The organism is Aquabacterium sp. (genome assembly GCF_049274795.1).
In the GTDB taxonomy this organism is placed as follows: Bacteria; Pseudomonadota; Gammaproteobacteria; order Burkholderiales; family Burkholderiaceae_C; genus Aquabacterium.
The window spans coordinates 1-45,218 of sequence record NZ_JBASTH010000065.1 but is presented as its reverse complement, the minus strand read 5'-3'; the positions used below and the strand labels follow the sequence as shown (position 1 = coordinate 45,218).

At 65.4% G+C, this 45,218-nt stretch carries 47 protein-coding genes and 1 pseudogene; 25 read left to right on the top strand and 23 right to left on the bottom strand.

From position 1 onward, the window contains the following. A pseudogene (locus WAQ08_RS09700) lies at window positions 1-287 on the top strand (hypothetical protein); the annotation flags it as partial. A gap of 119 nt (window positions 288-406) precedes the next feature. Here WAQ08_RS09700 and WAQ08_RS09695 read toward each other — a convergent pair. From WAQ08_RS09695 to WAQ08_RS09685, 3 genes are read right to left on the bottom strand one after another with little or no spacing between them, the layout of a single operon-like run. Continuing rightward, window positions 407-1,348 (bottom strand): phosphatidate cytidylyltransferase, encoded by a 942-nt coding sequence (locus tag WAQ08_RS09695; protein WP_422191352.1) that lies wholly within the window; start codon window positions 1,346-1,348, stop codon window positions 407-409. A gap of 30 nt (window positions 1,349-1,378) precedes the next feature. Next, entirely contained in the window at window positions 1,379-2,038 is a 660-nt protein-coding gene (locus WAQ08_RS09690) for a lysophospholipid acyltransferase family protein (protein WP_422191350.1), read from the bottom strand. After that, entirely contained in the window at window positions 2,035-2,577 is a 543-nt protein-coding gene (locus WAQ08_RS09685) for a CDP-alcohol phosphatidyltransferase family protein (protein WP_422191348.1), read from the bottom strand. The genes WAQ08_RS09690 and WAQ08_RS09685 overlap by 4 nt, the downstream gene beginning before the upstream one ends. Here WAQ08_RS09685 and WAQ08_RS09680 point away from each other — a divergent pair. From WAQ08_RS09680 to WAQ08_RS09670, 3 genes are read left to right on the top strand one after another with little or no spacing between them, the layout of a single operon-like run. After that, on the top strand, window positions 2,576-2,875 hold the full coding sequence (locus WAQ08_RS09680; protein WP_422191346.1) for a hypothetical protein: 300 nt from the start codon (window positions 2,576-2,578) through the stop codon (window positions 2,873-2,875). The genes WAQ08_RS09685 and WAQ08_RS09680 overlap by 2 nt on opposite strands. 51 nt (window positions 2,876-2,926) lie before the next feature. Further along, window positions 2,927-4,138: a Fic family protein gene (locus WAQ08_RS09675; protein ID WP_422191344.1), complete on the top strand. Its 1,212-nt coding sequence runs from the start codon at window positions 2,927-2,929 to the stop codon at window positions 4,136-4,138. Window positions 4,139-4,152: 14 nt separating this feature from the next. Further along, window positions 4,153-5,334, top strand: a complete 1,182-nt coding sequence (locus tag WAQ08_RS09670; protein ID WP_422191342.1) for an aminotransferase class I/II-fold pyridoxal phosphate-dependent enzyme — start codon at window positions 4,153-4,155, stop codon at window positions 5,332-5,334. A gap of 15 nt (window positions 5,335-5,349) precedes the next feature. Here WAQ08_RS09670 and WAQ08_RS09665 read toward each other — a convergent pair whose 3' ends face one another. Then, window positions 5,350-5,682, bottom strand: a complete 333-nt coding sequence (locus tag WAQ08_RS09665; RefSeq protein WP_422191340.1) for a type II toxin-antitoxin system RelE/ParE family toxin — start codon at window positions 5,680-5,682, stop codon at window positions 5,350-5,352. Continuing rightward, window positions 5,679-5,930 carry a type II toxin-antitoxin system ParD family antitoxin gene (locus WAQ08_RS09660; RefSeq protein WP_422191338.1) on the bottom strand — a complete coding sequence of 84 codons (252 nt, stop codon included), beginning with the start codon at window positions 5,928-5,930 and terminating at the stop codon, window positions 5,679-5,681. Before WAQ08_RS09660 ends, WAQ08_RS09665 begins: the two co-directional genes overlap by 4 nt. 63 nt (window positions 5,931-5,993) lie before the next feature. Here WAQ08_RS09660 and WAQ08_RS09655 point away from each other — a divergent pair, with 63 nt between their 5' ends. Beyond that, window positions 5,994-7,400 carry a TAXI family TRAP transporter solute-binding subunit gene (locus tag WAQ08_RS09655; protein WP_422191336.1) on the top strand — a complete coding sequence of 469 codons (1,407 nt, stop codon included), beginning with the start codon at window positions 5,994-5,996 and terminating at the stop codon, window positions 7,398-7,400. Window position 7,401: 1 nt separating this feature from the next. Here the strand turns inward: WAQ08_RS09655 and WAQ08_RS09650 are convergent, their stop codons facing one another. From WAQ08_RS09650 to dnaA, 5 genes are all read right to left on the bottom strand, one after another. Further along, window positions 7,402-7,818, bottom strand: a complete 417-nt coding sequence (locus WAQ08_RS09650) for a type II toxin-antitoxin system VapC family toxin (RefSeq protein WP_422191334.1) — start codon at window positions 7,816-7,818, stop codon at window positions 7,402-7,404. A 17-nt stretch (window positions 7,819-7,835) separates the two neighbouring features. Next, window positions 7,836-8,096 (bottom strand): type II toxin-antitoxin system Phd/YefM family antitoxin, encoded by a 261-nt coding sequence (locus WAQ08_RS09645; protein WP_422191332.1) that lies wholly within the window; start codon window positions 8,094-8,096, stop codon window positions 7,836-7,838. Between the two features lie 55 nt (window positions 8,097-8,151). Beyond that, window positions 8,152-10,680 (bottom strand): DNA topoisomerase (ATP-hydrolyzing) subunit B, encoded by a 2,529-nt coding sequence (gene gyrB / locus WAQ08_RS09640; protein ID WP_422191330.1) that lies wholly within the window; start codon window positions 10,678-10,680, stop codon window positions 8,152-8,154. A 102-nt stretch (window positions 10,681-10,782) separates the two neighbouring features. Next, a complete protein-coding gene (gene dnaN / locus WAQ08_RS09635) occupies window positions 10,783-11,910 on the bottom strand; it encodes a DNA polymerase III subunit beta (RefSeq protein ID WP_422191328.1) in 1,128 nt (375 codons plus the stop codon). Between the two features lie 258 nt (window positions 11,911-12,168). Continuing rightward, window positions 12,169-13,758 (bottom strand): chromosomal replication initiator protein DnaA, encoded by a 1,590-nt coding sequence (gene dnaA / locus WAQ08_RS09630; protein WP_422191326.1) that lies wholly within the window; start codon window positions 13,756-13,758, stop codon window positions 12,169-12,171. 398 nt (window positions 13,759-14,156) lie between these two features. Here dnaA and rpmH point away from each other — a divergent pair, with 398 nt between their 5' ends. The 4 genes from rpmH to yidC all read left to right on the top strand — a co-directional run bounded on the left by rpmH (window position 14,157) and on the right by yidC (window position 17,040). Continuing rightward, window positions 14,157-14,291, top strand: coding sequence for a 50S ribosomal protein L34 (gene rpmH / locus WAQ08_RS09625; protein ID WP_109038111.1), 135 nt, complete (start codon window positions 14,157-14,159; stop codon window positions 14,289-14,291). A 171-nt stretch (window positions 14,292-14,462) separates the two neighbouring features. After that, window positions 14,463-15,005, top strand: coding sequence for a ribonuclease P protein component (locus WAQ08_RS09620; RefSeq protein WP_422191324.1), 543 nt, complete (start codon window positions 14,463-14,465; stop codon window positions 15,003-15,005). Window positions 15,006-15,052: 47 nt separating this feature from the next. Then, complete coding sequence (gene yidD, locus WAQ08_RS09615) at window positions 15,053-15,331, top strand: membrane protein insertion efficiency factor YidD (protein ID WP_422191357.1); 279 nt, start codon at window positions 15,053-15,055, stop codon at window positions 15,329-15,331. Further along, window positions 15,328-17,040 (top strand): membrane protein insertase YidC, encoded by a 1,713-nt coding sequence (gene yidC, locus WAQ08_RS09610; protein WP_422191322.1) that lies wholly within the window; start codon window positions 15,328-15,330, stop codon window positions 17,038-17,040. Before yidD ends, yidC begins: the two co-directional genes overlap by 4 nt. A 123-nt stretch (window positions 17,041-17,163) precedes the next feature. Here the strand turns inward: yidC and WAQ08_RS09605 are convergent, their stop codons facing one another. Further along, a complete protein-coding gene (locus WAQ08_RS09605; protein ID WP_422191320.1) occupies window positions 17,164-17,832 on the bottom strand; it encodes a PEP-CTERM sorting domain-containing protein in 669 nt (222 codons plus the stop codon). Window positions 17,833-18,068: 236 nt separating this feature from the next. Here WAQ08_RS09605 and WAQ08_RS09600 point away from each other — a divergent pair, with 236 nt between their 5' ends. Further along, window positions 18,069-19,046 carry a sterol desaturase family protein gene (locus tag WAQ08_RS09600; protein WP_422191318.1) on the top strand — a complete coding sequence of 326 codons (978 nt, stop codon included), beginning with the start codon at window positions 18,069-18,071 and terminating at the stop codon, window positions 19,044-19,046. Between the two features lie 146 nt (window positions 19,047-19,192). Further along, entirely contained in the window at window positions 19,193-20,644 is a 1,452-nt protein-coding gene (gene mnmE, locus WAQ08_RS09595; RefSeq protein WP_422191316.1) for a tRNA uridine-5-carboxymethylaminomethyl(34) synthesis GTPase MnmE, read from the top strand. 22 nt (window positions 20,645-20,666) lie between these two features. Here mnmE and WAQ08_RS09590 read toward each other — a convergent pair whose 3' ends face one another. Next, window positions 20,667-21,377, bottom strand: a complete 711-nt coding sequence (locus tag WAQ08_RS09590; RefSeq protein ID WP_422191314.1) for a hypothetical protein — start codon at window positions 21,375-21,377, stop codon at window positions 20,667-20,669. A 119-nt stretch (window positions 21,378-21,496) separates the two neighbouring features. On the opposite strand from WAQ08_RS09590, the gene WAQ08_RS09585 reads away from it, so the two are divergent. From WAQ08_RS09585 to WAQ08_RS09570, 4 genes are all read left to right on the top strand, one after another. Then, entirely contained in the window at window positions 21,497-22,261 is a 765-nt protein-coding gene (locus WAQ08_RS09585; protein WP_422191312.1) for an MFS transporter, read from the top strand. 87 nt (window positions 22,262-22,348) lie between these two features. Then, entirely contained in the window at window positions 22,349-23,029 is a 681-nt protein-coding gene (locus tag WAQ08_RS09580) for a CsgG/HfaB family protein (protein ID WP_422191310.1), read from the top strand. Window positions 23,030-23,101: 72 nt separating this feature from the next. After that, the gene (locus WAQ08_RS09575) at window positions 23,102-23,467 is read left to right on the top strand and encodes a DUF4810 domain-containing protein (RefSeq protein ID WP_422191356.1); all 366 of its coding nucleotides are present in this window, start codon (window positions 23,102-23,104) and stop codon (window positions 23,465-23,467) included. An 11-nt stretch (window positions 23,468-23,478) separates the two neighbouring features. Continuing rightward, window positions 23,479-24,153 (top strand): DUF799 domain-containing protein, encoded by a 675-nt coding sequence (locus tag WAQ08_RS09570; protein ID WP_422191308.1) that lies wholly within the window; start codon window positions 23,479-23,481, stop codon window positions 24,151-24,153. Between the two features lie 15 nt (window positions 24,154-24,168). On the opposite strand, the gene WAQ08_RS09565 is transcribed toward WAQ08_RS09570, so the two are convergent. Further along, window positions 24,169-26,883, bottom strand: coding sequence for an ATP-binding protein (locus tag WAQ08_RS09565; protein WP_422191306.1), 2,715 nt, complete (start codon window positions 26,881-26,883; stop codon window positions 24,169-24,171). A gap of 204 nt (window positions 26,884-27,087) precedes the next feature. On the opposite strand from WAQ08_RS09565, the gene WAQ08_RS09560 reads away from it, so the two are divergent. Beyond that, window positions 27,088-28,467, top strand: a complete 1,380-nt coding sequence (locus tag WAQ08_RS09560; protein WP_422191304.1) for a glycerate kinase type-2 family protein — start codon at window positions 27,088-27,090, stop codon at window positions 28,465-28,467. On the opposite strand, the gene WAQ08_RS09555 is transcribed toward WAQ08_RS09560, so the two are convergent. The 7 genes from WAQ08_RS09555 to WAQ08_RS09525 form a co-directional block, all read right to left on the bottom strand. Beyond that, window positions 28,436-28,915 (bottom strand): bacteriohemerythrin, encoded by a 480-nt coding sequence (locus WAQ08_RS09555; protein WP_422191302.1) that lies wholly within the window; start codon window positions 28,913-28,915, stop codon window positions 28,436-28,438. The genes WAQ08_RS09560 and WAQ08_RS09555 overlap by 32 nt on opposite strands. A gap of 8 nt (window positions 28,916-28,923) precedes the next feature. Then, complete coding sequence (locus WAQ08_RS09550; RefSeq protein ID WP_422191300.1) at window positions 28,924-29,934, bottom strand: AraC family transcriptional regulator; 1,011 nt, start codon at window positions 29,932-29,934, stop codon at window positions 28,924-28,926. A gap of 127 nt (window positions 29,935-30,061) precedes the next feature. Beyond that, the gene (locus tag WAQ08_RS09545) at window positions 30,062-30,871 is read right to left on the bottom strand and encodes an SDR family oxidoreductase (protein WP_422191298.1); all 810 of its coding nucleotides are present in this window, start codon (window positions 30,869-30,871) and stop codon (window positions 30,062-30,064) included. After that, window positions 30,868-31,461 (bottom strand): cysteine hydrolase family protein, encoded by a 594-nt coding sequence (locus WAQ08_RS09540; protein ID WP_422191296.1) that lies wholly within the window; start codon window positions 31,459-31,461, stop codon window positions 30,868-30,870. The genes WAQ08_RS09545 and WAQ08_RS09540 overlap by 4 nt, the downstream gene beginning before the upstream one ends. Next, window positions 31,461-31,997, bottom strand: a complete 537-nt coding sequence (locus WAQ08_RS09535; protein WP_422191294.1) for an aromatic-ring-hydroxylating dioxygenase subunit beta — start codon at window positions 31,995-31,997, stop codon at window positions 31,461-31,463. Before WAQ08_RS09535 ends, WAQ08_RS09540 begins: the two co-directional genes overlap by 1 nt. Continuing rightward, on the bottom strand, window positions 31,984-33,336 hold the full coding sequence (locus tag WAQ08_RS09530; RefSeq protein ID WP_422191292.1) for an aromatic ring-hydroxylating dioxygenase subunit alpha: 1,353 nt from the start codon (window positions 33,334-33,336) through the stop codon (window positions 31,984-31,986). The genes WAQ08_RS09535 and WAQ08_RS09530 overlap by 14 nt, the downstream gene beginning before the upstream one ends. 31 nt (window positions 33,337-33,367) lie before the next feature. Further along, window positions 33,368-34,327 (bottom strand): PDR/VanB family oxidoreductase, encoded by a 960-nt coding sequence (locus WAQ08_RS09525; protein WP_422191290.1) that lies wholly within the window; start codon window positions 34,325-34,327, stop codon window positions 33,368-33,370. A 450-nt stretch (window positions 34,328-34,777) separates the two neighbouring features. On the opposite strand from WAQ08_RS09525, the gene WAQ08_RS09520 reads away from it, so the two are divergent. Then, complete coding sequence (locus WAQ08_RS09520; RefSeq protein WP_422191288.1) at window positions 34,778-36,085, top strand: MFS transporter; 1,308 nt, start codon at window positions 34,778-34,780, stop codon at window positions 36,083-36,085. Between the two features lie 81 nt (window positions 36,086-36,166). Then, complete coding sequence (locus tag WAQ08_RS09515; RefSeq protein WP_422191286.1) at window positions 36,167-37,225, top strand: porin; 1,059 nt, start codon at window positions 36,167-36,169, stop codon at window positions 37,223-37,225. Window positions 37,226-37,407: 182 nt separating this feature from the next. Here the strand turns inward: WAQ08_RS09515 and WAQ08_RS09510 are convergent, their stop codons facing one another. Continuing rightward, window positions 37,408-38,736, bottom strand: a complete 1,329-nt coding sequence (locus WAQ08_RS09510) for a M16 family metallopeptidase (protein ID WP_422191284.1) — start codon at window positions 38,734-38,736, stop codon at window positions 37,408-37,410. A gap of 104 nt (window positions 38,737-38,840) precedes the next feature. Continuing rightward, window positions 38,841-40,904: an elongation factor G gene (fusA, locus tag WAQ08_RS09505; RefSeq protein WP_422191282.1), complete on the bottom strand. Its 2,064-nt coding sequence runs from the start codon at window positions 40,902-40,904 to the stop codon at window positions 38,841-38,843. Between the two features lie 616 nt (window positions 40,905-41,520). On the opposite strand from fusA, the gene WAQ08_RS09500 reads away from it, so the two are divergent. The 7 genes from WAQ08_RS09500 (at window position 41,521) to WAQ08_RS09470 (ending at window position 44,962) form a co-directional block, all read left to right on the top strand. Next, a complete protein-coding gene (locus WAQ08_RS09500) occupies window positions 41,521-41,772 on the top strand; it encodes a DUF1289 domain-containing protein (RefSeq protein ID WP_422191280.1) in 252 nt (83 codons plus the stop codon). Window positions 41,773-41,872: 100 nt separating this feature from the next. Beyond that, window positions 41,873-42,961, top strand: a complete 1,089-nt coding sequence (locus WAQ08_RS09495; protein WP_422191278.1) for a ProQ/FINO family protein — start codon at window positions 41,873-41,875, stop codon at window positions 42,959-42,961. Window positions 42,962-43,095: 134 nt separating this feature from the next. Further along, the gene (locus WAQ08_RS09490; RefSeq protein WP_422191276.1) at window positions 43,096-43,362 is read left to right on the top strand and encodes a hypothetical protein; all 267 of its coding nucleotides are present in this window, start codon (window positions 43,096-43,098) and stop codon (window positions 43,360-43,362) included. Next, window positions 43,335-43,496, top strand: coding sequence for a hypothetical protein (locus WAQ08_RS09485; RefSeq protein ID WP_422191274.1), 162 nt, complete (start codon window positions 43,335-43,337; stop codon window positions 43,494-43,496). Before WAQ08_RS09490 ends, WAQ08_RS09485 begins: the two co-directional genes overlap by 28 nt. Further along, window positions 43,481-43,609 (top strand): hypothetical protein, encoded by a 129-nt coding sequence (locus WAQ08_RS09480; RefSeq protein ID WP_422191272.1) that lies wholly within the window; start codon window positions 43,481-43,483, stop codon window positions 43,607-43,609. The genes WAQ08_RS09485 and WAQ08_RS09480 overlap by 16 nt, the downstream gene beginning before the upstream one ends. A gap of 87 nt (window positions 43,610-43,696) precedes the next feature. Beyond that, complete coding sequence (locus WAQ08_RS09475) at window positions 43,697-43,963, top strand: hypothetical protein (RefSeq protein ID WP_422191271.1); 267 nt, start codon at window positions 43,697-43,699, stop codon at window positions 43,961-43,963. Window positions 43,964-44,068: 105 nt separating this feature from the next. Further along, window positions 44,069-44,962 (top strand): alpha/beta hydrolase, encoded by an 894-nt coding sequence (locus WAQ08_RS09470; RefSeq protein ID WP_422191269.1) that lies wholly within the window; start codon window positions 44,069-44,071, stop codon window positions 44,960-44,962. Window positions 44,963-45,042: 80 nt separating this feature from the next. Here WAQ08_RS09470 and WAQ08_RS09465 read toward each other — a convergent pair. After that, window positions 45,043-45,218: FlhC family transcriptional regulator (locus WAQ08_RS09465; protein ID WP_422191354.1), on the bottom strand; the 176-nt coding region annotated here is incomplete at its 5' end.

The window sequence follows — 45,218 nt, the reverse complement described above, 5'->3', positions numbered from 1 at the left end:
GATGGCTCAAACGACGCCAGGCGGTGGAGCCGGCCATCGGGCACCTCAAGCACGACAACGCCATGGACCGGTGCTGGCTGCAAGGGGCAACCGGCGACGCGCTGCACGCGGTGCTGTGCGCGGCGGGCTACAACATCCGCTGGCTGCTGCGGGCCATCGTGCGTTTGGGGCTCAAAGGCCTTCTTGCGCCCCTGCTCGCGCTGCTGTGCATGCTCGGTGCAGCGTTCGCAACGGCCGCGGCGGCGGGGAAAACCGGGGGCAGATCGCCAACCCTGGCTCTTCGGTGAATTTTGCAGGGCCGACTATATATGGTGAACGAGCAAAGGTTGTGGTCGTTCAAGACAGTTCGTCCAATGCTCATTTCTTGCTGGTCGGCCGCCGACTGGACTAGAGCACATCCACAGCTTCACGGCACAAACCAATACCGCACCAAGTGAAAGAAGATCGGTGCTGAAAACGCCACCGAATCCAGCCGATCCAGCACACCTCCATGGCCCGGAATGCTGCTGCCCCAATCCTTGGCCCCCAGGGATCGCTTCACGGCAGACAGCACCAGCCCACCGAAGAACCCCGCCACCACAATCGCCAGCGACAGCAGGAAAGCCTGCACCGCGGTGAACGGTGTGAACGAGTGCAGCAGCGCGCCGACCAGGCTGGCTGACAAGCCACCACCCACCAGGCCTTCCACCGTCTTGTTCGGGCTAAGGATAGGTGCTACCTTCCGCCGCCCCATCAGCTTGCCGAACACGTACTGCATCACATCCGACAGCTGAACCACCAGCAGGAAGAACAGCAGCATGGCGGCCTGCATGCCCTGGTGATCGGGGATCTCCAGGAACAGCAGCGCGGGCGCATGGCTGATGCCGTAGACGCACACCATCACCGCCCACTGGATCTTGGCGTTTCGCTCCAGAAAGTGCTGAGTGTCTTGCGCGAAGGTGGACATGGCCGCCATGGCGAAGAACCCATAGACAGGAATCAGGATGGAGAACAGGCCGTACCACCCGATCGCCACCAGCGCATACTGAAACGGCACAGCCACGAAGAAGGCGGCGAACAGCACAACGCGATCCCCCTGCCGCGTGGGCGTGAGGGAAATGAACTCCCTCAAGGTCAGGAACGAAAGCACCCCGAACATCACGATGGTGACTTCCTTGCCCAAGGCCAGCACAGGCAGGGCTAGGCCGACCAACACCCACCAGGCATTGATGCGCTCATGCAGGTTCACCATCGTGGGTGTGCTGCCCACGCGCAGGCCAATGAGGCGGCTGATCAAGGTGGCCACAGTTAGAAAACTGACGATGCCCACCGCCAGTGTCGAGAACGGAGAAAGATCAAGAGCTTGCATGCGAACAAGGCCGTGTGCCGGCCATCTGGTTCAATGGATGGATTGAGATGGCGCAGCAGCAGCGACATGCGACGCCGCAAGCCGGCAGACCGAGGCATGCGCGCGTTGCAGGAAGGCTTCCTTGTGCTCATCGTCTACTCGATCGAGCACAGGGCCGAAGTGAACCTTGTTGATCAAGGGCACGGGCAGCAGCGTGCCCTTGGGCAGGATGCGGTGCAGGTTCTCAAGGTAGACGGGCGTGAGGCGCACATCCGGGAAGGCCTGCGCCAAGCGATGCAGGCCGCTCTTGAATGGCCCGGGGAGATCCACAGGGCTGCGCGTGCCCTCCGGGAAGAAGATGAGCGACCAGCCTTGCGCCAAAGCCTCGTGCACCGGTGCCAAGGGGTCCTGCCCTTCCTGCCGCACCCGATCGATGAAGACGACATTGAGCACGTGTTCAGCCACCCACTGGCGCGGCCGCGTGGCGCACCAGTAGTCACGCGCAGCCACGGGCCTGACCCTCAGGCGTGCACGCAGCGACAGCGCGCTCAACAACGTGAGGGTGTCAAGGTGGCTGGAGTGGTTGGCGAAGAACAAGCGCTGCGTCTGGCCAGCAGGGCGTTCACCGTTCGGGTAGGCACCGACAAGCACGCGCACGATGCCGCAAACCACTTCGCGCAGAACGATGAGGTGCCTTGGGCGGCGAATCATGATTGCGCCCCTTGTGCATCGAAGTGTCGGACGATGGTGCGCGTACGCGTTGCGCACGTGATGGCAGACCCCACCACAATCACCGCCAACGCCCCCTGCAGAACAACCGCGTACCAGCCTGGCTGCCACACAGCAGCCGCCTGCGCACCGATCAAGGCCACCGTGGCAAGCGCCATGCGATGCTGCTTGGCCATCGGCCCCTGGAAACTCTGCGGCTGGCCCAGGGCCCCGCCAAACACGCGCACGTAGGCTGTCAAGGCCGCCGTGAGCGCAGCGGCCCAACCCAGCCAATCAGCCCCGGCGGCATAACCCATGCTGACCAGGATGATGGTGTCTGCCAGCCGATCAGGAAACTCGTTGTACAGGGCACCGATCGGTGAGCCCTTGCCACCCTCGACAGCAACCAGGCCGTCAAGCACATTGGCCAGCAAACGCAGCTGAATGCCAAGCACTGCCAGGCTCACGCCCAGCCATCCACTGCTCAGAAGCAGACCGATGGGAACCAGCAGGCTGGCGACGACACTGAAGGCCGACACCATGTTGGGCGTGACGCGGGTGTTACAGAGAAGCCGCGCAGCGCTTCGAATCAAGCCATTGCCACGGCTGGATACAGGTCTTCTATCAGGCATGTCTGCTGGCCCCCTTTTGCGTTTTGTGATGGATCACCCTTCTTTCAAGGCCGAGGGGCTTTACGGGCAAGTATCGTGGACTCAGGCATTCAATAAAGCACCCTTGTTGGGGATATCCAATGATTTTCGATGGCGCCGTTGCGTCATCGGCACCAAGATCGGCAATAAAAGCCCACCAATTTTCAATGAAACATTTATAACTCATTGAATGTAAACATGTTTATACTAATACCGATCTTGGTTATGAGATCGGCAAATCATGTCCGAGCTGCCGCGAACTATCGACGTCTACGACCAGCCTCATCAGTTCGAACCACTGCTGCCCACCCGACAGTTGGACGAGCTGGGGCGCAGTGCGCGCCCGGTGATCGAAGCAGCCCATCGCCTACAGGCGGCTGCGCATCCGTCCACGCTGCAGGAACTGCGCGCCCTGGTGCGCGCCATGAACTCCTACTACTCAAACCGCATCGAAGGGCAAAGCACCCACCCCGTGCACATCGCCCGCGCTTTGCGGGCCGATTTTTCTGATCAGCCCGACATCGCCAGACGCCAACGCTTGGCCCTGGCCCATATCCAGGCAGAAGAGGCGCTGGAAACGTTGATCACCAGCGAGCCTCAGGCCTTGCACAGCCAGAGCCTGATCCTGGCGCACCAGACGCTGTATGAGCGACTGTCTGTCGAAGACCGACGCACGGATGAAGGCATGGCCGTCGTACCAGGCCAATTGCGCGCCCAAGACGTGATGGTGCATCGCCATCAGCCCCCTACCGCAGCCTCACTGCCGCGCTTCCTGGCCCGCGCCGATGCCTGCTACAGCAAACCCTGGGGGCTCGACCAGTTGCTGGTGGTGGCCGCCTGCTCGCATCACCGCCTGGCATGGATTCACCCCTTTCTTGATGGCAACGGCCGCGCCTGCCGTCTGTACACCCATGCCGTACTGCGCAGCCTTACGGGCGGGCTCTGGTCGGTCAACCGGGGCTTTGCGCGCCAGCGTGACGACTACTACCGCCACCTTTCCGAGGCCGACATGGCCCGCCAGGGTGATCTGGATGGCAGGGGCAACCTGAGTGAACGCATGCTGCTGGCTTGGTGTGGCTTCTTCATCGACATTTGCCGCGACCAGGTCGAGTTCATGACACGCATGCTCAACCCCGATGCGCTGAAGGATCACCTTGCTGCCTTGATCACCATCCGCTCACACCAGCGCGGCACCCCAGACTACCGGCCTGAAGCCATTCAGCCTCTGCAGCATGTGATCGCGCTCGGCCCTGTGACACGCGGTGAGTTCCTGCAGATGACAGGCCTGGCCGAGCGCACAGGCCGAAAGCTGCTGTCGCAGTTGCTGGCTGATGGCCTGCTGCAAAGTGACACGCCCAAAGGCCCGGTGAGGATCGGCTTTCCGCTGGACACCCTGGGGGTGCTGTTCCCGAATCTCTATGCGGAGGCTGCCAGCGCCCCCGTGAACTACTGAAACTGCTGCTCCGTATGAAGTTCTCCCAACGCGCCCAAGCCATCACCCCCTTCCTGGCCATGGAGTTCGGCAAGCACGCTGCCGCACTCGAAGCCGCCGGCCACCGCGTGATCCGCCTGAACCTGGGTGAGCCCGATTTCGGCGCCCCGCCCGCCGTGCGTGCCGAGCTGCAGCGCATCATGGCCGCCAACACGCCCCTGCCCTACACCGGCGCCCTGGGCCTGCCCGCGCTGCGAGAGGCCATCGCCGGCTTCTACCAGCGCGCGCATGGCGTGGCCATCAGCCCCGAGCGCGTGGTGGTCACAGCCGGCGCCTCGGCCGCGCTGCTGCTGCTCACCGCCGCGCTGGTGGACCCCGGTGACGAGGTGCTGGTGGGCGATCCCTCCTACCCCTGCAACCGGCAGTTCCTCAGCGGCTTCGGCGCGGATGTGCGCCTGGTGCCCACCGATGCCGGCGCGCGCTTCCAGCTCGATATGGCCGCTGTGCATCGCCACTGGAGCCCCCGCACGCGCGGCCTGATGATCGCCACGCCATCGAACCCCACGGGCACCTCGATGCCGCCCGCCGAGCTGGTCGCCATCTGCGACTGGGCCGAGGCGCACCAGGCCTGGCGCATCGTCGACGAGATCTACCTGAACCTGAGCGATGCAGATGCCGCCTCAGGCCAGGCCGCGCAGACCGTGTTGGCCAGTGACCCCGGCGCCTGCGTGATCAACAGCTTCTCCAAGTACTTCGGGATGACCGGCTGGCGCCTGGGCTGGGCCGTGGTGCCCGATGCCATGGTGCCGGTGATGGAGCGGCTGGCGCAGAACTACTACATCTGCGCGCCCACCCCGGCGCAGATGGCCGCGCTGGCCTGCTTCACGCCCGAATCCATCGCCGAATGCGAAGCACGGCGGCACGAGCTGGCCGAGCGGCGCGCGCTGGTGCTGAACGGGCTGGAAGCCATGGGCCTACCGGTACCGGTGCGACCGGATGGGGCCTTCTACGTCTACATCGACGTGAGCAACACGGGGATGGATGCGATGCGGTTCTGCCAGCGGGCACTGGATGAAGCGCATGTGGCGTTGACGCCGGGGCATGACTTTGGTGTGAGCGATGCTGGGCGGTATGTGCGCTTGTCCTATGCTGCCTCCAAGGAGGATCTGCAGGAGGGCATCGCGCAGCTCAAGAGATTCATAGACCAGCAGAAATAAGCTACAGACGCAGGTTCATGCCCCGCTGTCCGGCACCTGCAACCAAGCTGGAATATCTCGCTGGCTGTGCAGCACCCGCCAGACATCGATGTAATCCTGGCGCTCGACGTAAAACAGCAGGTACGGATAGCGGCTCAAAGGCCAGGTTCGCAACTCCGGCAATCCCAGTTCATGCTGATAACGTGGCGAACCTGTAGCCGGATGCCGCCCGATGTGGATATAGGCCTGCTCCAGGGCATCGATGAACCCAAGTGCCACCTGATCCGCAGACTGATTCAGGTAATAGGCTACCGCCTCGTCCACATCCTGGTGCGCCTGTTCACGCGGGATGACCTGTTTGGCTTTCACGCCTTGCTGCGGGGCTTGCCACCGCGGCGAACGCGATCACGCAAACCATCGAAGTAGTTTGCATCAGCCACAGGGCCTGGCGCAGAAGATGCACCGGCCAACAGCACGTTACGCAATTGCTGCCTGTCCTGGTCCTTGCGGATCAGCTCACGCACATACTCACTGCTTGTGCCGTACCCACGCTCGCTGACCTGCTCGTCCACAAAGGATTTCAGACTGTCCGGCAAGGAAATGTTCATCGTGCCCATGTGGACAGATTACGAGGTTTGGCAAAATTTGGCAAGATTGGGGCCGCAACCTTCGCATCCGCCATGACAAGACAAATTCGAGAAGCACTGCTCCTGGCCCTCCTGTCCATCCGCGACATGCTCGCCTCGGTCGGCCCCGTGCTGCTGTTGGCCCTGGGCCTGCTGGCAGCGGCCTACTGGTGGCTGGATCCGCAACCCCCGCGCACCGTCACGCTGGCCACCGGCCCGGCGGGCAGCGCCTACGCCGATTTCGGCCAGCGCTACGCCCAGGCCCTGGCGCGTGACGGCATCCGCGTGCAACTGCTCACCACCGATGGCCCGGCAGCCAACCTGCAGGCCCTGCGTGATGGCAAGGCCAACGTGGCCTTCGTGCGCGGCGGCAGCGCCGACATGAGCGACGATGCAGAGCACGGCGTGATGTCCCTGGGCGCGCTTTTCTATGAGCCGCTGTGGCTGTTCTACCGGCCTGCCGCGCTGGTCAGCAACAACACCAAGGGCAACACCACGCAGAAGCCCGCCACACCAGCAGACACCCGCCTGACCTCCCTGACCCAGTTGCGCGGCCTGCGCGTCAACCTGGACCAGCCCGGCAGCGGCGTGCCTGATCTGATGAGCCGCCTGCTGGAGGCCAACGGCATGATGTCCAACGAGGTCATCGTGAGCAGCATGGCCCCGCAAGCCGCCGCGCAGGCCTTGCAGGACGGCCAACTCGACGCCCTGGTGCTGATCACCGCGCCCGAATCGCCCGTGGTGCAAAGCCTGCTGCAACAGCCCGGCATCGCGCTGGCCGAGCTGCCTCAGGCCGATGCCTTGGCCCGGCGCTTTCCCTTCCTGCAGACGGTGACGCTGCCACGTGGCATGGTGCACCTGGCCCGTGATCTGCCGCCTGACGACATCCACCTGCTGGCCGCCACCACCGCCCTGCTCACGCACGAGGACACCCACCCCGCCCTGCGCCAGCTGTTCGCGCAGGCGGCCCAGCAGATCCACGGTGGATCGGGCTGGTTCAACGGCGCGCGGGATTTTCCGAACACGCGCACCAGCGAGCTGCCCGTGAGCCCCGAGGGCGACCGCGCCATCAACGGCACGCCGCCCTTCTACCAACGCTACCTGCCCTTCTGGGCCAGCAACCTGCTGGAACGCATGTGGCTGGTCATCGGCGGCCTGATCGTGCTGCTGCTGCCGCTGTCACGCGTGGTGCCGCCGCTGTACACCTACCGCGTGCGCCAGCGCGTGTTCCGCTGGTATGCGCGGCTGCGCGAGGTAGAGGCGCGCATGGAAGAAGGCGATGCCGATGCGACCGAACTGCTCAATGAACTCGACGAGCTGGACCGCGTGGCGAGCCAGATCACCGTGCCGCTGGCGCATGCGGAGGAGGTGTATGCGTTGCGGAGCAATATTGAGAAGACACGGAGGAGGTTGTTGGGGCGAAGTGATGCTTCTACGCTGACACGGCCCACCCTTCTCTGAATCATTCCCAGGGATTCAGCACCGCAAGCTCAATCCCTTTGAAATCAGCCACATTGCGCGTCACCAGCGTAAACCCATGCACCAGCGCCGTGGCCCCGATCAGCATGTCTCTCTCGGCCCCTGGATCTGGCACATGCAATCGTGCACAACGCAAGGCCACCGTCGTGTCCACCGGCAAGATGCGGTCAGTGAACGATGGCAGCACGTGGCCACTCATCCAAGACCGCAACTGCGCGCCTTGAACTGCATCCTTGCGTTCGATCAGCAGGATGCCCAGCTCAATCTCCAGCACGGTGATGGCCGACAGGTAGAGCGATGCAGGCGCCACACTGCGCGCCCATTCGATCACCTTCAGCGATGCCTTGCCCGACTTGGCCTTGCGCAGTTCGGAGACGACATTGGTATCCAGCAGGTACATGTCAGGCGCCGTTCACGTCAACTCAGACCGGCTGGCTTGGCGAGTGGGCCTTGAAGCTTGGGCACCTCGAACGCGATGTCGCCGCCCTCAGGCATGGCCAACATGTCCACGATGTCGGCCCCCTGTTGAGCAGCTAGTTGCTGGTACTGCTCGATGGTCAGCAACACGTGGGCCGGCCGACCACGATCCGTGATGAACACAGGGCCATGTTGCGCGGCCTTCTTGGCCTTGCTGGCATCCTGATTGAACTCGCGGCTTGAAAGAGTGGTGATGGTCACGGCCTACATCCCTTCAAAAGAGATGTAGGTACGTTATTACATTGCTACCAGAGCGTCAAGCGTCGATGTTCGTCGCCCGCAGCGCGTTGGTCTCGATGAAATCCCGACGAGGCTCCACCTCATCGCCCATCAACATCGTGAACACCCGATCCGCCTCGATCGCATCCTCGATCTGCACCTTCAACAGCCGGCGCACTTCAGGATCCATCGTGGTCTCCCACAGCTGCTCGGGGTTCATCTCGCCCAGCCCCTTGTAGCGCTGGCGGCCCACGGCGCCATCGGCCTGCTGCAACAGCCAGGCCATCGCGGCGCGGAAATCGCTCACCTTGATTTCCTTGGCCTTCTCGCCCTCGCCGCGGCGCACCACGGCGTCCGGCCCCAGCAAGCCCTTGAAGGTGATGCCCGCGCGGCTCAGCGCCTCGTAGTCGGCGCCATGCACGAAGTCGGCATTGATGATGCTGTACTTGGTGTTGCCGTGGAAGATGCGGCTGATGCGCAGGATGTGCTTGTCGGTGCGGGTGTCGAACTCGGCCGTCACCTCGGCGGTCTTAAGCGCGGCCTTCAGCGCCACGGCGCTGGCCTCGGCGGCTTCCAGGGTGTCCAGGTTCAGCGTCAGGCCGTTGGCAATCGCGCGCAGGGCCTCGATGTCCATCCAGTTGCCCAGGCGCTCCACCACGGCGTTGGCCGTCACGTAGGCGTTGGCCAGGTCCACCAAGGCATCGCCGGCAATCGCGGGCTTGCCTTCGCCTGAGCCTTCGGGCTCCACCACGGCGCCTTCCAGGGCCACCTTCATCAGATAGTCGTCCAGCGCGCGGGCGTCCTTCAGGTACTGCTCGTGCTTGCCCAGCTTCACCTTGTACAGCGGCGGCTGCGCGATGTAGATGTGGCCGCGTTCCACCAGCTCCGGCATCTGCCGGAAGAAGAAGGTCAGCAGCAGGGTGCGGATGTGGGCGCCGTCCACGTCAGCATCGGTCATGATGATGATGCGGTGGTAGCGCAGCTTGTCGGGGTTGAAGTCATCACCCCCCGCGCCGCGGCCGATGCCGGTGCCCAGTGCCGTGATCAGCGTGAGGATTTCATTGCTGGTCAGCAGCTTCTCGTAGCGGGCCTTCTCCACGTTCAGGATCTTGCCGCGCAGGGGCAGGATCGCCTGGAACTTGCGGTCGCGGCCCTGCTTGGCGGAGCCACCGGCGGAGTCACCCTCCACGATGTAGATTTCGCAGAGCGACGGGTCCTTCTCCTGGCAATCGGCCAGCTTGCCGGGCAGGCCCAGGCCGTCGAGCACGCCCTTGCGGCGCGTCATTTCTCTAGCCTTGCGGGCGGCTTCGCGGGCGCGGGCGGCCTCCACGATCTTGCCGCAGATGATCTTGGCGTCGATCGGGTTCTCAAGCAGCCAGTCGGTCAGCAGGCGGCTGACGATGTCTTCCACCGGCGCGCGCACTTCGCTGGACACCAGCTTGTCCTTGGTCTGACTGCTGAACTTGGGCTCGGGCACCTTCACGGACACCACGCAGGCCAGGCCTTCGCGCATGTCGTCACCGGCCACTTCGACCTTGGCCTTCTTGGCCAGCTCGTTGTCTTCGATGTACTTGTTGATCACGCGGGTCATGGCCGCGCGCAGGCCGGTCAGGTGGGTGCCACCATCCCGCTGGGGGATGTTGTTGGTGAAGCACAGCACCGACTCGTTGTAGCTCTCGTTCCACTGCATGGCCACCTCGACGCCGACGTTGGTGCCGTGGTCCGAGGTCTTGTCGCCTTGCGCGTGGAAGATGTTGGGGTTCAGGGTCGTCTTGCCCTTGTTGATGAACTCGACGAAGCCCTTCACGCCGCCGGCATAGGCGAAGTTGTCTTCCTTGTTGTTGCGCTCGTCGACCAGGCGGATCTTCACGCCGTTGTTCAGGAAGCTCAGCTCGCGCAGGCGCTTGCTCAGGATCTCGTAGTGGAAGTCGATGTTGGTGAAGATCTCTTCATCGGGCAGGAAGTGCACCTCGGTGCCGCGCTTGTCGGTGTCACCGGTGATGCGCATCGGGCTGATCTCGAAGCCGTCACGCTGCTCCAGCAGGCGATCCTGCGGCACGCCCTTGCGGAACTCGATGAAGTGCACCTTGCCTTCGCGGCGCACCGTCAGGCGCAGCCACTTGCTCAGTGCGTTCACGCAGGACACGCCCACGCCGTGCAGGCCGCCAGACACCTTGTAGCTGTTCTGGTTGAACTTGCCGCCGGCGTGCAGCTCGGTCAGGGCGATCTCGGCAGCCGAGCGCTTGGGCTCGTGCTTGTCGTCCATCTTCACGCCGGTGGGGATGCCCCGCCCGTTGTCCGTGACGCTGATGGAGTTGTCGGTGTGGATGGTGACGACGATGTCGTCGCAATGACCGGCCAGGGCTTCGTCGATGGAGTTGTCGACCACCTCGAAGACCAGGTGGTGCAGGCCGGTGCCGTCGGACGTGTCGCCGATGTACATGCCGGGGCGCTTGCGCACGGCCTCCAGGCCTTCCAGGATCTGGATGCTGCCTTCGCCGTAGCCCGTGTCGGGTACGGGGGGCTGCTGATCGGGGTTCTGGTCGTTCGCTGGGGTGTCGCTCATGTCGGGCCCGGAAAAGAAAGAGCCCCGAAGACGGTCTTCAGGGCTCTGACATTTTAGCCGTTTTAGAGGCTTTTCCCTCGGGTGAGGCCCCGAGGCCACGCGTTAGATGCGCATCGGCATCACCACGTACTTGAACCCTTCGAATTCCGGATTGGTGATCAGCGCCGAGCTGTTGGCGTCGTGCAGGGACACGGTGACCATGTCCTGGCTCATGTTGGCCAGCACGTCCATTAGGTAGCCCACGTTGAAGCCGATCTCGAAGCTGTCGCCGCCGTAGTCGATCTCGAGCTCTTCCTTGGCCTCTTCCTGCTCGGCGTTGCTCGAGGCAATGCCCAGAACGCCCGGTGCGAAGTTCATGCGCACGCCCTTGAACTTTTCGGACGTGAGAATGGCCGCACGCTGCAGGCTGGCCAGCAGGGTGGCACGGCCCAGGGTGATGTGGTTCTTGTGGTTCTTGGGGATGACGCGGTTGTAGTCGGGGAACTTGCCCTCGACCAGCTTGGTGACGAACTCCAGGCCACCGAAGGCGAACTTGGCCTGGTTGCCGGCAAAGCGCATCTCGATCTGGGCTTCTTCTCCCTCAGCGGCCTTGCCGTCGTCCTTGAGCAGGCGCTGCAACTCCAGCACCGTCTTGCGGGGCAGGATCACCTCCTGCTTGGGCATGTCAACGTCCAGGTTGGCCTGGGCCAGGGCCAGGCGGTGGCCGTCGGTGGCCACCAGGGTCAGGCTCTTGCCTTCGGCCACGAACAGGATGCCGTTGAGGTAGTAGCGGATGTCGTGCACGGCCATGGCGAAGTGCACCTGGCTGATCAGCAGCTTGAGCATCTTCTGCGGGATGCTGAAGGCCGGTCCGAAATCCACAGCTTCTTGCACCAGGGGGAAGTCTTCAGCCGGAAGGGTCTGCAGCGTGAACTTGCTCTTGCCAGCCTGCAGGGTCAGCTTGGTCTGGTTGGCCGTGAGAGACACGGTCTGGTCGCTGGGCAGGCTCTTGAGGACGTCACCCAGCTTCTTGGCGCCCACGGTGATGGCGTAGTCGCCCTCATCACCGCCGAGATCGGCGTTGGTGCGGATCTGGATCTCCAGATCGCTGGTCACCAGCTCGATCTGGGGGCCTTTCTTGCGGATCAGCACGTTCGCCAGGATAGGCAGGGTATGGCGACGTTCGACGATGCCGCTGACCGATTGCAGGGCCGAGAGAACTTTTTCTTGGGCTGCTTTCAACACAATCATTTCAGTCTTTCAAATTGGTCGTCGTAGTAGAAGGCCGCATGTTTCTGTGCACAACCGTATTTTGTCCTGATCCATCAAGGGTTTAGCGTCGGGACAAGCCTGTGGGCCACACAGGCCGCAGTTTTGGGGACAACAGACAACAACTTCGGGAAATAACGGCGGCCTGTGGACAAGCACCACCTTGTCCTTTTTTTATCCACAACCTTGTTGGCTTGACATCCTCGCAGAAAACGAGGTGGTCACGATGTCAGCCCCCGGTCAGCCTTTGAGTGTCTGCTCCAGCACGTGCAGTTGCTGGTTCAGCTCCGTGTCCTTGGCGCGTTCGCCGGCGATCTTGCGCACGGCGTGCAGCACGGTGGTGTGGTCGCGGCCGCCGAACAGCTCGCCTATCTCGGGCAGGCTCTTCTGGGTCAGCTCCTTGGCCAAGTACATGGCGATCTGGCGTGGGCGGGCGATGCTGGCCGGACGCTTCTTGCTGTACATGTCGGCCACCTTGATCTTGTAGAAGTCGGCCACCGTCTTCTGGATGTTCTCGACGCTGATCTGGCGGTTCTGGATGGACAGCAGGTCCTTCAAGGCCTCGCGGGCCAGCGCGATGGTGATTTCCTTGTGGCTGAACTTGGCGAAGGCCAGCACCTTGCGCAGGGCACCTTCGAGCTCGCGCACGTTGGCGCGCACGTTCTTGGCCACGAAGAAAGCGACGTCCTCGGGCATGGCGATGCCCTCCTGGTCAGCCTTCTTGATCAGGATGGCGACGCGCATTTCCAGCTCAGGCGGCTCGATGGCCACCGTCAGGCCCGCATCGAAGCGGGAGGTCAGGCGCTCATCGATGTTGGCCAGGCCCTTGGGGTAGGTGTCGCTGGTCATGATGATGTGCGCCTTCTTGGCCAGCAGGGCCTCGAACGCGTTGAAGAACTCTTCCTGGGTTCGGTCTTTCCCTGCGAAGAACTGCACGTCGTCGATCAGCAGCAGATCCAGGCTGTGGTACTTCGCTTTCAGTTCATCAAACGTCTTGCGCTGGTAGTTCTTGACCACGTCGGAGATGAACTGCTCGGCGTGCAGGTACAGGATGCGCGCATCGGGCTTGTCGGCCAGCAGGGCGTTGCCCACGGCGTTCATCAGGTGGGTCTTGCCCAGGCCCACGCCGCCGTAGATGAACAGCGGGTTGTACATGTGGCCGGGGGCGCCGGCCACGTGCAGGGCGGCCGTGCGGGCCATCTGGTTGGCACGGCCGGGCACCAGGTTGTCGAAGGTCAGGCCCGGGTTCAGGCCCATCACCTGCGGGTGGCCGCCACGGCGCTGGCCGGTGTACAGGCCGACCACGTTGTGGTGGTCGCTGTTCGGATCAGCCAGCACCACGGTGTGGGGGCCGGCGCTGGGCGGCAGCGGGTTGACGGGCGGCTGGCCGTATTGGCCGTACTGGGCGCTTTGAGCCAGGCCGCGTGCGGCCAGTGCGTTCGGGGGCAGGGCTGTGCCCAGGCTGCCCGTCTGCGCATTGGGCGGCATCAGGGTGGCGCCAGCAGGGCGGGCCATCGTGGCGCGAGGCGCCATGCTGATGTCCAGGCGGATGGCGCCATCGACCACCTCGGCCAGGATGCCCTCCAGGCGGGCGCTGTACTGCGTGCGGATCCAGTCGAGGATGAAACGGTTGGGCACCCGCACGTTGAGCACGGTGGTGTCGCCATCACGCTGCAGTTCGGCCGGCGGCAGCGGGCGGATCCAGGTGTTGTACTGTTGTTCGGGGAGTTCGGCGCGCAGTTTCTCGCAGCACTGTGCCCAGACAGCGTCCGGGTTGTGGGTGGGTGCCAGGCTGGCACTGGGGTTGACGCTGGAATCGGCGGCGCTCATGGTTGTGGACAAGTCCTTCCTCGGGCCGCTGATTCTAAGCCCGCGGGCCGCAGTTTCCGACAGGTTATCCACAGACTTTGACCTTGCGCTCTATGACGAAAACCCATTGACGGCATCAACGGACTCTGTTGTAATCGCGGGTTCGACCCCTTGTGGTTGGGCACAGCCTTGTCTTTTTGCATAATTGACAGAAAAGCGTGCCCCGCCCTGATGGGTTGCACATGGCTTTCGGCAATCGATTCGCAAGCTGTCAACAAACCCGGTCTCGCATGACGCCTTCGGTGCATGAAAGCCCGGAACATGAAAAACCCCTTCGTGGTCCGTTCGACGAACCGCCCGTGGCTTGCAGCCACACCGGGCGGCCTTGATCGGACGGCCGGGGGCCTGAAGGATTCATCATGAAGCGTACTTACCAACCGTCCAAGACCCGCCGCGCCCGCACCCACGGCTTCCTGGTCCGTATGAAGACCAAGGGTGGCCGCAAGGTCATCAACGCCCGCCGCGCCAAGGGCCGCAAGCGTCTGGCTGTCTGATCGTCGCCCGACGATGAGATGAGGCCGACGGGCCGCTCCCACGCCTTGTTCGTGGGCGGCAGGCATGCCGGCCTCGCCTCGACAGGCTGCATGGCGGTGCCCGGACACACTCCGGGTCGGCTCACGCAGCCTGAACTTTTTGGTTGGCCCCAAAACACCCGCAGCAGCGCCGTGACCAGCTCCTGGCTCAGCCCCCTGGCTTTGCGGCCCCGCCTGCGCGCGGCCGATTTCCAGCAGGCCCTGGGCACGAAGCCCGTGGCGCGCAGTGCGCATTTCACCGTGCATTTCGCCCTGCCTTCGCTGGCTCGGCGGGCTCCCCGATCCGTGGGGGAGGCCTTGCATGAACCTGACTTGTCAACAGGCACCGCCCTTGAGGTGATCGAGCCTGTGGATGAAGTGCGCACTCACCACCGTGTCTGGCGGCTCGGGCTGGTCCTGCCCAAGCGCATGGCGAAGCGGTCGGTCACCCGCTCGCTGATTAAGCAACAGGCGCGCCAGCTGTGGCGCGAGCATGCCGCTGCCCTGGAGCAGGCCGGCTGGTTGTGTGCCGAACGCCCGGTGGGCGACTGGGTGCTGCGCCTGAAAGCGCCCTGGCCGGTCAAGGATTTTCCCAGCGCGGCTTCCGAGCCGCTCAAGCAGGCTGTTCGCGCTGAACTGCAGGCCATGCTGCGCCACTGCGTGCAGATCGGCTTCAAGCCAGGGGGCCAGCGATGAACCGTTTCTGGACGCCGCTGGTGATGGCATTGGGCTACCTGTCCCGCCTGGTCAACGCCTTGTTGATGGGGCTGGTGCGCGGTTACCGCTTCTTTTTGAGCCCCTGGCTGGGCTCGGCCTGCCGCTTCACGCCCACCTGTTCAGCTTATGCACTCGAATCCTTGCAAAAGCATGGCCCGGCAGCGGGCACTTATCTGAGCGCGCGGCGTCTATTGCGCTGCCACCCGGGTTGCCCGGGCGGCCATGACCCGGTGCCTGATCGGGCGCCGCGTCTGTTTTCTTTCCTGTCTTCCACTTCTTCTTCGTCTGAAGCACCCCGCCCATGAATGATATGCGTCGGACCATTCTGTGGTCAGTGTTTGCGTTCTCGCTGCTGATGCTGTGGGACGGCTGGCTGCGCCACACCGGCCAGCCTTCCATGTTCGCCCCCGCACCGGCTGCTTCTGCCGCATCGGCACCTTCCGGCTCGGCCCAGGCTTCCGGTGCAACGGATGCCAGCTCGGTGCCGCCGCCTTCGGCCACCGGTGCCAATGCTGCCGTGCCCGTGGCGGCTGCAGCTTCGGGGGCCGCGGTGCCAGGCGCTGCGCCGACCGTGCCGAGCCAGCAACTGGTGCTGACCACCGACGTGCTGCGCGCCACGGTGGACACGCAGGGTGGCAACCTGGTCAAGGTCGAGCTGCTCAAGTACACCGACCAGGATCACCCTGAAAAGCACGTGCTGGTGCTGGATCCGGCCCACTCCTACTCCGCCCAGTCGGGCCTGGTGGATGCGGCCGGTACGGACCTGCCCAACCACACCTCGGCCATGGCCCCGGTCACGGCCGAGCGCACGCTGGCCGACGGCCAGGATGCTTTGGTGCTCAAGCTTGAATCGGCGCCCGTCAACGGCGTCAAGCGCGTGCTGACCTACACCTTCCCGCGTGCCGGCTATGCCGTCGGCGTGAAGCAAGAGGTGGTCAACACCTCGGGCATCACGGTGCGCCCGCAGGTCTATGTGCAGCTGGTGCGTGATGGCGTGGTGCCGGCCTCGTCGGGCTTCTTCGGCGCGCCCACTTCGTACGTGGGCCCGGCCTTCTACACGGCCAACTCCAAGTTCAAGAAGGTGGAGTTCAAGCACATCGACGACAACAGCACCGGGTTCGACAAGACGGCCAACAATGGCTGGGTGTCGGTGGTGCAGCATTACTTCGCGTCGGCCTGGCTGAACACGCAGGACACCTCGCGCGAGTTCTTCGCGCGCAAGGTGGGCACGAACCTGTACGCTGTCGGCATGCTGTTCAACCTGGGCGACGTGGCTGGAGGCCAGAGCAAGGCCTTTGAGTCGCAGCTCTACGTGGGTCCGCAGGAAGAAAAGAAGCTCGAAGCCCTGGCCCCCGGCCTGGAGCTGGTCAAGGACTACGGCCTGGTCACCATCTTGGCCAAGCCGCTGTTCTGGCTGCTGTACTACCTGCACAGCCTGCTGCAGAACTGGGGCTGGTCCATCGTGGCCCTGGTGGTGCTGCTCAAGGCCGCCTTCTACTGGCTGAACGCCAAGGCCTACCGCTCGATGGCCAAGATGAAGGCCATCAACCCGCGCATCCAGGAGATGCGTGAGCGCCTGAAGGACAAGCCGCAGCAGATGCAGCAGGAGATGATGAAGATCTACCGTGAGGAGAAGGTCAACCCGATCGGCGGCTGCCTGCCGATCATGATCCAGATCCCGGTGTTCATCGCGCTGTACTGGGTGCTGCTGTCGTCGGTCGAGATCCGCAACGCACCGTGGATCGGCTGGATCACCGACCTGTCGGTGAAGGATCCGTACTTCGTGCTGCCGCTGCTGATGACGCTGTCGACGCTGCTGCAGACCTGGCTGAACCCGACGCCGCCGGATCCCCTGCAGGCCAAGATGATGTGGATCATGCCGTTGGTGTTCTCGGTGATGTTCTTCTTCTTCCCGGCCGGCCTGGTGCTGTACTGGCTGACGAACAACATCCTGTCGATCGCCCAGCAGTGGATGATCAACAAGCAGATCGAAGGCGCGACGAAGAAGGCCTGATCGGTCTCTTGTCAAAGCTGCACATGTGCGAAAGGGCCCCGAGGGGCCCTTTTTCATGTCCGTTTATTGCCGATGGATGGCAGGCGCTGCGTGTTCAGCCAGGCCAGCCCGGCATGGCACCGTTCAGCGGTGGCGGCGCATCACGGCCACGGCCACGGCAAGCAGCCCAACGCCCATGAGGGCCCAGGTGCCCGGTTCGGGCACGGATTGCACGTACAGGGTGGGCGTGCCGGTGCTGCCCCATTGAGACGGGTCGATCTGGCCTTCAAGGCTGAACTGCACACCGGCGGTGTTCTGCAGCACGATGGTGCCGCCCTGCTGCAGGCTCACATCTGTGGGTGAGCTCGGACCGGTGGTTTGAACCCACAGGCTGCCCGAGGGCGAAGTAGGCTGACCGATGAACACCTCGGTACCTGGTGGCAACTGCACCATGCCGCTGGGAAGAGGCATGGGCGCCTGTCCGACCACGTTGCTATGGATGTTGGCCGTGTCGCCAATGAGTTTGGCTGACCCTTGCATGTCGATCAGGGGAGCGTAGAGCGACAGCGTCGGTGCCTGGACGAGGATGTCGATCAGGGTGATGCTGGTGTCGCTGGAAAAGCTGATGGCCTCGTCGGACACGATGGAGCCGCCAGACAGGCTCAGTTCGCCCAGGCAACTGATGCTCAGACCGAAGGCCGTGGTGTTCAGGGCCAGCGTCTGGCCGCAAGTGAAAGAGGTGTTGAAGGTGGCCGCTGCCTGTGCGCTGCCTGCCAGCATGGACGCGGCCAGAACCAGGCCGCGCATCGTCATCGATCACATTGAATCTCCCTGTTGATGATGCCGAGGCGGAATGTGCACCGGCCTTGATCGTGAGAGTGTAAGGAATCCGGCCATGTGCAGCATGACCGTCACCAACCGTGCGATCCGCACCCCCACGACCAAGGGGTGCGCAGAATCCTTCGCGTAGAAACCCTTTTGACGCGGCGCAGTATGAAGAGTAAAACTATCAACTGTTAAACGTTGATAGAAAACCTAAGGTAAAGCACATGCGCAAGCTGTTGTTGAGCTGGACCTTCCTGGGCGTGGCCCTGGCGCTGGGGATCTGGTCCACCATCGCGCTGGACTACGACCAGAACAAGGTCGTGCTGTACTTCCTGCTGCCCTATTTCGCGCTGGCCACCCTGATGCAATACGTGTGGCCCGAGCAGCCCAACCAGTTCGAGTCTGGTGAGGTCTGGACAGACATCCTCAACAACGCCGCCCTGCTGGGCATCACGGCGTTGCAGGGTGCGATCGTCCATTGGATGGCGGCGGGCGGTAATGGCCTGCTGTTCCAGTGGGGTTGGCTGCCTGAATCCTTCGCGGCGCACCACCTGCCCATGTGGGGCCAGGTGCTGGTGGCCTGGCTGGTGTTCGACTTCATGTTCTACGCCACGCACCGCATCGCGCACGAGGTCGATTTCTTCTGGCGCTTCCATAGCGTGCACCACAGCGCCAACCGGCTGAGCTTCATGAACGCCAGCCGCGTGCACCCCATCGACATCATCTGGCGCCGCCTGGTGCCGCTGTTCGTGGCCTTCCAGACCGGCGTGAGCCCCGAGGCCATGATCATGGCCAACACCATCGGCGCCACGCTGGCCGTGATCACGCACATGAACGTGGATTTCCGCTTCGGCGTGCTGAACTACGTGTTCGGCTCCAACGAAGTGCACCGCTGGCACCACTCCAACAAGATCGAAGAGGCCAAGAACTTCTCGGTGGTGATGATCTGGGATCACCTGTTCGGCACCTTCGTCTACAAGCCGCAGGGCCAGGAGCGCCCGGCCAAGATGGGCCTGTTCAATGAGCTGTACTACCCCCGGCACAACTTCTGGGGCCAGTTGCTGATCCCCTTCACCTGGAAGCGCTGGAAAGCGCGCCAGGCTGCTGCTGCGCAGGATGCCGTGCCGACGGAGCCTGTCTTCAGCGAGACCCTGCCCGCGCAGCGCGTGGCCGGTGATGACGGCAAGCCGTTGACGGCTTGATGGCCACACGCCCTTGATGCCCACTTGATGCAACCCTGCCTGCGCATCAAGGCATCATGATCTGACAGCGGTTCACCCATCGCCGACAATGACGGCCTGGCCGCCTGCGCACTGCGGCCGCGACTGTCAAGGAATCGAGCAGCAAGATGGCGTGGACCGATCAAAACAGCCCCATCGTGGCCGTGGCCACGGCCCCCGGCCGGGGCGCCGTGGGTATGGTGCGCGTCTCCGGCAAAGGCCTGGCGCCGCTGGCCTGCGCACTGACGGGCCGTGACCTCGCCCCGCGCCATGCCACCTATGGCCCCTTGCGTGATGCGCGTGGCGAGGCCATCGACCACGGCCTGGCGATCTACTTCCCGGGGCCTCACAGCTACACCGGCGAGGACGTGCTCGAGCTGCAGGCCCACGGCGGCCCCGTGGTGCTGCAGCTGCTGGTGGCGCGCTGCCTGGAGGCTGCTGCATCCATTGACACTGCTACCGGCCGCGCCTTGCTGCCCGGCCTGCGCCTGGCCGAGCCGGGCGAGTTCACCGAGCGTGCCTTTCTCAACGACAAGATCGACCTGGCCCAGGCCGAGGCCATCGCCGACCTGATCGACGCCAGCACCGAGGCTGCCGCACGCTCGGCCAGCCGCTCGCTGGGCGGCGCCTTCTCCGGCGAGGTCAACACCTTGCGTGACCGCCTGATCGAGTTGCGCATGCTGGTCGAGGCCACGCTGGATTTTCCGGAAGAGGAGATCGACTTCCTGGAAAAGGCCCGTGCCCGCGAGCGCCTGGACAAGGTGGCAGCCGCCGTGGACAGCGTGCTGGCCCATGCCCGCCAGGGCGCCTTGCTGCGTGAAGGCCTGCAGGTGGTGCTGGCCGGCCAGCCCAATGCGGGCAAGAGCTCGCTGCTTAACGCGCTGGCCGGGGCCGAGCTGGCCATCGTCACGCCCATCCCTGGCACCACGCGCGACAAGGTCAGCGAGACCATCCAGATCGAGGGCGTGCCGCTGAAGGTGATCGACACCGCCGGCCTGCGTGCCGAGCACGAGGCCAGCGACGAGGTCGAGCGCATCGGCATGGCGCGCAGCTGGGAAGCCATCGGCCAGGCCGATGTGGTGCTCTTCCTGCATGACCTGACGCGGGTGGACGAACCCGCCTACGCGCAAGCCGATGCCGGCATCGCGCAGCGCGTGGCCGAGGCCGTGGGCGACCGGGTGCCGGTGCTGCACGTGCTCAACAAGGCCGATGCGGCGGGTGCGCACACCGTGGCCGCACATTTGGCGCTGGACCTGGCGCCACACGGCGAGCGCGTGGCGCTGTCAGCCCGCACGGGTGATGGCCTGGAGCCGCTGCGCCGCGAACTGCTGACCCTGGCCGGCTGGCAGCACAACGCCGAAGGCGTGTTCATCGCCCGCCAGCGCCATGTGCAGGCGCTGCGCGAGGCGCGTGGGCACCTGGAGATGGCGCAACTGCATGCGGCTCAGGCCGATGGTGCGCTGGATTTGCTGGCCGAGGAACTGCGCCTGGCGCACGATGCGCTGGGGCGCATCACCGGGGCGTTCTCGGCGGATGACCTGCTGGGGGAGATATTCAGCAGGTTTTGCATCGGCAAGTAGGCATGCCATGCGGCGCATGGCTTCAGCGCCCCGTTGAACCTTTGCACAGGCTCATGTTGTGCCAGGTAGCTCGGGCTGTGGCGACGTAGTTGTCAAAGTCGCAAGGCGGTATCTCGCCTTTCAGCCCTTGCTCGTCGGCCTGGCCTGAGGCCCTGGTGTTCTGAAGCAGCTTCAGGCATTGCCCAGGGGCGCCGGCATGGAAATGGGCCAGTGCCAGATCATTGCGGATGCGGTCTGCCTCGATCCAGTCCAGGAAATCACCGCACTGCTCCAGCACGGGGCTCAGTGCTGCCACGGCCTGGGGGTACTGCTTGGCGCGGTAATGCGCGATGAAAGTGTCGCGGGCCTTGCGCTGGCCTGTGCGGCTGCAGTGCGCCGGAGGCTTGCGGTAGGTTCCACCGATGTGGGCCCGCGCGCCGCAGTGCTGGAGGCAGGCTTCGCCGTTCTGCAGCGGCAGGTCGAGCCACTGTCCCTGGTGCGATGGTGTCAGGCGGACACGGCAGGATGGGCCGGTGGTGTCATCGGACTCATCGTTGGTCTGTGCGTAGCTTCCCTTGATCTGTCCCGACATGCTGCACGAATGGCAGTTGGCGCCCGTCGTTTCCAGAGAAAAGCTCGTCTGGCCATGCTGGCGTTCTATCTTCAGCACCCCGGAATCTCCGGAGCGGACGTATTCGCCCGGCGCGATCGGTTGCGCGGACGCTGAATTGCAGAGCGCAAAGGCCAGCAGCACTGCGGAGAGGAACCTCGAACGCCCCATGTCTATTCGTGATGTGTGTCAGCCGCCATTGGCCGGCGGCAAGGTTACCAGCCTGTTGACATCGGTGGTGAGGGCTCGGGGCGGTGCTGCTGGTGGTCTCCCTGTCGCTGCTGGGTGCCTATGCCTGGCACGCCACGCAGGTGCCCTTCCCGCTGCTCAAGCTGGCGCTGTTCAAGGTGCGCACCTTCCGGGTGTCGGTGGTGGGCGGCTTCATCACGCGGCTGGGCATCGGCGGGCTGCCTTTCCTGCTGCCGCTGATGTACCAGGTGGGCATGGGCATGCCGGCCTGGCAGTCGGGCCTGCTGATGATGCCGGCCGCCTTAGGTGCCATGGGCATGAAGCTGGTGGCGGGGCGCCTGCTCAAGCAGTTTGGCTACCGGCATGTGCTGACCATCAATACCGTGCGGATCGGCATCACGATCGGGCTGTTCTCGCTGGTTGACATCGGCACGCCGGTGTGGGTCATCGTGCTGCCGGGGCTGGCGCAGGGGCTGTTCAAATCGCTGCAGTTCAGCAGCATAAACACCATGGCCTATGCCGATGTGGACGCGGCGGATTCCAGCATGGCCAGCACCATCGCCAGCTCGATGCAGCAGATGTCCATGAGCTTCGGGCTGGCCTTCGGCACGCTGGTGGTGGGCTGGTGCCTGGGCGACATGGCGCAGAGTGACCGCATCGCGGTGATGCATGCGCTGGACCACGCCTTCCTGACGATGGCCGGCCTGACGGTGCTGTCATCGCTGACGTTCTGGTCGCTCCAGCCTGGGGATGGCGCCAGCGTGAGCCAGGGCGAAGATGGCCCCAGGCTGCGGCAGGCGGCGGCCGACAAGGCCGAAGGTGGTGCTTTGGCGGTGTGAGGGATCCTGCCAGTGGATTTGTGTCTCAGCCAGCGGTGATAATGTCCCCTGCAGCCTGACGTCTGGCTGCTTTCAGGGGGAATCCACATGAAGATCAATACTCAGGCGTTGGCGGCGCTGGCCGCTGCGTTGACCATTGGCGTGCTTTCCGGTTGCGCTACCGAATCCTCGCAAGCCTTGTCTGTGCCGCAAGTGCAGTCTGCAGGTCAAACCTACAGCGGCGTGCGTTCGCCTATTGCCGTCGGCAAGTTCGACAACCGTTCCAGCTACATGCGCGGCATCTTCTCGGATGGGGTAGACCGCCTAGGCGGTCAGGCCAAGACCATCTTGATTACACATCTGCAGCAGACCAATCGCTTCAATGTGCTCGACCGTGACAATCTGGCCGAGATCAAGCAGGAAGCGGGTTTCAAGGGCCAAGTCAGCAAGCTTAAGGGCGCTGACTACGTGGTCACCGGCGATGTGACCGAGTTCGGTCGCAAAGAGGTGGGCGATCAACAGCTGTTCGGCATTCTGGGCCGTGGCAAATCGCAGATCGCCTATGCCAAGGTCGCGCTGAACATCGTGGACATCTCCACGTCGGAGGTGGTCTATTCCACCCAGGGCGCAGGCGAGTACAGCCTTTCCAACCGAGAGATCATCGGCTTTGGCGGAACCGCCAGCTATGACTCTACGCTCAACGGCAAGGTGCTGGACTTGGCCATGCGTGAGGCGGTCAACAAGCTGGTTGTTGCCATCGACTCGGGCGCCTGGAAGCCCGCCAAGTAATCCACATCGCCCCGTGTTGATGGTCGCCCGTGGCCTTGCGCCATGGGATGACGATGTCTTTTGAAAGAACACATGAAATACCTTGTGAAGAAGGCAGGCGTGAGCGTGGCCTTGTTGATGGCCGGCGTGCTGGTGGGCTGCGCCGCGCCCAAGCCGCTGTATCAGTGGGAGGGCTATCAGGCCCAGGTCTACAACCACCTGCGCTCCCAGGGAGCCACTGGCCCCGAAGCTCAGATTGCGGCGATGGAAGAGGGCTTCCAAAAGATCCGTGCTCAAGGCGGCATGCCGCCTCCCGGCTACCACGCGCACCTCGGCTTGCTGTACTTGCAAGTGGGTAAAGATGATCAGGCCGTTCAGCAGTTGCGCACGGAGAAGGCGCTTTTCCCTGAGTCGGCCAAGTACATGGATTTTCTGATGGCCAAAGCCCAGAAGAACTGAAAGGCACTGACATGACATCCATGAAGACATCGAGCTTGCTCAAGATGGCCGCGATCACGCTGGTGGCAGGCCTGTTCACGGGCTGCGCCACGCAGAACCGGTCATACGACTACAGTGCGTTCAAACAGAGTCGCCCCACGTCGATTCTGGTGCTCCCGCCGCTGAACCAATCGCCTGAGGTGAATGCGACGGCCAGCATGCTGGCCCAGATGACCTATCCGCTGGCGGAGTCTGGCTACTACGTTCTGCCCGTCACACTGGTCGCAGAGACCTTCAAGAACAATGGTTTGCACAACGCGGGCGAAATCCATGAAGTCTCGATCGCCAAGCTCCACGAGATCTTCGGGGCCGATGCGGCCTTGTACGTGACGGTCACCCGGTACGGGGCCACTTACACGGTGTTTGACAGTGCCGCTGTGGTGTCGGCCACTGGCAAGCTGGTGGATCTCAAGACGGGCGCGATGTTGTGGGAGGGAACGGCCACGGCCTCCAACAACGAGGGTGGCAACAACGGGCAGGGCGGTCTGGTTGGCATGCTGGTCGCGGCGGTGGTCAAGCAGATCATGAACAATGTGACCGATGCCAGCCACCCTGTCGCCGGCATTACCAGCCAGCGCCTGCTGGTCGCGGGGCGTCCCAACGGCATGCTTTTTGGGCCGCGATCGCCCAACTATCAAAAGGACTGAGCCGTCGCCTGGCTTTCAGGGCAGTGCCTTGGCCGGCACGCTGCCCTTGGCCAGGATGGCATCGACCACCTCCAGCACGGTGGGCAGGTCCAGCGGCTTTTGCAGGTAGGCCAGGGCCCCGGCGGCGCGGGCCTGGGCCATGGTGGATGGCGTCACGTCGGCTGACACGACCACCACGGGCACCTCGCGCATCCCGTCGTGGCGCTTCATCCAGGCCAGCAGGTCCAGGCCGCTGCCGTCGGGCAGGTGCATGTCCAGCAGCACCAGGTCGAAGGATTCCGTGTCCAGCCGTTCCATGCCGGCGTGTACCGTCACCTCGTTGTGCACCTCGATCTGCGGACGCAGGCCCAGCATGGCGGCCATGATGTCGCGGTTGGCCAGGTTGTCCTCCACGTAGAGCACCTTGCGGGTGTCGTAGGGGGCCTCGGCCAGAGGGGCGGCGGGCTTGTGCATGGGCTCGGTCTCCGTCGGGTTGCCGGCGGCCTGGGCGGCGCCGGGGTGCGGCGGGTGTGCCGCCGGCAGGTCGAAAAAGAAGGTACTGCCGTGTTGCTCGGTGCTCGACACCCGTAGCGTACCGCCCATCAGGGCCACCAGGCGCTGGCAGATCACCAGGCCGATGCCGGTACCCGGGGTGCTGGTGCTTTCCTGTCCCAGCCGGTTGAAGGGCTCGAACAGGTGGGCCTGTTGGGCCGGGCTCATGCCGATGCCCGTGTCGCGCACCTTGAAGCGGATGGGCGCGCCCTGCGCATCGGCCTCCTGGCTGGCCGACAGCGTGACTTCGCCATCGGGGCGGTTGTACTTGATGGCATTGCTCAGCAGGTTGAGCAGCACCTGCTTGAAGCGGGTGCGGTCTGCATGGGCGATCAGGGGCGGGCCGGGCGGCAGGTCAAGCGCCAGCCGGATGCCCGTGGCGCGGGCTTCGCCCAGCAAGGTCTGCTGCGCGTCCAGCAGCACATCGGACACGTTCACATCCTCGATCACCAGGTGCATGGTGCCGGCCTCAATGCGCGACACGTCCAGCACGTCGGTGATCATCGTCAGCAGGTGGCGCCCTGATGAATCGATCTGCTCGACCATGGACAGTTGCGATGCGCTGAGCGGCTGGCGCGTGTCCAGCTTGAGCACCTGGGCAAAGCCGAGCACGGCGTTCAAGGGCGTGCGCAGTTCATGGCTCATGCGCGAGAGAAACTCGGTCTTGGCCTGGTTGGAGGCCTCGGCCACCTGCTGGGCCTGGCGGGCCTGCCGCGCGGCGTGCTGCTCGCCCACGTCCTGCAGGTACACGCCCAGGCTTCGCCCGGAGGGGTAGGCCTGAACGTCCAGCCACAGCCGCAAGCTGGGCAGGTGAGCTTCGGCGTGCACGGGCTGCTGGCGGTTCACGGCACTGTCGAACACCGAGCGCAGGGCGGCGGCGTCGCGTGGGGCCAGCGCCGTGCTCAGGGCCTGGCCCAGCAGATGGCTTCTGGCCTGGTGCAGCAGGGACTCGGCCCGGCGGTTGACGTAGGCGAAGCGCCCTTCGTCATCGAGCTGGAAGAAGCCATCGTGGATGCTTTCGAGCGTATGGGTGATGCGCTGCAGCAGGGCCTCGCGCTCGTGTTCACGCTCCGCCAGGCGCTGGCTCATGTCGGTGAAGCCCTGCTCCAGGGCGACGAACTCCAGGCTGGCATCGTGGCGGGCGGGCTCGGTGGGCGGGCCGGGGCTCTCACCGCGGGAGGTGCGCGCCATGCGGTCCAGCAGCCGGTCGGCGGGCGCCACCACGCGTGAGACGGCCAGCCGCCAGGCCACCCACAAGGCCAGGGTGAACAAGGCGGCGCTCATGCCCAGCAGCAACACCAGTGATTGCTTGAGCCCGGCCGTGAGTTCGGCGCGTGGCAGCCCGACCGCCACGCTCCAGCCCGACAGGTTCGAGCGTGTGAAGGCCGTGACCACGGGGATGCCTTCGAGCGTGTCGGTCTCGATCACGCCTTCGGCCTGGTCGTGGGCGGCACGCACCAGGTCGGGCACGGCGGACTTGCCCACGTACAGGTTCATTTCATGCGTGCGGGCCACGATGCGGCCCTGGCTGTCGAGCACGGCGGCGATCCAGTCGCGCGGCAGGCGCTGGCCGGCCAGCACGCCGGCCACCCGGTCCGGGAAGATGCCGGCATTGAGGGTGTAGACCGTGGTGCCGCTGCGCTGCACGGGAATGCCCAGCGCCATGATGGGTTTGCCGGTGACCGGCCCGGTGAACACATCGGTGAGCACGGGCTGCGCCGTGGTGAAGATGCGCATCAATTGCGGCGGACCGCCCACCAGCGGCAGCGCCGAGCCCCAGGCGCGCAAGGTGTTGACCTGCTGGCGCCCTTGCGGATCGATCAGCACGATGTTGTTGATGTTCTGGAACGGCAGCGCGCCGCGTGCCTGGGCGTGGAAGGTGCCCAGGTCGTCATCGGCCAGGGCGGCGGACGATCCCAGCACGCGCAGGCCCGATTCGATGCTGGCCAGGTCGCGGTCCAGGCTGGCGGCGGCGGCGCGTGCGGTGCCGATCACATCGCGGATGGCGCGCGCCTTGTGTGCCTCGTAGTCCGACACGATGAAGTAGGTGGACAGCAGCAGCCCAGGAAGCACGCAGGCCACGACCAGCACGGCCAGGCTGGTGCGGATGCGCCACGGGGGGCGGCCGGCCATGGCGGTGTCGCGGCTGGGGGGCTCGTCGGGCCGGTGACGGGCACTCCAGGAGGTGAACGCGGTCATCGAGACGATCCCATGCGTTGTCATCGGGCCCGGTGGCGCCAGGCCGTGCGCGTACTGCTCCGGAGCGCCTCTTCGGGCGTCCGGCTGACCAGTAGATCACAAGCCGAGGCCGAGATAAAGCCCGCCACGTTCTGGGATGATGGCCGTGTTCAGCGCGTTCGTTTTCCCGATGCGAAATGAACGTGCATGCGCCCTGGATGTGACATGACCGACATGAGCCACCTGCCTGACCCTCGCGCCCTGCTGCGATCCCTGTTTGACACCGCCGTGGCACAGGCCCAGCCGGCGCTGGCCCTGCCGCCGCACCTGCCACCGCCGCCCAAGGGGCGTACCGTGGTGATCGGCGCGGGCAAGGCCAGCGCGGCCATGGCCCGTGCGCTGCAGGCCGCCTGGCCAACTGACAAGCCCCTGAGCGGCGTGGCCATCACACGCCATGGGCACGTGCCGCCCCTGCCGGCCGGTGCGTCCGCAGACCGCATTACCCTGCTGGAGGCGGCCCACCCGGTGCCTGATGAGGCCGGCCTGCGCGCCACCCAGCAGATGCTCGATGCCCTGAAGGGCCTGACACCGGACGATCTGGTGATCGCCTTGATGTCGGGCGGGGGCTCTGCGCTGCTGGCCGCGCCCTTGCCCGGCTGGAGCTTGCAAGGAGAGCAGGATCTGAACCGCCAGCTGCTGCGCAGCGGCGCCGCGATCGGCGAGATGAACGCGGTGCGCCGCCACCTGTCCGCGCTCAAGGGCGGGCGCCTGGCGACCTTGTGCCGGCCCGCGCGCCTGCTGACCCTGGCGATCTCGGACGTGCCGGGCGATGCGCTGCACGACATCGCCAGCGGCCCCACGGTGCCCGATCCCAGCACCTGCGCCGACGCGCTGGCCGTGATCGACCGCTACCAGCTCACATTGCCGCCAGCCCTGCTCGAAGGCCTGCGCGAGGGCACGCTGGAAACACCCAAGCCGGGCGATGCGGCTTTTGCCCGTGATGAGGCCAAACTGATTGCCACGCCGCTGGCCATGTTGCACGCAGCGGCCGAGCACGCACGGCACCTGGGCCTGAAGGCGTACGTGCTGAGCGACCGCATCGAGGGTGAGGCGCGCGAGGTGGGCACGGTGCATGCCGGGCTGGCGCTGCATGCGGCGCGCTCATGCGGGTCACAGGGGCCACAAGGTGCGGATGGCGCGTCACCTTTCGAGGCGCCTTGCGTGCTGCTCTCGGGTGGTGAGACCACGGTGACGCTGGGTGCCGTGTCTGCCCAGGCCGACGGCGCCACAAGCTCGCTGGCCCCCAGCGGCGGCCGCTGCTCGGAGTTCCTGCTGGGCGCGGCCCTGGCTTTGCGTGGCGAGCCCTGCGTGTGGATGCTGGCCGCCGATACCGATGGCATCGATGGCGCCAGCGAGGCGGCCGGCGCGTTGCTCACGCCCGACACGCTGGCAAGGGCCCGTGCGGCGGGCATGGACCCATATGCGATGCTGCGGGCGCATGCCTCCGGTCAGTTCTTTGAGCGGCTGGGCGATGCGGTGGTGTCCGGCCCCACCTTCACCAACGTCAACGATTTCAGGGCAGTGCTGGTGCACCGTGGCGCGTGACGTCGCGCCGCAGCACGACGGGCTTGCCCCCATGCTGGCGGCTGGTCAACCAGGCGGCCAGCGCCGAATCCAGGTGATCGACATGGGCCGGGAACCAGCGCCACAGGCTGTCGGCCAGGTGGTGCACCATGGTCACATCAGCCTGCTGCTGCGCCAGGGCCTGCTGCACCTCGCGCACGGATGACAGCACGGCCGCGTGCTCCTTGATGTGGCAATCGCGGGGCGGGAAGGCGCTGGCGTTCATCCAGTCGTCTTCCTGGCCGAAGTGCTCTTCAAGATGCTGGGCCATGCGCTCCAGCGCCTGCACGGCATCACCGGCCGTGCAGTGGCGCAGCAAGCGGGCCGCATCGACGAAATCCTCATGGTGATCGTCCATGCGCGGGTGGCCCAGCGCGAAGCTGTCGCTCCAGTCCATCACCTCGCCGGTGTCGTGTGCCATCGTCGTCATCTCAAGCCTCAACTGGCTTTCTGCGGCTTGGTGTGCCGCGGCAGTTCACCGAAACGGTCTCTGTAATAGGCCGCGAAACGGCCCAAGTGGCTGAAGCCGCAGGACAGCGCGACATCGGTGATGGGGGCAAAAGGGTTGGCCTGCAACTGCTCGCGCGCGGCGTCCAGCCGCAGGTTGCGCAGCCATTCCATGGGGCTGGTGCCGTACTGGCGCTTCCAATGCAGGTGCAGCGTGCGCGCACTGACGCCGGCCGATCGGGCCAGGTCGTCCATGTTCACGGGCGCGGCCAGGCGGTCACGCGCGAACTTCTCGGCCGCGGCCAGCGGGTTGCCCCGCTGTGTGCCGGCGCGCTCATCGCGGTCGTTCAGGTGGCGCTGCTGCGTGAGCAGGTGCACCGCCAGGCCCTGCTCGCAATGCGCGATCCAGGCGGGGTGCCCGGCCGCAGCGCCAGGGGCCTGCTGCTCGGTGGCGGTGAGCAGGGCGCCCAATAGCGCGTTCCATTGCCAGCCGGCGTCGCCATCGATCAGCGTCACCGGTGAGATCAGGGGCTTGCTCATGTCCAGCCGCTGGCGCCAGGGCATGTGGTCCAGTGCCGCCTGGTGGAAGAGCGCGTTGGGGATGCGCACGATCAGTTGTTCGCACTCGCTGCTCCACAGGATTTTCAGGGCGTGTCGGGGCGAGACGAGGGCCGATTGCCCGGGCGTGAGATCCAGCGCCTCGCCATCGCAGTGGATGCGGGTGGCACCGCGCAGCGGCACCTGCACCAGCGAGAAATCATCGAACAGCCGGGGTGTGATCTCCACCTCGACGCCATAGCGCAGCACCATCAGCTGCAGGCGCGGGGTCGAGCGCATGAACAGCGCGGCATCGGCCCGGCCATAGCCGGCCCGCACCTCGTGCTCGACGATGGCGCGCTGCATGTAGGCCTGCGATTCGCACAGGTCCTTGCCTTCGAACACCGCGTTGGCATACATGCCGGCGGCGTTCACGGCGGTGGTTTCCAGGCCAAAAGTGGGCATGGTTGGCTGTCTCCAAGAAACGGCCCCCCCGTTCAAGCTTGGTACGGCATCAGCACGCGGCGCGGTCACCTGTGGGTGGCGCATGCCTTGTGGAGGATGATAAGACGCCATGGCCGAAACGGTCTACTCAGCCCGTGTGCGCAACGCGATCAAACCAGGCTTTTGCGGACAGGCCCTGGTCGGGGCCGAGGGCCGAGAAGCCTCCATCCACAGCAAGATCGGTGCCGGTCATCCACGAGGCATCGCTGCTCACGGCGAACACCACGGCGCGGCCGACCTCTTCACCCCGGCCTGCGCGGCCCAGCGGGTGCGTGAGGGCCGCGACCTGGTCGGCGCGTGCCATCGAGCCTTCGGCCAGGCGCTCTACGGCGGGCGACCACGTCCACGCGGGCGACACGGACAGCACACGGATCCCGCGCGGCGCCAGCGTCACCGCGAAGTTCTTGGTGATCTGCAGCAGCGCGGCCTTGGAGGCCGGGTAGATGGCCCGCCCGGCCGCGCCGAACTTGCCGCCGATGCTGCCCAGGTTGATCACCACGGCGCCGGCCTGCATGTGCGGGGCTGCCTTCTGCGTGAAGATGGCGGCGGACACGAGGTTGACGTTCAGCGTCTTGGTCCACTGCTCGCGGGTGGAGTCCAGCCCGGCATCATCGTAGATGCAGGCGGAGTTGACCAGCACGTCGATGGCGCCGGTTTCCTTCAGGGCGATCTGGATGCAGCGGTCGATGGCCGCATCGTCGCTGATGTCGGCCTCGATGGCGGCGGCATTGGGGCCAATGGCCGCGGCCACGGCCAGGCCGGCCTCGCGCCCACGGCCGATGACGAACACCTTGTGCACGCCGGCCAGGGCCAGCTCGCGTGCGATGTCGGCGCCCAGGCCCTGTGTGGCGCCGGTGACGAGGGCGACCTTGCCTTGCAGCTTGTTCGATGTGCTCATGCAGCTTCCTTCAACGCGGCCACGGTGGTGATGTGGGCCATCAGGGCCATGGACTTGATCGCGGCCTCATGGGTGTCGGGCTGGGCGGCGGTGCAGGCATCGGCCACCACGGTGACTTCCAGCCCACGGTCGGCCGCATCGCGCACGGTGCTCTCCACCACGGAGTGCGTGGCCACGCCGGCCACGTGCACGCGTTGCGCATTGAACAGGCGCAGGAGCCCGGCCAGCGGCGTGCCCCGGAAGGCGCTGATGCTGGTGTGCTTGACCACGAACTCATCCGCGCTCTGCCTAGGCGCCAGGGCCTCGTGGAACTCGGCGCCCCAGGAGCCCTCACGTACCGCACCGATCTTCTTGACATTGGCCATGATGGGCATGTTGCGCGGCAGGTCTGCGTAGTCCTCGCGGAAGGCCACGCGCACGTGCACGATCTTCCAGCCGCAGGTGCGTGCGTGATCGAGCAGCCGCGTGGCCGCGCTGATCACCGCTTCACGGCGCTGATCGTTGTCGATGCCGACGCGGATCAGGCCATCCGGGTGGATCACGTCGTTCTGGTAGTGCAGGGCCAGCAGAACGTCGCAGGGGGGCGTCATCAGATGAACACCTCGAGGTTGCCGAAGACGCTCTCGCAGTTGACCAGGTCAATGCGCTTCATGCGGATGCGCCAGCCACCGCCCTCGACCGCGCGCAGCTTGTGGTGCACGGTGCCGGCCAGGGTGCGCTGCTCGTTGCGGAACTCGGTGAACACCACGTTGGAGCGCACGATCAGGTGCCCTTCGGTATCGACGCCTTCCACGGTGATGTTGCCCACCAGGTGAGAAGAACGCGTGCGTGGCTGCTGCGACCAGTTGCGCGGGTTGTTGATGCGGCGCACGCGGGTCTCGCGCAGCATCTTGTCTTCCCAGAACAGCGAGATGGATTCGAAGGGATCGGCCTGGGCCTCGAAACGGGGGATCCAGTAGCGGCCGTCCTCGTCCCACAGGGCCAGCCACTCGTCCAGCCGCCAGTCATCGAGCAGGCGGGCTTCCTGGAAGAGGTAGGCTTCGAGGGCCCTCAGGGTGTCATGGGGCAACTGCACGGAGGCAGTGGGGGTGATGCTGACGTCGAAGGTGCGGTCAAGCAGCTGCATGGAGCTTCTCCTTGGTGTCCAGGGGGGCCTTGGCATCGGTGCCAAGCATGAAGTGGCGCCAGGCCGCGAACTGGTTGCGCATCGGCAGCTCGCTGGTGCCATTGACCGAGACCATGCCGTCTTCCAGGGCCTTGTCGGTGCCGGCGTAGCGGTGCAGGCTGACCCAGTCGCCGCCCTTGGTCTGGTTGCCTTCCTGGCAACGGCGGTAGACCTCGACGTCATCGGGCATCACGTTCGATGAAGGCGAGTTGATCAGGTTGGCGTAGGTGAGCGCGCGGTCGAACACGGCCTGCGGTGCGCCCTTCAGGCGGAACAGCTGGATCTCGACCATGGTGCGGTTCACCGCGATCGGGCGGATCACGCGGAACTGCTGGAACACGGTGTGCGGCGAGCCGCTGCCGTAGATCACGGTGTTGTGGCGGTTCATGCCCAGGATGGCCTGGGCCTGCTCGGCACCCTTGGTTTCGGTGAGCAGTTCAAAGTGGCTGCGCGACACCGGATCGCGCGTGGCGGCGGCCGGATCGAAGATGCCTTCCATGTAGCCGTGGCCATAGTGGTAGGCGCGCAGTTCCAGCTTTTCCCAGAACTCGTAGGGCTCGCCGTTGCCGTCCATGATCAGGAGTTCGAAGGGCATCTCGCCGATGGCCTTGGCCTCTTCGCGCGCGGCCTCGAACGAGGATTCATGCGTGACGCGGGCGTGCATGGTGTCGTGCAGGTTCTCGTAGAACACCTTCCAGTTCGAGGGCTGCATCACGCGGAAGCTGCCGCCGCCGGCCACCTCGACCTCGCCGACGGGCGAGCGGTCGCACAGGTTGTCGATGGAGGTGATCACGCCGCCCAGGAATCCCTTCAGGTCAGGGCCTTCGGCCGATTGGTTGGCGAACACGAAGCCACGGTAGCTGTCGACCCGCGCCAGGCGGCTCATCGAGAACTCCGGGTCGGCCGGGTCGTAGCGCGTGCCTTCCAGGCCGTTCTTCAGGGGCAGCGACAGGTGGCTGCCGTCGAGCTTGAAGGTCCACGCATGGTAGGGACAACGGAAGAACTTGCCGATGTTGCCGCTGCCTTCGGCCACCAGCTTGGCACCCTTGTGCGGGCAACGGTTGTAGACCACGTGCACGCGCTTGTCCGAACCGCGCACCATGATCACGTCCTGATCACCGATGCGGGTGGTGACGTAGTCGCCCACGTTCTTGACCTGGCTGTCGTGGCCGACGTAGATCCAGGCCTGGCCGTAGATGCGTTGCATCTCCAGCGCGAAGATGTCCGGGTCGGTGTACAGCGCCTTGTGCACGCTGTCGGCCCGCACCATGGACGCGATGGTTTCATTCGAGATGGTCATTGGGGACTCCTGCTTCATTCAGAGAGAGGGCTCAGAGGTCGAGGACCAGGTGGTCGCTGCGCGCCCGTGAGACACAGATGCAAAAGCTGCCGGCCTGGTGGTCCTTGGCCGACAGGCAGATGTCGCGGTGATCGGCTTCGCCATCGAGCACCTTGGCCACGCAGATGCCGCAGTCGCCGCGGCGGCAATCGAACATCGGGTCCAGGCCGGCTTCTTCCATCACGTCCATCACGGTCTTGCCGGTGGGCACGTCCAGCGTGATGCCGGCGGCCTTGAGTTCGACGGTGAAGGGCTTGTCGGAGGCGCCCTGCAGGCTGCCCACAAACAGCTCGCAGTGCAGCTGTTCTTCGGGCCAGCCCAGCTCGCGCGCCGTGGCCAGCGTGGCCTCGATGAAGCCCTTGGGGCCGCAGACGTGCAGGTGGCGGCCTGCCACGGGCTTGCCGATCACCTCGCGCAGGTCGACACGCCGTGCAGGGTCGCCGCCGTCGAACCAGCAGTGGGCGCCGGGCAGGGCTTCGACCTCCTGGGCGTAGGCGGCCTGTTCGGCATCGCGGGCCACGTAGTGCATGTCGAAGGGCTGGCCGCGTTCTTTCAGCGACAGGGCCATGCACAAGATGGGCGTGATGCCGATGCCGGCGGCGATCAGCAGGGGCCGTGTCTCGGCGCCATGCAGCGGGAAGTGGTTGCTGGGCGCGTTGGCGGCCAGGGCATCACCGGCCTTGAGCTGGTGCACCCATTTGGAGCCGCCGCTGCTGGGCTCTTCGAGCTGCACGGCGATCTCCAGCGTGCCTTCGCTGCAGCCGGGGCGCACCAGCGAGTAGGCGCGGTGCAGCCTGGCTCCGCCTGCGCTGGCAGGCGGCACATGCAGCTCGATGTGCGCGCCGGCCTCGTACGACAAGGCTGAAACGGTGGCGCCGCTCAGCACGAGCCGGTTGATGCGCGGTGTGATGGCGTCGACCCGCTCGACCTTCAGCGCAATGGTGCTGTCCACGTGTGCTCCGACAAAGATGTGACCTGTTCGCCCAGGCCGCAAACCATGGCCGGGTCGATGGCTGGAAATGTGTCAGAAAGGAATATTCCAAAAAAGCCAAAACCTGCATGAAATATCCACAAAGCGAATTTTGATGGGGAATTTAAGTGTTAACCCTCATATTGATCGGGCATAAAATTCTCGTATCGGCCAACAATTGAGATGAAATGGATGAGCGCAGAAAATATTCTCGACAAGCGGATAGTGATTGCGAGAAACGGATAGCCGATTTCCGGGGCGTGACCGGATAGTTGCGCCAACAACGCCACCCCCGGCGAATGGGTCGAGAAGAATAAATCCATTCACCTTGACGGGTATATGTCTGCATTTTGGGCAGCCATGACCGTTATGGGTGCATTTCAAGAAACAGTATTCCCCCAAACCATGTCCGACACACTGCTTCGATCTCAAATGAAGTCACTGCCGATGAGCCCTTACCAGGTCATCGTGGTGGCGCTGTGCACCCTGATTTCCGCGCTCGACGGCTTTGACGTGCTGGTGGTGGCCTTCACGGCGCCCGTGCTCAGCAAGGAATGGGGCCTGGGCCCCGCCGATGTTGGCCTGCTGTTCAGCGCGGGGCTGATCGGCATGGGCCTGGGCGCGCTGTTCGTGGCGCCCATGGGTGACTGGATCGGCCGCCGCCGCGCGGTCATCGTCTGCCTGGGCATCATGGCCATCGGCATGGTGGCCTCGGGCTATGCCGCCAGCCACAAGGAACTGATGCTGCTGCGCGTCTTCACCGGCCTGGGCATGGGCGGGATCCTGGCCAACCTCAACATCCTCGTCGGCGAGTACAGCAATGACCGCCGCCGCGAGTTGTGCACCTCGATCATGGCCGTGGGCTACCAGGTGGGCGCGGCCTTCGGTGGGCTGGTGGCGATCTGGATCATGCGCTACTACGACTGGCGCGCGGTGTACATCGCTGGTGGTGGCACCGCCGTGGCCTTCATCCTGATCTCGCTGTGGCTGCTGCCGGAATCGCTGGATTTTCTGAGCCACCGTCGCCCGCCCAATGCACTGCGCAAGGTCAACCAGATGCTGCAGCGCATGGGCCGCCAGGCGCTGGCCGTGCTGCCGGAAGTGGCCGGTGGCGCCGCCAAGGGTGCGGTGCGCAAGCCGCGCCTGTCGTCCCTGCTGGAGGGCGGGCGTGCCGTGCCCACGGTGGCGGCCTGCCTGACCTACCTGTTGGTGATGACCTCGGTGTACTTCTTCATAAGCTGGATCCCGAAAATCATCACCCAGTCTGGTCTGAGCACGGAAAACGGCATTTCGGCCTCGGTGCTGATGAACTCTGCCGGCGTGATCAGCGGGGTGATCTTCGGTCTGCTGGCGCACTACGTGGGCGTGCGCAGACTCTCGGCGGTGGCCATGGTCTGCCTGGCGGCGGCGGGTGTCTGGTTTGGGCGATCGGAGGCCACGGTGAACAGCATGCTGACGGCGGCCACCTTCGTCGGGTTCTTCATCGGCTCCTCGGTGGCGGCTTTGTACGCGGTGATTCCGAAGGTGTTTGCCTTGCCGGTCCGCACGACGGGCACCGGCCTGGCCATGAGTTTCGGCCGCCTGGGTGGCGCCGTGGGCCCCTATATCGCAGGCCTGGCCATGGCCAGTGGTTTTGACCGGCCGGAATATTGCCTGCTGCTGGCGGCCCCGGTGTTTCTGGGCGCCCTGGTGCTGCGCTGGCTGAACCCGATCCCTGAGGACGCTGCGCCTCAGCCATAAGGCCGGCTTCAATATCCATTTCGTGCATGTCGCCTGTTTCGGCAGGCGGGATTTTCTCACGCCTAATATTTTCAAATCAACATGACTTCAAAACAGGCTTTGCTGGCGTTGGCCAGTATCTCGGCGGCCAGCGTAACCATGGCGCAATCCTCGGTCACGGTATTTGGCGTGGTCGATGTGGCGGCCACGAATATCTCTACCTCCGGGGCCGGCAGCAAACTGGGTATATCCAATGGCGGCAATATCCCGACGCGGATCGGGTTTCGCGGCACGGAGGATCTGGGCGGCGGCATGTCTGCGGGCTTCTGGCTGGAGGCGCCTTTGGCGCTGGACACAGGCGGCTCGGGCATGGCCTTCACGCGGCGGGCCACCGTCAGCCTGATGGGCCCCTTCGGTGAACTGCGGGTGGGCCGCGATTTCTCCCCGATCTGGTGGAACATCTCCCTGTTCGATCCCTTCGCGGCGCGGGGCGTGGGCACCAGTCAGGCGGTCAACAACTTTGGCTACAACACGGTCTACAACAGCAATGCCATCGGCTATGTGCTGCCCTCGACGCTGGGCGGCTGGTACGGGCAGCTGCAGTACGCGCCGGGCGAGCAGTCGTCCGACGTGCCCAACTCCAAAAAGGGCGATTTCTACGGCGGCCGCATCGGCTATATGACGGGGCGGCTCAATGTCGCGGCCTCCTACGGCAAGTGGCGTCAGGTGCTGGGCGCGTCAGATGTGGCGCCCGTGGTCATCGGCCGGGATGTGGAAGTGAGCAACGTGGTGGCCACCTGGGATTTCGGCGTGGTCAAGCCGGTGGCCTTCTATGGTGAGGAAAAGGCCAGCGGGCCGGCGGGCAAGGCGAAGGTGGCGTCCTGGCTGCTCGGCGCGTCCATCCCCGTGGGTGTGGGCGAGATCAAGGCCACCGTGGCGCGTTACGACGTGGCCGACAGCTCGGATGATTTCGACAAGCTCTCGCTGGGCTACGCCCATTCGCTGTCCAAGCGCACGGTGCTGTACGTCACCGCCGCCCGCCTGAGCAACAAGGGCAATGGCGTGCGCAGCCTGTCGGCCGATGGCTTGACCAGCCCGGGCAATGCGAAGCCGGGTGGCAGCTCGACGGGTTTTGATGTGGGGATCAGGCATTCGTTCTGATCCGCACGGTCACTGAGGCTCTACCGGTCGGCCTAAGCGACGAGTTTGCGCACGACGCTTCGCGTCAGGCGCTGTGGCGGGCATTTCTCAAGAAGAACGAACTTTCGCCAGAACCCTTGCCCGCCATCGTTGGCCGCTTGAGCATGGCATTGGCCCCTGCGTTGAACACCGTCGTTCGTTGACTATTCCTTCATAGGGCAACGTTCGCCGCTGGCCACCAGAGCGCCCGCCAACTCCCGCGCAGCCTTGGCGCTGACCCCCTTGCCCGTGATCGACAGCGCCGGGGCGTGGGTGAGCATCCGCGCAAACACATCCCGTACTTCTTCCGAGCAGATGTCGTCGATCAGGGCAATCGTCTCGGCCAGCAGCGTCACGCTTCCACTGGCCCAAAGTTCCTCGACAGCCCGCTCCATCATGGCGAAGGGCCGTTCACTGGCGCGTACATAGGACACGGTCAACTGGTTCTTCGCCCGCTCCAGATGGATAGGGTCGATGGTGGCCGTCTGGGCATGCAGCAGCTCGCCCGTGGCTTTCACCAGCGCTTCGATCTTGTCCGGGGTGGTCACGGCATGCACCACGAAGTTGAGCCAGTTGTCGCCGCTGTCGATGCTGGCATCGGCCGTGTAGGCCAGGCCCAGCCGCTCCCGCACCGTGTCGACCAACGGGGCCGACATCCCGCCGCCGAACAGATTGGCCGCGAGCGCAGCGGCCAGGCGCAAGCGCTGCGATGGCATGCCGTCCGCGCTCGTGGGCGTCAGCGGGTAAGCGATGTTCAGGAACACCTGCGACACCTGCGTGAAGCGCCGGGCCACGGCCTGGCCTGCATACGCCGCGGGCAATGGGGGATGCGATCTGGCACTGTCGGCCGATGCAGGCATCGCCGTGAACAGATCCTCGGCAAGGCCCATCCAGGCATCGACGTCGAAGTGGCCGGCAGCCACGACGACTGTGTTGTCTGCCACGTAATGCTGCTGCACATGGCGAACCAGATCGTCGCGTGTGAAGCCTTCGATGTTCTTGACGGTGCCGATCACGGGCATGCCCATGGGATGGGCGCCCCAGAGGGCGCGGTCGAGCAGATCGTTCGAACTGTCGTCGGGGTCTTCGTCGTACTCGATGGCTTCCTGGCGGATCACTTCCAGCTCGCGCTGCAGTTCGATCTCGGGGAATGTGCTGTGGAGCACGATGTCGGCCGTCATGCCGAGCAGTTGCTGCGCGTGCTCCGCCAGGCCGGTCATGAAGTAGCCGGTGCTGTCCTTGCCGGTGTAGGCGTTGACGTCCGCACCCAGCCGCTCCGCATCCAGGTTGATGGCCTGCACGGAGCGCGTGGTGGTGCCCTTGAAGGCCATGTGCTCCAGGACATGGCTGATGCCGTTGGTGGCGGGCGTTTCGTCGCGGGAGCCGACGTGCAGGAACACGCCCACGCTGACGCTCCGCACGTGGGGCATGGGCAGGGCCAGCAGCCGGACGCCGTTAGGCAGCGTACGGAGGATCGGGGTCGTGGTTTCCATGCGCTATTGTCGCTGTGGTCCCATCTTCGAGGGTGGATGAAAAAAAGCACGGCCTCCTTGCGGAAGTCCGTGCCTCTCGCGCGCACCCTGCGGTGCGCTGGCCCTCAGTGGGCCGTGGCTTTCGCCACCAGGTTGGCCGGCAGCTCGCCCAGGTGGTCCAGGTGCATCGAGTACTGCGCCCGTCCGTGCGACAGTGCCCGCAATTGCCCGATGTAGCCGAACATCTCGGCCAGCGGCACCTGCGCCCCGACCACGGCGGCGTTGCCACGCGTGTCCTGCGAACGCACCAGACCGCGCCGGCGCATCAGGTCGCCGATGACGTCACCCACGTGGTCGGGCGGTGTCACCACCTCCACGGCCATCACGGGCTCCAGCACCACGGGGCCGGCCTGGGCGGCCGCCTCGCGGAAGGCGGCTGCCGCGGCCAACTCGAAGGCCAGGGCCGACGAGTCCTTCTCGTGGAAAGCCCCATCGACCAGGGTGGCCACGAAGTCCACCACCGGGAAGCCCGCCGCCGCGCCGACCTGGGCCGCGCGGCGCACCCCGGCTTCCACGGCCGGGATGAACTCGCGCGGCACCGCGCCGCCGACCACCTCGCTGGCGAAGCGCACGCCCTCGCCGCGCTCCAACGGCTCAAGGCGCAGCACCACCTGCGCGAACTGGCCCGGGCCGCCGCTCTGCTTCTTGTGCAGGTGCGTGACCTCGGCCGTGCGCGTGATCGTCTCGCGGTAGGCCACCTGGGGCCGGCCCACGTTCACCTCCACGCCATGGCGCGCGCGCAGCTTCTCCAGCGACACCTCCAGCTGCAGCTCGCCCATGCCGGACAGCAGCGTCTGGCCGGTTTCCGGATCCTGCCGCAGGTGCAGGCTCGGGTCCTCGCGAACCAAGGCCTGCAGCGCCTTGGACAGCGCCTGCTGGTCGGCCTGGGTGCGCGGCTCCACGGCCACGTCGATGACCGGCTCGGGCACGGTGATGCTTTCCAGCACCACCGGGTGGGCCGGATCGCTCAGCGTGTGCCCGGTCAATGTGGACTTCAGGCCCACGATGCCCGCGATGTCGCCCGCCACCAGCTCCGTGCGTTCCAGGCGCTTGTCGGCATGCACCTCGTAGAGGCGCCCGATGCGCTCCTTCTGCCCGGTGCTGGTGTTGAGCAGCACGTCACCCACGCGCACGCGGCCCTGGTAGACCCGCACGAACACCATCGCGCCGTGCTCGTCGTGCACCAGCTTGAAGGCCAGCGCGGCGAACGGGCCGGCCGCGCCCTGGCCTTCGCCATGCGACGCATCGGCGGCGATGTCCTCGGGCGCCGGCAGGTAGGCGTTGACCGCGTCCAGCAGGGGCTCCACGCCCTTGTTCTTGAACGCGGAGCCCGCCAGCACGGGCACCACGGCGCCCGCCAGCGTGCCTCGGCGCAGGGCCGATCGCAGCAGCGCTTCAGGCACTTCACCATCGCGCACATAGGCTTCCAGCGCGGCCTCGTCCTGGTCGGCCACGGCATCGAGCAGGCGCGCGCGGGCCGCTTCCACTTGGGGCAGCAGCTCAGGCGGCACGGGGCCGGTTTCCATCGGCGCGCCGGCGCGGTCGCTGGGCCAGTACAGGGCCTGCATCGCGACCAGATCGACCACGCCGTGGAAGCCCGCGTCCTCGCCGATCGGCAGGTGCAGCACGGCCGTGCGCACGCCCAGGCGCTCTTCGATCATGCGCACCACGCGGGCAAAGTCAGCGCCCGTGCGGTCCAGCTTGTTGATGAAGGCGATGCGCGGCACACGGTACTGGTCGGCCAGACGCCAGTTGGTCTCGGTCTGCGGCTCCACGCCGGCCACGCCATCGAACACGACGACAGCACCATCGAGCACGCGCAGCGAACGGTTGACCTCGATGTTGAAGTCGATGTGGCCGGGCGTGTCGATCACGTTGATCTGCACGCCCTTCCAGAACACCGTGGTGGCGGCGCTGTTGATGGTGATGCCGCGCTGACGCTCCTGCGGATCGAAATCCATCGTGGCGGCGCCGTCATGGACTTCGCCCACGCGGTGGTTTTCACCCGTGTAGAACAGGATGCGTTCGGTGGTGGTGGTCTTGCCCGCGTCGACGTGGGCAATGATGCCGATGTTGCGCAGGGCCCGGGGGCTGGTGGCAGCGGGAGGGGTGTGGTGACGGTGGCTCATACGGATCTTTCAGAACACTGGTCTTGGGTGAGAGGCCAGCCCCTGTCGGGATCCGCGTGGTGCGCTTGTGCGCTGATGCGGGTGGGGCTAGGCCTCGTGCGCCTGCGAAGCGATGGGCGTGTCAAGGCGCGGGCGCAGGTGGGCCCGGGCTTGCGCCTCGTGAATCGTGGCGATCAACTTGTCGTAGGTGCGCATGGCGTGGTCCTTCGGAAAGTGCTGCTGAAAACCTGCCGCTGAAAAACAAAAGCCCCGGAGGCCGAGAGCCAACCGGGGCGGTGTGCCGGAAGGCCCAAGCCTTCCGAACAGGGATGTCGAAAGGCTATCGTCGCAAGGCGTGCGTCGTGCGCTCACCCACAGGCAGACCCGCGTCGCTGGAGCGAAGCGCGTGCTGGCCGGCCGTGAAAACGGGGGTGAAGATCGTCATGGTGAGACGGTGCCTGGTGACGTGGATAGAAAAATGAAAAGCCTGAACGACAACGGAAGACGACAGCCGTTTTCGCTGCGGGATCCATTGTGCGCCTGGCGCGTGCGGTCTGCAATGACCGTGTCTGCAGTGCATGTATGGCCGCATGGACTCGTTTCAAGGTTGCGGAGCGCCAGCGGCACAATCGTGCCCATGTCGCTGCCCTTGCCACCGTCTTCCACCCCAGAGGCCCCCTTGCCCGTGGCCAGCCCCTGCGTGCGCCGCTGCACCCTGGACCAGGACGACGTGTGCATCGGCTGTGGCCGCACGTTGGACGACATCCGCCAGTGGGGGGCGATGTCCAATGAGCAGCGTGGTGAGTGCGTGGCCCGGGCCGCCCAACGGCGTCATGAGCGCGAGCTGAGCTGGCAGCCGGGGCCTGGCCCTGGCCCTGGCCCAGGCTGAGCCCCTGCCACCCCCTTGGCGCCCAGCCCTGCACCGCACCGGTCTTTGCAGGCACAATCAGCCCTTCCGTCTCCCGCGCCCCGCCTCTGGGGCCCTGTTCATGTCTTCTTCGACCAGCCCTTCGCCCGACCACGACAACGCTGCTTCGCCCGAGGCCGTGCCGACCCCGGCTCCTGCGGTAGACACCACCGCTGCTGAAGCGCCGGTGAGCGAGTCCGCACCCGCCGTGGCCGCAGACGCTCAGGCCCCCGCACCTGTGGCGGATGAGGCGGTGGCTGCCCCTGCGGCCAAGGCCGAAGAGATGAGCCCCGCCGCCGCGGGCGACCGCCTCAAGCAGCTCTTCCCGGCGCTGTTCACCGGCGGTGCCAAGCCCTTGAAGCTGCGCATCCAAGCCGACATCCAGGAGCGCGCCCCGGGCGTCTTCACCAAGGCCGTGCTGTCGGCCTTCCTGCGCCGCCATACGGGCGCGACGTCCTACCTGATCGCCGTGTCCAAAGGCACGCAGCGTTTCGACCTGGACGGCCAGCCGGCTGGTGAGCTGACCGAAGAGCACCGCAAGGTCGCTGCCGACGAGCTGACCCGCCGCCGCGCCAACCAGGACGCGCGTCGCGCCCAGGAAGACGCCGCCCGCCGCGAAGAAGACCAGGAGCGGCGCAACCGTGCCTCGCTGCTGCGCGATTTCGAGACCACCAAGCTGACGGAAGCCAACTTCTGTGCGCTCAAGGGCATCACGGCCGAGCAACTGCCTGAGCTGCTGGCGCTGGCCCGCAAGGAAGCGCTGGAGCGCCCGCCCGCACCGCAGGGCCGCCCGCCGCATGGCCATGGCCGTTCGCGCCATGAGCACGGTGATCAGCGCCGTGATGACCGTCGTGGTGATCGCGGAGACCGTGGTGGCCACCGTGGCGGTGGCCATGGTGGCGCACGTGCCGGCGAGCAACGACCCGGCGGTGACCGCCGCGACACACGCGGCCCTCGCGGGGATGACCGCCGTGGCCGCCCTGAAGGCGGTGGCCCGCGTGGCGACCGTGACCACCGTGGTGGTGATCGCCCACGCCAAGGCCAGGGCCCGAACGCGCAGCAACGCCCGCAGAACCGCGATGGCCAGCCGCGCGGCCCTCGCAACGCCGCACCGGCCGATGCCAACAAGCCGCAGGACAACAAGCCGAGCGAGCCGGGCACATCGGAATGAGCCAACGGTAACGATCAGACCGGACAAGCACCAGACCAAAGCCGCGCACCTGCGCGGCTTTTTTCATGCGGGGCCAACTCGTGGCACCGGCTAGGATGTCTTCCGAACACCAACGAATTCAGAGGACACCCCGCATGCCGACCCGCCGCACCCTGCTGCAGCAGGCCTTGCTCACCGCCGGCCTGGCCGCCGCGCAACCCTTGCGCGCGCTGGCCCTCACGGCAGATCAGCTCACCATCGCCAATGTCACGCGCCTGTACGACGTGCGCGTGGCCCGCATCGCCACCCCGCAGACCACGGCCGAGGTGGCCAAGGCCATCACCACCTGGCCTGGCTGGACCCGGTTGCCAAACGGGTACGCGTGCAGGCCGGCATGCGCTGGCGCGATCTGCAGGATGTGATCGACCCGCACAACCTGGCCATCAAGACCATGCAGAGCGACGCCAACTTCACCGTGGGCGACGCGGTGTCGGTCAATGCGCATGGGCGCTACGTGGGCAATGGCCCGGTGGCGGCGCCTTGCGCCGCAACGTAATCCAGCCCTTGCGGCTGGGCGGTGAATGCATCGTCTGGCGTAACCGCGAGGCCAGCCTGGACGTGGCCGAGCTGGAGCCCCGTTCGCGCACTGCCTCCACCTATGTGCTGTAGGAGTACTTCATCCCGCCGCGCCACTTCCTGCCTTACACCCGTGCGCTGGCGCCTTTGCTCAACACACCGTGTGCCGAGGTGCTCAACGTGTCCATCCGCCACTCGCCGCCCGATGCGGATGCGTTGCTGCCCTGGGCCCGCGAAGAGGTCTTCTCCTTCGTCATCTACTACAAGCAGGGCACGAGCGAGCCCACCTGCCGCGCCGTCGGTGACTGGACACGCAGCCTGATCGACCTGGCCTTGCGCCACGAGGCGCCGCTACTACCTGCCCTACCAACTGTACGCCACCCGTGCCCAGTTCGACCAGGCCTATCCCGAGGCCGCGGCCCTGCGCGATCTCAAGCGCCGGCATGACCCGCTCAATCGCTTCTCGAATGTCCTTTGGGCGCGCTACCTGTGAAGCCAGCGGCTACGCTGCACGCCATGCCTGTTTCAAGCACATCCAAGATCAGACAAGGCTTGGCCGCGTGGCGGCGCGTACCTGTCGGTGCTGGCCTGGTTGCCCTGGGCCTGCTGTCCGGCTGCTCGCCCGTCAAGCTGATCAACGCCGTCACGCCCGACGACACTTTCGCGCTCACCCGCGATGTGTCTTTCGGCCCGCTGCCCGCCAACCAGGTCGATGTCTACCGTCCGCTGGGTACGCCGCCGGCAGGCGGCTGGCCGGTGGTGGTCTTCATCCACGGCGGCTCCTGGCAAAAGGGCAGCCGTGACCAGTACAAGTTCCTGGGCGAGGCGCTGGCCTCGCGCGGTATCGTGCTGATGTCCAGCAGCTACCGCCTCTACCCCGAGGTCAGCTACCCCGATTTCCTGCCGGACAGCGCCAAGGCCGTGGCTTATGCGCTGGCGCATGCCGGGCGTTACGGCGGCAACCCGCGCCGTGTGCTGGTGATGGGGCACAGCGCGGGGGCCTACAACGCTGCTATGGTGGCGCTGGACGACCGCTGGCTGGCGCAGCAGGGGCACCACATCACCGAGCTGGCCGGCTGGGTCGGCCTGGCGGGGCCGTATGACTTCATCCCACTCAAGGACAAGTCCGTGCAGCCTGTGTTCCACCACCCGAACGTGCCGCCCGATTCACAGCCTATCGTCCACGCCTCGGCCCAGGCGCCGCGTACCTTCCTGGGCGTGTCCAACTTTGATGCCCAGGTCAACCCAGACACCAACAGCGGCCACCTGGCGACCAAGCTCGAATCCCTGGGCGTGCCCGTGATCTTCAAACGCTATGAGGGCGTGGACCATCTCACGCTGATCGGCGCCTTCTCGCGCCCGCTGCACCGCATGGCCCCGGTGCTCGATGATGTGGCCGCCTTCGTCAGCAGCCTCCCCGAAGCGACCAGAAAAAACGGGCCCTGAAGAGGGCCCGTTGAAAGCGCAAACCGGATTGCGCGCCAGGAGGAGACAAGCGGAGAAAACTGGGGTTCAGTGCACCAGGGTCAGTGCATCTGGATGCCGCCGGCAGCCTTGCCCTTGCCGGCGCGTGCAGGCGGGTTGCACAGGCCGCACACGAAGTGGCGGGCCACCTCATGCGGATGCGTCACGAAGTGGCCGCTGCACTTGGAGCACTTGGTCATGGTCAGCATGCCGTTGTCGATGAACTTGACCAGACGCC

What these genes read in the sequence shown, in the direction of transcription:
- WAQ08_RS09695 (WP_422191352.1), bottom strand. Translation starts at nt 1,348, where the DNA reads ATGCAAGCTCTTGATCTTTCTCCGTTCTCGACACTGGCGGTGGGCATC.
- WAQ08_RS09690 (WP_422191350.1), bottom strand. Translation starts at nt 2,038, where the DNA reads ATGATTCGCCGCCCAAGGCACCTCATCGTTCTGCGCGAAGTGGTTTGC.
- WAQ08_RS09680 (WP_422191346.1), top strand. Translation starts at nt 2,576, where the DNA reads ATGTTGGGCGTGACGCGGGTGTTACAGAGAAGCCGCGCAGCGCTTCGA.
- WAQ08_RS09685 (WP_422191348.1), bottom strand. Translation starts at nt 2,577, where the DNA reads ATGGTGTCGGCCTTCAGTGTCGTCGCCAGCCTGCTGGTTCCCATCGGT.
- WAQ08_RS09675 (WP_422191344.1), top strand. Translation starts at nt 2,927, where the DNA reads ATGTCCGAGCTGCCGCGAACTATCGACGTCTACGACCAGCCTCATCAG.
- WAQ08_RS09670 (WP_422191342.1), top strand. Translation starts at nt 4,153, where the DNA reads ATGAAGTTCTCCCAACGCGCCCAAGCCATCACCCCCTTCCTGGCCATG.
- WAQ08_RS09660 (WP_422191338.1), bottom strand. Translation starts at nt 5,930, where the DNA reads ATGGGCACGATGAACATTTCCTTGCCGGACAGTCTGAAATCCTTTGTG.
- WAQ08_RS09655 (WP_422191336.1), top strand. Translation starts at nt 5,994, where the DNA reads ATGACAAGACAAATTCGAGAAGCACTGCTCCTGGCCCTCCTGTCCATC.
- WAQ08_RS09650 (WP_422191334.1), bottom strand. Translation starts at nt 7,818, where the DNA reads ATGTACCTGCTGGATACCAATGTCGTCTCCGAACTGCGCAAGGCCAAG.
- gyrB (WP_422191330.1), bottom strand. Translation starts at nt 10,680, where the DNA reads ATGAGCGACACCCCAGCGAACGACCAGAACCCCGATCAGCAGCCCCCC.
- dnaN (WP_422191328.1), bottom strand. Translation starts at nt 11,910, where the DNA reads ATGATTGTGTTGAAAGCAGCCCAAGAAAAAGTTCTCTCGGCCCTGCAA.
- dnaA (WP_422191326.1), bottom strand. Translation starts at nt 13,758, where the DNA reads ATGAGCGCCGCCGATTCCAGCGTCAACCCCAGTGCCAGCCTGGCACCC.
- rpmH (WP_109038111.1), top strand. Translation starts at nt 14,157, where the DNA reads ATGAAGCGTACTTACCAACCGTCCAAGACCCGCCGCGCCCGCACCCAC.
- yidC (WP_422191322.1), top strand. Translation starts at nt 15,328, where the DNA reads ATGAATGATATGCGTCGGACCATTCTGTGGTCAGTGTTTGCGTTCTCG.
- WAQ08_RS09605 (WP_422191320.1), bottom strand. Translation starts at nt 17,832, where the DNA reads ATGACGATGCGCGGCCTGGTTCTGGCCGCGTCCATGCTGGCAGGCAGC.
- WAQ08_RS09600 (WP_422191318.1), top strand. Translation starts at nt 18,069, where the DNA reads ATGCGCAAGCTGTTGTTGAGCTGGACCTTCCTGGGCGTGGCCCTGGCG.
- mnmE (WP_422191316.1), top strand. Translation starts at nt 19,193, where the DNA reads ATGGCGTGGACCGATCAAAACAGCCCCATCGTGGCCGTGGCCACGGCC.
- WAQ08_RS09580 (WP_422191310.1), top strand. Translation starts at nt 22,349, where the DNA reads ATGAAGATCAATACTCAGGCGTTGGCGGCGCTGGCCGCTGCGTTGACC.
- WAQ08_RS09575 (WP_422191356.1), top strand. Translation starts at nt 23,102, where the DNA reads ATGAAATACCTTGTGAAGAAGGCAGGCGTGAGCGTGGCCTTGTTGATG.
- WAQ08_RS09570 (WP_422191308.1), top strand. Translation starts at nt 23,479, where the DNA reads ATGACATCCATGAAGACATCGAGCTTGCTCAAGATGGCCGCGATCACG.
- WAQ08_RS09565 (WP_422191306.1), bottom strand. Translation starts at nt 26,883, where the DNA reads ATGACCGCGTTCACCTCCTGGAGTGCCCGTCACCGGCCCGACGAGCCC.
- WAQ08_RS09560 (WP_422191304.1), top strand. Translation starts at nt 27,088, where the DNA reads ATGACCGACATGAGCCACCTGCCTGACCCTCGCGCCCTGCTGCGATCC.
- WAQ08_RS09555 (WP_422191302.1), bottom strand. Translation starts at nt 28,915, where the DNA reads ATGACGACGATGGCACACGACACCGGCGAGGTGATGGACTGGAGCGAC.
- WAQ08_RS09550 (WP_422191300.1), bottom strand. Translation starts at nt 29,934, where the DNA reads ATGCCCACTTTTGGCCTGGAAACCACCGCCGTGAACGCCGCCGGCATG.
- WAQ08_RS09545 (WP_422191298.1), bottom strand. Translation starts at nt 30,871, where the DNA reads ATGAGCACATCGAACAAGCTGCAAGGCAAGGTCGCCCTCGTCACCGGC.
- WAQ08_RS09540 (WP_422191296.1), bottom strand. Translation starts at nt 31,461, where the DNA reads ATGACGCCCCCCTGCGACGTTCTGCTGGCCCTGCACTACCAGAACGAC.
- WAQ08_RS09535 (WP_422191294.1), bottom strand. Translation starts at nt 31,997, where the DNA reads ATGCAGCTGCTTGACCGCACCTTCGACGTCAGCATCACCCCCACTGCC.
- WAQ08_RS09530 (WP_422191292.1), bottom strand. Translation starts at nt 33,336, where the DNA reads ATGACCATCTCGAATGAAACCATCGCGTCCATGGTGCGGGCCGACAGC.
- WAQ08_RS09520 (WP_422191288.1), top strand. Translation starts at nt 34,778, where the DNA reads ATGAAGTCACTGCCGATGAGCCCTTACCAGGTCATCGTGGTGGCGCTG.
- WAQ08_RS09515 (WP_422191286.1), top strand. Translation starts at nt 36,167, where the DNA reads ATGACTTCAAAACAGGCTTTGCTGGCGTTGGCCAGTATCTCGGCGGCC.
- WAQ08_RS09510 (WP_422191284.1), bottom strand. Translation starts at nt 38,736, where the DNA reads ATGGAAACCACGACCCCGATCCTCCGTACGCTGCCTAACGGCGTCCGG.
- fusA (WP_422191282.1), bottom strand. Translation starts at nt 40,904, where the DNA reads ATGAGCCACCGTCACCACACCCCTCCCGCTGCCACCAGCCCCCGGGCC.
- WAQ08_RS09500 (WP_422191280.1), top strand. Translation starts at nt 41,521, where the DNA reads ATGTCGCTGCCCTTGCCACCGTCTTCCACCCCAGAGGCCCCCTTGCCC.
- WAQ08_RS09495 (WP_422191278.1), top strand. Translation starts at nt 41,873, where the DNA reads ATGTCTTCTTCGACCAGCCCTTCGCCCGACCACGACAACGCTGCTTCG.
- WAQ08_RS09490 (WP_422191276.1), top strand. Translation starts at nt 43,096, where the DNA reads ATGCCGACCCGCCGCACCCTGCTGCAGCAGGCCTTGCTCACCGCCGGC.
- WAQ08_RS09485 (WP_422191274.1), top strand. Translation starts at nt 43,335, where the DNA reads ATGCGCTGGCGCGATCTGCAGGATGTGATCGACCCGCACAACCTGGCC.